Origin of the sequence: Mycobacterium syngnathidarum, assembly GCF_001942625.1 — a bacterium.
Taxonomy (GTDB): domain Bacteria; phylum Actinomycetota; class Actinomycetes; order Mycobacteriales; family Mycobacteriaceae; genus Mycobacterium; species Mycobacterium syngnathidarum.
Window position 1 is genome coordinate 1 of the sequence record NZ_MLCL01000033.1, and the last position, 57,039, is coordinate 57,039.

Below are 57,039 nucleotides of genomic sequence, written 5' to 3' on the forward strand. Positions count from 1 at the left end.
CCCAGGCGCGCCGCCCGCACCGGGCGCCCCGGGCGGGGTGCCCGGCCTTCCCGGCGCGATTCCGGGTCAGGCCCCGGGAGCGCCGGCCCAGGAGCCCGCCGCGCCGCCGGTGAGCGCCCCTGAGCCCGCACCGCAGCCGCGGCCGTACCCACTGGATCCGGCCCCCACCCCGGCGGAGCCCACCCCCGCACCGGCGCCGGCGCCGGCACCCGGTGAGCCCACACCGCCACCGGCCCCGCAGCCTCCGGCGCCAGGTGCGCCCGGTGAAGTCAACGAGGCGCAGACCCGGGCTGCGTTGATCACGCTTGCGAAGACGATTCGCCAGAGCACCAACCCCGTGATGCAGATCCAGGCGATCATGGAACGAGCCCAGAACTGCGACAAGGATGACGTGCTGGCGGGCAACGACGATCCGAAGTTGCCGCTCGTGACGTGCTCCACCGACGGCCAGACCGTTTACCTGCTGAGCCCGTCGATCATGAGCGGCGAAGAGATCGAGAACGCCACCTCCGGCCTCAACCAACAGCAGGGCCAGTACGTCGTCGACGTGACCTTCAAGAGCGGCGGAGCCAAGACCTGGGCCGACTTCACCGCGGCCAACGTGGGCACGCAGACGGCGTTCACGCTCGACTCGCAGGTGGTCAGCGCCCCTGAGATCCGCGAAGCCATCCCCGGTGGCAACACTCAGATCACCGGCCAGTTCAACGCGGACACGGCCAAGGAATTGGCCAACGTGCTCAAGTACGGGTCGCTGCCGCTGTCGTTCGAATCGTCGGAAGCCGAGACCGTTTCGGCGACGCTGGGCCTTTCGTCGATGCGAGCCGGCCTGATCGCGGGCGCGGTCGGTCTGGCGGCGGTGCTGCTGTACTCGCTGCTGTACTACCGGGCGCTCGGTCTGTTGGTGGCCCTGTCGCTGGTCGCCGCCGGCGCAATGGTTTTCGCCATCCTGGTGTTGCTCGGCAGATACATCGGTTACACGCTGGACATCGCCGGTATCGCCGGTCTGATCATCGGCATCGGCACCACCGCCGACTCCTTCGTGGTGTTCTTCGAACGAATAAAGGACGAGATCCGTGAAGGCAGGTCCTTCCGGTCGGCGGTGCCCCGAGGCTGGGCGCGCGCTCGCAAGACGATCGTGTCCGGGAACGCCGTGACCTTCCTGGCCGCCGCGGTGCTGTACTTCCTGGCGATCGGCCAGGTCAAGGGCTTCGCGTTCACCTTGGGGTTGACCACGATCCTGGACATCGTGGTGGTGTTCCTGGTGACCTGGCCGCTGGTGTACCTGGCCTCCAAGTCCCCGACGATGGCAAAACCCGCCTTCAACGGACTTGGCGCGGTACAGCAGATCGCGCGGGAACGCCGGGAGGCTTCGCATGCGACCGCGGGACGGGGATAGAGACATGGCAGCAAAAAACGACACCGCAGCCCAGGACGTGACGGACACCGCGGTGGAGGCGCCGAGCATCGAATCCACGTCTGCGGCACTGCCAAAGCATGGCTTCTTCGTCCGGCTCTACACCGGCACCGGCGCCTTTGAGGTCATCGGCCGCCGCAAGCTCTGGTATGTGATCAGCGGCCTGATCGTCGCGGTCTGCGTCGCAAGCATCGTGCTTCGCGGGTTCACCTTCGGTATCGACTTCGAGGGCGGCACGAAGGTGTCGATGCCCTCGGCTGGTTCCGAAGGGGTCGTCGCGGTCCAACAGGTCGAGGACGTCTTCAGCAAGACCCTGAACCGGGCGCCCGATTCGGTGGTGCTCGTCGGGAGCGGCGCCTCGGCGACTGTCCAGATCCGTTCGGAAACGTTGTCGGAACCGGAGATCGAACAGCTGCGGACCGCGCTGTTCGACGCGTTCCACCCGAAGAACAGCGATGGTCAGCCCAGCAAGCAGGTCATCAGCGACTCAAAGGTGTCCGAGACCTGGGGCGGCCAGATCACCCAGAAGGCGTTGATCGCGCTGGTGGTCTTCCTGGTGCTGGCGTCCATCTACATCGCCTTGCGCTATGAGCGCTACATGGCGGTCGCCGCCATGACCACGCTGGTGTTCGACCTGGTGGTGACCGCCGGTGTCTATTCGCTGGTCGGGTTCGAGGTCTCCCCGGCCACGGTGATCGGCCTGCTGACGATTCTGGGCTTCTCGCTGTACGACACGGTGATCGTGTTCGACAAGGTCGAGGAGAACACCCACGGCTTCGAGCACACCACCCGCCGGACGTTCGCCGAGCAGGCCAACCTCGCCGTCAACCAGACGTTCATGCGGTCGATCAACACCAGCTTGATCTCGGTGTTGCCGATCGTGGCGCTGATGGTGGTGGCGGTCTGGCTTCTCGGTGTCGGAACGCTGATGGATCTGGCCCTGGTGCAGCTGGTCGGTGTCATCGTCGGCACCTACTCGTCGATCTTCTTCGCCACGCCGCTGCTCGTGTCGTTGCGCGAACGCACCGAGCTGGTGCGCAAGCACACCAAGAAGGTGCTGAATCGCCGCGAGAAGGGCAACAAGGCGGCGACGTCCGCCAAGGACACGGCAGACGCCTCCGTTGCGTCGGACACGGACGCCGGTACCGAGGCGGTCGCCGTCTCGGTCGCCGGCGAGCCCGCACCGCACAAGCCGGCACCCGGTGCGCGACCGGCCCCGCGGACCGGACGTCCGTCGGGCAAACGGAACACCCGGCGGTAAACCGCATGGTTCAGTGGCGGGGCATCGCCCGGGCACGGACGGCGGTGACGGCGGCGACGCTGTCCGTGGTCACCGCGATGAGCCTGGCGGCGTGTTCGGGCAGCTCGGCCGACGAGATCGACTACGCCGTCGATGGCACCCTGACCACCTACAACACCAACACGGTGGCCGGGGCCGCGTCAGCCGGTCCGCAGGCGTTCGCACGGGCGTTGACGGGCTTTGCGTATCACGGCCCCGAGGGCCAGATGGTCGCCGACAACGACTTCGGCTCGGTGTCGGTGGTGGGCCGCGCTCCGCTGGTGCTCGATTACGTGATCAGCGACAAGGCGGTCTATTCCGACGGTAAGCCGATCACCTGCGACGACCTCGTACTGGCGTGGGGAGCACAGTCCGGGCGTTTCCCCGGGTTCGATGCCGCCAGTCGGGCGGGCTACCGCGACATCGCGTCCGTGGACTGCGCACCCGGCCAGAAGCGAGCCCGGGTGTCGTTCGCCCAGGACCGCGGATTCCTCGATTACGGGCATCTGTTCGCGGCGACATCGCTGATGCCCTCGCACGTCATCGCAGACGAACTCGGTCTCGGCGACGGGGGCGTGGCGACGGCGCTGCAGAACGGCGACCAACCCACGATCGACCGGATATCCAAGGCATGGAACACCGTCTGGGATCTCAAACCCGACCTCGATCTCAAGAAGTTCCCGTCGTCGGGTCCGTACCGGATCGACTCGGTGTCCGAGGACGGCGTGGTGGTCCTGGTGGCCAACGACAAGTGGTGGGGCACCCCGGCGATCACCAACCGGATTGCCGTGTGGCCACGTGGCGCCGACATCCAGGAGCGGGTCAACCAGGGATCATTCGACGTCGTCGACATCGAATCCGGATCGTCGGGCCTGCTCAACCTGCCCGATGACTACGTCAGCATGGAAAGCCCGTCGGCCGGGATCGAGCAGCTGATCTTCGCGCCGGGTGGTCCGCTGGCGGCCCCTTCGGCGCGACGGGCCGTTGCGTTGTGCACCCCGCGGGACGTGATCGCGCGCAACGCCGCGACTCCGATCATCAACTCGCGGCTCAGCCCGGTCACCGACGACGCGTTCAGTGCGGCCGAGAACGTCGGTGAGGCAGCGCAATTCGGTGTGGCCAACCCCGACGCGGCCCGCGCTGCCCTCAACAACAAGCCGCTGACCGTCCGGATCGGCTATCAGACGCCCAACGCGCGGTTGGCCGCGACGGTCGGTGCCATCGCGAAATCGTGTGCGGCAGCGGGCATCACCGTTCAGGATGCCGGATCGGCGACCGCCGGGCCGGTGGCCCTGCGCAACAACGAGCTCGACGGGTTGCTGGCCGGCACGGGCGGGGCCGCGGGTAGCGGCTCCTCGGGTTCCTCGGCCATCGACGCCTACGCATTCCACTCCGGCAACGGCAACAACCTGCCGGGTTACGTCAATGAGCGGGTCGACGGGATCATCGATGCCCAGGCCGTCACGGCGGATCCGAAGGAACTGGCCCGGCTGGCGGGGGAGGGCGCCCCGATCCTCTGGAACGACATGCCGACCCTGCCGCTGTACCGCCAGCAGCGCACGGTGCTGACCTCGACCAAGATGTATGCCGTGAGCAGTAACCCGACCCGCTGGGGCGCAGGCTGGAACATGGATCGTTGGAAGCTGTCCACATGAGCGGCGACATCGCCAGGGTCTCGGAGCTGGTCAGGAAACTGATCCGGGAGGTTCCCGACTTTCCCGAGCCCGGTGTGCAGTTCAAGGATCTGACCCCGCTGCTCGCCGATGCCGAGGGGCTCGGCGCGGTGACCGACGCGCTGGCTGCCACCGCGGCCGATGCCGATCTGGTCGCGGGACTGGACGCGCGGGGGTTCCTGCTGGGTGCCGCGGTCGCCACCCGGCTCGGTGTGGGTGTGCTGGCGGTACGTAAGGGCGGGAAGCTGCCGCCCCCGGTACACAGCGTCACCTATCAACTCGAGTACGGCAGCGCCACGTTGGAGATCCCGGCCGACGGGATTGATATCGCCGGTCGCAATGTTGTGATCATCGACGATGTCCTTGCCACCGGCGGGACCCTGGCCGCCGCGTCCAGGCTGCTCGAAGCCGGCGGCGCGACTGTGCGGAGTGCGGCGGTGGTGCTGGAACTGACGGCGCTGGGTGGTCGGGAGGTTGTGGCACCGCTACAGGTCAGCAGCCTGCACACGGTGTGAGGGATATCCTCGGACTCTGAAGCGTTAACTCCGGGAGGTGACGATGGCCGGCGATACGGGTACGGACGCCACGGCGGGCCAGGCTGTCCAGTCGCCCCCGGCGCTGCCGGGCGCCACGGGGCCCGATGCCACCAAGACCAGCGCCTCACGGCGGGTGCGCGCGCGGTTGGCGCGCCGGATGACCGCGCAGCGCAGTGCGGTCAACCCCGTCCTGGAGCCCTTGGTCGCGGTACACCGTGAGATCTATCCGAAGGCCGATCTGCAGCTGCTGCAGCGTGCCTACGACGTGGCCGAGCAGCGTCACGCCGACCAGCTCCGCAAGTCCGGCGACCCCTACATCACCCATCCGTTGGCGGTGGCCAACATCCTGGCCGAGCTCGGTATGGACACCACCACGCTGGTGGCCGCACTGCTGCACGACACCGTGGAGGACACCGGGTACACGCTGGAGGCTCTGACCGCCGAGTTCGGTGCCGAGGTGGGCCACCTCGTCGACGGGGTGACCAAGCTGGACAAGGTGGTGCTCGGCTCGGCGGCCGAGGGCGAGACGATCCGCAAGATGATCATCGCGATGGCCCGCGACCCGCGGGTGCTGGTGATCAAGGTGGCCGACCGGCTGCACAACATGCGCACCATGCGCTTCCTGCCGCCCGAGAAGCAGGCCCGCAAGGCCCGCGAGACGCTGGAAGTCATTGCCCCCCTTGCGCATCGACTCGGCATGGCCACGGTCAAGTGGGAGCTGGAGGATCTGTCGTTCGCGATCCTGCACCCCAAGAAGTACGAGGAGATCGTGCGCCTGGTCGCCGACCGGGCACCGTCACGCGACACCTATCTGGCCAAGGTGCGCGCCGAGATCGGCGTGGCGCTGAGTGCGATGAAGATCAACGCCGTGGTCGAGGGCAGGCCCAAGCACTACTGGTCGATCTATCAGAAGATGATCGTCAAGGGCCGCGACTTCGACGACATCCACGACCTGGTCGGCGTCCGAATCCTGTGTGACGAGATCCGGGACTGCTACGCGGCCGTCGGCGTCGTGCACTCGCTGTGGCAACCGATGGCGGGGCGGTTCAAGGACTACATCGCCCAACCGCGCTACGGCGTCTACCAGTCGCTGCACACCACGGTCGTCGGCCCGGAGGGCAAGCCGCTGGAGGTGCAGATCCGCACGCGCGACATGCACCGCACCGCGGAATACGGCATCGCCGCGCACTGGCGCTACAAGGAAGCCAAGGGCCGCAACGGAGTTCCGCAGAGTCATGCCGCGACCGAGATCGACGACATGGCCTGGATGCGCCAGCTGCTGGACTGGCAGCGGGAAGCCGCCGACCCCGGCGAGTTCCTCGAGTCGTTGCGTTACGACCTTGCGGTCAAGGAGATCTTCGTCTTCACCCCCAAGGGTGATGTGATCAACCTGCCGACCGGCTCGACCCCGGTCGACTTCGCCTACGCGGTCCATACCGAGGTGGGGCACCGATGCATCGGGGCGCGCGTCAACGGTCGGCTCGTCGCCTTGGAACGCAAGCTGGAGAACGGTGAGGTAGTCGAGGTGTTCACCTCGAAGGCGCCCAACGCCGGGCCGTCGCGCGACTGGCAAACCTTCGTGGTGTCACCGCGGGCGAAGGCCAAGATCCGGCAGTGGTTCGCCAAGGAGCGGCGCGAAGAGGCCCTGGAGTCCGGTAAAGACGCCATCGCGCGCGAGGTTCGCCGTGGTGGGCTTCCGTTGCAGCGCTTGATCAATGCCGATTCGATGAGTGCACTCGCGCGCGAGTTGCGCTACACCGACGTTTCCGCGCTCTACACCGCGGTCGGTGAGGGCCACGTCTCCGCGCGCCATGTCGTGCAGCGTCTGCTCGCCCAGTTCGGTGGTGACGACGCGGCCGAGGACGAACTCGCCGAGCGGTCCACCCCGTTGACCATGCCGGTGCGCCAGCGCAGCACCGACGACACCGGTGTCGCGGTGCCGGGAGCGCCCGGAACCCTGACCAAGCTCGCCAAGTGCTGCACCCCCGTGCCCGGCGACACCATCATGGGCTTCGTGACCCGGGGCGGGGGCGTCAGTGTGCACCGCACCGACTGTACGAATGCGGCCTCGCTGCAACAGCAGTCGGAGCGCATCATCGAGGTGAACTGGGCGCCGTCGCCGTCATCGGTCTTCCTGGTCGCCATCCAGGTCGAGGCACTGGACCGGCACCGGCTGCTCTCGGATGTGACGCGGGTGCTGGCCGACGAGAAGGTAAACATTCTCTCGGCGTCGGTGACCACGTCCAACGACCGCGTGGCGATCAGCCGGTTCACCTTCGAGATGGGGGATCCCAAACATCTCGGCCACCTGCTGGGTGTGGTGCGCAACGTGGAAGGCGTGTACGACGTCTACCGCGTGACCAGCGCGGCGTAGGTGATTCCGCCGCACGATCCCCGCCGGCGGCAAGCCTGCTCGCGCGGTCAGCGGCGTTCAAGCACGGCCCGCAGAAAGGTTCGGGTCCGCTCGTGTTCGGGCTCGGCGAACAACTGATCCGGTGGCGCGTCCTCGATGACCTTGCCCGCGTCGAACATCATCACCCGGTCGGAAACCTCACGGGCGAAATCCATCTCGTGCGTCACGCACAGGAACGTGATGTCGGTGCCGGCGGCGATGTCCTTCAACAACGCCAGTACGCCGGCCACCAGTTCCGGATCCAGCGCTGAGGTGACCTCGTCGAGCAGCAGCACATCGGGATGCATCGCCAGCGCCCGGGCGATCGCCACCCGCTGCTGCTGACCGCCGGACAGCTGCGACGGGTGGGCGTCGGCCTTCTCCGGCATACCGACCAATTCCAGCAGTTCGCCTGCCCGGGCGTCGGCCTCCTCACGGCTCAGGCCAAGGGTATGCACGGGTGCCTCGGTGATGTTCTGGCGCACCGACATGTTGGGAAACAGGTTGAACTGCTGGAACACCATCCCGATGCGTTCGCGCATCTTCCGCTGGTATTTGTCGTCGGCCGGGATGTCGTGGCCGCGACGTGTCATGTGGCTCAGACATTCTCCGTCGACATAAATACGACCTTCGGTAACTTGCTCCAGGGTCATCAGCAGCCGCAGGATCGTCGTCTTGCCCGATCCACTCGGTCCGATGAGGGTGACGAACTCGCCTGGTGCCACTGTGAAGTCGAGACCGTCCAGCACCACGTGGTCGCCGAATCGCTTGATGACGTCGGTGAACCGGATCATCTCAGCTGCTGTATCGGACATGCCGCTCCAACCATCGAACGAGTAGGGACGCCGAATAGCTCAACATCAGGAACAGAACACCGGCGATGGTGATCGGTTCGACATACCGGAACGCCTGCGAGCCCACTTGATTGGCCACCCCGACGACGTCGAGGACGCCGATGGTGAGCAGCAGTGGCGTCTCCTTGAGCATCGAGATGGTGTAATTGCCGAGGGCCGGCAGCACGCGTGGGATAGCCTGCGGCAGAATGACCGCCGTCCAGGTCCGCCGCGTGGGCAAGCTGAGTGCGACTGCGGCTTCCCACTGACCTGCCGGCACCGCTTCGATCCCCGCCCGGTACACCTCGGCCGTGTACGTCGAGTAGTGCAGGCCGATCGCGATGATGCCGGTGGTCAGCGGGTCGAACTTGATCCCGAAGCTGGGCAGGACGAAGAAGAAAAAGAAGATCTGTACCAACAACGGTGTGCTGCGGACGAATTCGATGAACAGCCAGATCGCCGTGCGGGCCGCCGGTCCGCCGACGCGCCGCAGCAGGGCCAACACCAGTCCGAGCGCATAGGCCAGGATCGATCCGAACACGGTGGCGACCAGCGTGATCCGCAGCCCGTCCATCACGATGGTGGGCAGCACCTGCCAGGCGTAATCCCAATCCCAGATCATCGGGAGGCTCCGGCCTCGGTGCGCATGCGGCTCAACAGCGTGCGCCGGGGCGGTGGTTGGCGGCCGACCAGATCTGCCGCCCTGCGCTCCAACACCCGCATCCCGAAGGTGATCGCCATGGCCAAAACCAGGTAGAACAGCAGTACGATCGTCCAGATGGTCGCCGCCTGCGAGATGTGGTTGTTGATCAGAACTTCCCGCGCCTGATAAGTCATTTCGTGCACCGTGATCATCGTCAGCAGCGCGCTGCTCTTGAGCAGTTGGATGAACAGGTTGTTGAACGGCGGCACCATCTCGACCAGCGCCTGCGGGAGAATGACCCGCCACATCCGTTGGGTTGGCGTGAAGTTGAGCGCGATGCAGCCCTCGTACTGGGCTCGCGGCACGGCCTGGATGGCTCCCCGGACAATTTCGGCGCCGTAGGCGCCGTGGTTCAGACCCAGCACGATGATGCCCGCGAACAGCGGCACGATCTGGTATCCGATCAGCACCGGCAGCACGAAGTAGATCCAGAGCAGCTGTACCACTTCCGATGTCCCGCGCCAGATCTCGACGTAAACCCGGGCCAGGGCGCGCACCGGCCAGGCTTTCGACAGCATTGCCAGGCCCGCGACGAAGGACAGCGCGGCAGCGATCACGATCCCGCCGACAGTTGCCTCGATGGTCAGCAGCAGACCTTGCGCGATGGTGTCGATGAAGAAACCGACGTTGTCGAACATGGGGCCGGCCTCAGACGGCCTCGCAGAGCTTGTCGGTGGTCACATCGTCGGGAACCTGGTTGTCCGCGGTGAATCCGAACGGTGTGACGATCTCCAGCCAGGAGCCGTTGTCCTGCAGCCTCTTCAGTTCGGTGTTGAACTTCTCGACCAGTTCGTCGTCGCCTTTACGGAACACGAACCCGCCCGCCTGGATCTGCTCTTTGCCGTCGACCACTGGGACGAATCCCTTGGTGACTTCCATTGGTGCGCCTGGGTTGTCGGCAAGCATGCGACGTAGCGAGATATCGGTGAGCGCGCCGCAGTAGGCACGTTGGTCACGTAGGGCCTGGAACATCTCGGGCTGGCCCCGGTAGGGCTGGATGTTGCCGGCCGGGATGCCCAGGTCACGGGCGACCGCCTCCTCCACGGTGCCCGAGAGCACTGCCAGGGTCACGCCGCGGGCCTTGACGTCACCGAAGTTGTTGACCCGCTGCGGGTTCCCGGTGGGCACCAGCAGCGCCGTCGGTGTCACGTAGTCCACCGCGGAGAACTGTGCGTTCCGGCAGCGGTCCGGCAGGATCGCCATTCCGGCGGCCACCATGTCGTACTGGTTGGCGTTCAGCGCCGGGATCAGCTGGCCGAATTCGACCTGGGTGGCCTCCACCCGGTCGATTCCCATCGCTTTGAACACGGCCTTGGCCACCTCGGGGGCTTCACCGGTGACAGTGCCGTTCTGGGTGTAGCCGTAGGGCACCTCGCCGGCGATGCCGATCTTGATCGCCCCGGCGTCTTTGATCCGCTGCAGGGTGCCGCCTTCACCGGCCTGCGGAACCTTCGAACAACTCGCCAGCACTGCCGGGGCTCCGAGAGCGACCGCTGCGCCCGCGCGGAAGAGGTCTCGTCGTGTCCAGTTCATCGTCAGTCCCGTCGTATCCACACGTTCACATCCGTATCGACCAAAGTTCGTATTGAACGTATGCGCAGCGGCCGGGCACGTCAAAGCTTTCGCAGTTTTTGCCGAATGTGGTCGCCGAAAGCGTTTCGGGCGTTGACGATTCAAACCAGTTGATCGGCACCGTTGCGAGCCGAGCAGCGCGGCGTAGCTGTTCAGCTCACGATCGCCGATTTGATCGTCACCGGTGTGGCGGGCTGCCCGTCGTTGCTGCCGTCGACGACACCGCCGGCGGCGATCGTGTCGAGGGTGGCCAATCCCGTCCTGTCGACGGTGCCGAAGACCGTGTATGTCGGGGGCAGCAGGGAATCCTCGTACACCAGGAAGAACTGGCTGCCGTTGGTGCCCGGTCCGGCGTTCGCCATCGCCACCGTGCCCCGCGGATATACCACGGGTCGTTCTACCTCAGGGTCCGAAAGCCGGTACTGGTTGGTCGGGTACTCATTGGGGAATCGGTAGCCCGGCCCACCGGTGCCGCTGCCCGACGGATCACCGCATTGCAGTGTGGCGAGGTCTCCGGTGGTCAACCGGTGGCATCGGGTGCCGTCGAAGAATCCTTGGGCGGCCAGGCTGGCGAAGTTGTTCACCGTGCACGGCGCTTTGCCGTTGGCCAGCATGAGCCCGATGCTGCCGCGATCGGTGACGATCCCGGCTTCGACCGTGGCGGGCTCGGTTGGCACCGCGCCGGTGCGCGGCGGGGCGGCCGGCCGGGTGGCCGGTTCAGCGGTGGCCGGGTACTGGCAGTTGGCGCCCAGGTTGCGCGGGGGTGCGAACACGGGCAGTTGCCGGTCTGAGCCCGGAGTGGCCGTGTAGCGGTCCTGCCGGGGCATGTTCTCGGCGGCCTGGACGACGATGAAGGCGAACACCACGGCCAGCGTCACCGCCACGACTGTCAGCGCGGTCATCACATACCCGATGATCAGGCCGGCGATCGCGATGCCGTGGCCCTGTTCACCGCTGCGTTTGAGCTGTGACAGCGAGATGTGCCCGAACAGGATGCCCAACGGCGCGAACAGGACCGCACACACCAGTGAGGCGACCGCCATGGCGTTGGTCCGGGCGTGCGGGGCAGGCCCGGCCGGATATCCCACCGGGTAGGTGGGCTGCTCCGGCCGGAAGCCGCCGTACGGGGGCGGGACGGTCACGCTTCGGCGACCTAGTCCAAGGCCACGGACTTCAGCTGGACGTCGAGCGCCGGCTTGCCGTCCGGCCCGCCACCGGCCACACCGGCTGCGGCGATCTTGTCGAGCGTGGCCAGACCGGTGTCATCGATCTTGCCGAACACCGTGTAGTTCGGGGGCAGCTGCGAATCCTGGTAGACGAGGAAGAATTGGCTGCCGTTGGTGTTGGGCCCGGCGTTGGCCATGGCCACGGTGCCACGCGGGTAGACCACCGGCTTCTGCAGCGCCGGGTCGCCGGGTTGGTACTGGTTGGTCGGGTACTCGTTGGCGAACTGGTAGCCCGGGCCGCCGGTCCCGGTGCCCGACGGGTCACCGCACTGCAGCACCGAGATGCCGCTGGTGGTCAACCGGTGACACGGGGTGTCGTTGAAATAGTTCTGCCCGGCCAGGCTTGCGAAGCTGTTGACCGTGCAGGGGGCCTTGCCGTTGTCCAGCAGCAGCCCGATGTTGCCCTGGTTGGTGACCACGCTCACGCTGACGGTCTTCTCGTCGGTGGGGATCTTGCCGGTGCGGGGCGGGGTGTTCGGCTTGCTCGCCGCCGCTGCAGCCGGGTACTGGCAGTTGGCGCCAAGGTCGGCGGGTGCGACGAAGGCCGGCAACTGCCCGTCGGCGCCCGGCTGGGCCGGAGCACCTGACGTGGCGGTGGTGGTCTCCGCAGAGGCGGTGGTGCTGCCCGAGTCCTTGCTGGTGAAGACGAACGTCGCCACGACGGCCCCGATGACGACGAGCGCCGCGACGACGGTGCCGGCGACGGTCACGATGCGTCGTTTGCGTTCCTGGGCGGCACGACGTTCCAGCTGGCGCTCCAGCTTGCGCTTGGCCGTCGCACGCCGTTGTTCGTTGGTCGGCACCGCGGCAGTCCTCCTTGTTGGCGGTTGAGGTTGGCAACGAGTCTGCCAGGCGAACCTGTACGACGGTTCTGCGACCCGCGGGAGTCCCAGGTCGCGGCCCGTCCGGGAAGTGGTCACGTGGGAAACTGGGGTCGTGTTCATTACCGGATTCCCGGCCGGGATGCTGGCGTGCAACTGCTACGTCCTGGCCGAGCGGCCAGGGGCCGACGCGATCGTCGTCGACCCGGGACAGCGGGCGATGGACCGGTTGCGCCGGATTCTCGACGAGAACCGACTGACCCCGGCAGCGGTCCTGCTGACCCACGGTCACATCGATCACATCTGGTCGGCTCAGAAGGTCGCCGATACCTACGGCTGCCCCGCCTACATCCACCCCGAGGATCGCTGCATGTTGACCGATCCGATCAAAGGGTTCGGCCCGGCGGTGCTGGGAGCGTTGTCCCGGCTCGCATTCGGGGTGTTGTTGTCCGAGCCCAAACAGCTGGTCGAGCTGGATCGTGACGGTCAGACACTCGATTTCGGCGGTGTCTCGGTCACCGTCGACCACTCGCCGGGACACACCAGGGGGTCGGTGGTGTTCCGGGTGGGCCAGACGGTTTTCACAGGGGATACGCTGTTCCGGTCCTCGGTGGGTCGTACCGACCTGCCCGGTGGCAGCGGCCGCGACCTGCTCACCTCGATCGTGACAAAGCTGTTGGTACTCGACGATGACACCGTGGTATTACCTGGACACGGCCCGCGCACGACCATCGGGCATGAACGCCGCACCAATCCGTTTCTCGAAGGTTTGACTCTGTGACATCTGCATTCCAGGCGCCCAAGGGCGTACCCGACTACCTTCCCCCGGAGTCGGCGCAGTTCGTGGCGGTCCGGGACGGCCTGCTGACGGCGGCGCGGCGCGCCGGGTACGGCGACATCGAGTTGCCGATCTTCGAGGACACCGCGCTGTTCGCGCGCGGGGTGGGCGAGTCCACCGACGTGGTGTCCAAGGAGATGTACACGTTCGCCGACCGCGGCGACCGCTCGGTGACCCTGCGTCCCGAGGGCACTGCCGGTGTGATCCGGGCGGTGATCCAGCATCGGCTGGACCGCGGCGCGCTGCCGGTCAAGCTCTGTTACTCCGGGCCGTTCTTCCGCTACGAACGGCCTCAGGCCGGACGCTACCGCCAGTTGCAGCAGGTCGGGGTGGAGGCCATCGGCGTCGATGATCCGGCGCTGGACGCCGAGGTGATCGCAATCGCCGACGCCGGATTCCGCTCCTTGGGGCTGGACGGGTTCCGTCTCGAGCTCACCTCGCTGGGTGACGACACCTGCCGGCCGGCGTACCGGGAGCTGTTGCAGGCCTTTCTGTTCAAGCTCGACCTCGACGAGGAGACCCGGCGGCGCGCCGAGATCAATCCGCTGCGGGTGCTCGATGACAAGCGTCCCCACGTGCGGGAGATGACCGCAGACGCGCCGCTGATGCTCGACCACCTGTCCGACAGCGCCAAGGCTCACTTCGAGGTGGTGCAGGCGCACCTCGACGCGCTGGGCGTGCCGTACGTGATCAACCCGCGGATGGTGCGGGGGCTGGACTACTACACCAAGACCACCTTCGAGTTCGTGCACGACGGGCTGGGCGCGCAGTCCGGCATCGGAGGCGGCGGCCGCTACGACGGTTTGATGAGTCAGCTCGGCGGGCAGGACGTGTCCGGTATCGGTTTCGGGCTCGGTGTCGACCGCACGCTGCTCGCGTTGCAGGCCGAGGGCAAGTCGGTGACCGGTGCCGGCGGCGTCGAGGTGTTCGGCGTCCCGCTCGGTGACGCGGCGAAGCTGGAGTTGGCCAAGCTGGCCGCGCGGCTGCGGGCCGGCGGGGTGCGGGTGGACCTGGCCTACGGCGATCGCGGGCTCAAGGGCGCGATGAAGGCGGCAGACCGCTCGGGCGCCAAGTACGCGCTCGTGGCCGGTGATCGCGACATCGAGGCGGGCACCATCGGGCTCAAGGATCTGGCGACCGGCGAGCAGGTGGACATCGCGGCCGATTCTGTGGTGGCCGAGGTTCTTTCTCGCCTGGGCTGACCGCTTGCACTGCAGGCGCGCATGTCTGTCGGCGGCCGCGCCGTCAAACGTCGGCATTCTGTGCACGCTCGTCGTTACAGTGATCCATGCCGTTGATCGCGCTCGAAGAGCACTACGCCTGGGATCCCGCCAGCGCGGGCAATGTCGTGGGCACCTGGCTGCGCACCAACAACCGCACGGCATACCAACGGTTGTATGACCGGTCGGCACTGCGGCTTGAGCAGATGGACGCCGCCGGGATCGATTTTCAGATCCTGTCGCTGTTCGATCCCGGTGTCCAGGATGAGACGGAAGTGGCGCGCGCGATCGACCTGGCGCGGCGGGCCAATGACGACCTCGCCGAAACCGTGCGATCGCAGCCCGCGCGGTTCGGCGGTTTCGCGACCCTGGCGACCCAGGATCCCGCCGCCGCGGCAGCCGAATTCGAGCGTGCCGTAACAGAATTGGGCCTCGTCGGCGGGTTGATCAACGGGCACTGCCAGGGCCGCTATCTCGACGATCCGGCCTATCAGGGGCTGTTCGAATGTGCGCAGGAGTTGGGCGCTCCGATCTATCTGCACCCGACGACGCCGCACCCCGCCGTCATGGATGCCTGGTTCGCGCCGTACGTGGACGAGGGACTGCACCTGGCCTCCTGGGGTTTCGCGGCGGAGACGGGAACGCATGTGCTGCGGCTGATCTACTCGGGGCTGTTCGACAAGTTCCCCCGGTTGCAGATGATCGTCGGCCACCTCGGCGAGATGCTGCCTTTCGCGGCCTACCGGATCGACCGTTACTACGGCCTGGGCGGCGACGCCGATGCCAGTCGACGTCTGCAACGGCTGCCGTCGGAGTATCTGCGCACCAACTTCCACATCACGACGAGCGGCAACTTCTGTCCGTCGGCCTTTCGGTGCACGCTCGACGTGATCGGCGCCGACCGGGTGATGTTCTCGGTCGACTATCCGATGGACGACAACCTGGCCGGCGCCCGATTTCTCTCGGAATACCCGATGGACGACCCGACGCGGCGGAAAGTCAGTTCCGAGAACGCGATCGGACTATTCGGTGATCGCCTTGCGGCTCATCTGGGAGCCTAGAGGGTGAACACCTGACCGTCTCGAGCCACGGTGACCTCACCGGAATAGTTCTTGCCGATGGCCTCGAGCCACTGGAAGTCGGGCAGGTTGGTGGGTGAATAATGGCTGAGAACAACGTGTTTGGCGTTGGCTGCGGTGGCGACCTCGCCGACCTGTTCGGCTGAGGTATGGGAGTTCTTCAGGTAGTTCGGCGGGAATCTGTTGTGGTAATACGCGTCGTCGAGGCTGAACTGTGCCTCGTGCACCAGGATGTCGGTGTCCTTTGCGAGCGCGACCAGGTTGTCCGACTTGGTCGTATCGCCCGAGAACGTGACGGACTTCCCTGACGCTTTGAGGTCGAAGCGGAAGCCGAAGGCCGGGTAGACGTCATAGTGGGAGACCAGGGTGGCGGTGACGACGACGTTGTCGTCCGACATCACCGGGAACGGGGCCGTTTTGGGTGACCTGTTGCGGTAGTCCGAGCCCGGTGGCACCGCGATCTCGACGACCTCGATCAGATCCTGGATGTCGTCGACGCCCATGTCGCGGATGAAGATGTTGCTGGTGTAGGCATACGCCTGCAGCAATGCTTTGGTGGTGGCGGCCAGTCCGGGTGACGGGTTGGCGGGTTCGATGGTCGCGGGATCGGGGTTGCCGACCTGGCTCGCCGGCAGGCCGCCGGCGGGGCCGGGACCGTAGACGGTTACCGGCGCCTTGCCCGGTGCGGCCGTGTAGCCGCCCGAGAGGAAGAAGCTGTAGTAGTCGACGATGTGATCGGTGTGCAGGTGCGTGATGAACATGCTCTTCAAATCGTCGAACGTGAAGCCTGCGTCGGTGAACGCGTTCAGCGAACCCAATCCGCAATCGATTTGATAGACGTCGCCGCCGATCTTGAGCGCTGACGAGATGCCGGTCTGGTTCGGCACCGGTGGCGGACCAGCCTGGACGCCAAGGGTGACCAAGGCGTTCTCGGGCATCGTGGGTGTTGCCTTCGGCGGCTCGGCCGAACCGCAGGCGGATGCGCTGAGAACGGCGCCGCCGAGGGCAGCCGACATCGAGGCCGCGAGTATGGATCGCCTGGAAAGCGATGTGGGCTCGGGGGAGTCGTGACCACCGCAGGCGCATTGCACGCCCGTCACGTTAGCTGGATTTCGTTTGCTGGGTGAGGTTTTCTCAGCGGCCGTGCACCACGGCCGTCAGTATGGCATCGAGATTGCCGATGCCCCCCCGGAGAACGGGTTGCCCCGCTTCAGGATCCAGTCGCCGTTTGGTGTGGTGGCAACGAGCTTCGGCGAGCTCGCGCCGAGTTGCCTCCGGCGCTGGAATGCATTCGCTCACCACAGGCGAGTCGTCAGACCTGCCGCCGGCCGAGACGGCGGTGCAGGGGTCAGATTGCCATGGCGGCGCGGACGTCGGCTTCTGATGTCGAGCCACCGGTGCCGCTCGAGGTGATACGGCCGGCCTCCAATATGTAATAGCGCTGCGCAGATTCCAGCGCGAAGCCGATGTGCTGTTCCACCAGCAACACACCCAGGTCGCCGCGCGCGGTCAACGAGGTGATCACGGCTTCGATCTCGGACACCACCGACGGTTGGATCCCTTCGGTCGGCTCGTCGAGGATCAGGCACTTGGGGCTGGTGATCAACGCCCGCGCGATGGCGAGCTGTTGCCGCTGTCCGCCCGAGAGCAGGCCCGCCCGGCGGGTGAGCAATTCTTTCAGGGCGGGGAACAGGTCCAGCTGCTCGTCGATCAGCGCTTTGCCGTTCTTGCGGCCATCGGCGACCACCTGAAGATTCTCGGCGGTGGTCAGCTGGCCGAAGGACTGCTGCCCCTGGGGCACATACGCCAGGCCACGAGCCACCCGTGCGCTCGGGCGCAGCCGGGTGATGTCCTCGCCATCGAAAAGTACCTTTCCCGCCGTGCATTTGAGCAGCCCGACCGCCGCCCGCAGCAAGGTGGTCTTGCCTGCGCCGTTGTGGCCCATCACCGCAGCGACGCCGTCGGAGGGTACGGCGATGCTCGCGTCGTGAATCACTTCCGAACGGCCGTAACCGGTTCGGACATCGAGTAGTTCGAGCATCAGGCGGTTCCTTCCACGCCGGCCGCGGCAGTGCCGAGGTAGACCTCTTGGACCTTCGGATCGGCCTGAACCTCGGCCACCGAACCCTCGGCGATCACCTGGCCACGAGCCAGCACCGTCACCGAGGTGGCGAAGGCCCGCATGAAATCCATGTCGTGTTCCACCACGACCACGGTGCGGGTTCCGCCGATGCGGCGCAACAGGTTTCCGGTCTCTTCACGTTCCTCGTGGCTCATCCCCGCCACCGGTTCGTCGAGCAACAGGACATCGGCGTTCTGCACCAGCAGCATGCCGATCTCCAGCCACTGTTTCTGGCCGTGGGCCAGCACGCCCGCGGGTTCGTCGGCCAGATCGGCCAGCCCGGTGGTCTCGAGCGCTTCCTCGATCGCGGGCAGCACACCGCGCCGGCGGCGCAGTAACGTCCAGGGTGAACGGCCGGCGCCCGCCGCGATGTCGAGGTTCTGCAACACCGTGAGTTGTTCGAACACGCTCGCGGTCTGAAATGTCCGGCCCACACCCAGCCGGGCGATTTTATGTACCTTTTTGCCGAGTAGCTCCACACCCGACTTGTTCACCGAACCGGAGGCTCCCACCAGACCGGTGATGGCGTCGATGACAGTCGTCTTACCCGCGCCGTTGGGTCCGATGAGAAAGCGCAGATCTCCCTGGAACAGGGTGAGATCGACGTTGCTCACCGCCTTGAATCCGTCGAAATCGACGGTAAGTCCCCGGACTTCCAGATATTGGGCGCCCATGCCGGCGTTTCCGCCGGCCACCGGCTCGGCTGCCGTGGATTGCTCGGTTCCGATCACGATGCGGCACCTACTTTCTCGGTATCGGCGTCGGGTGCCGTCTCGGGCTGGGAATCCTCGGGATTCGGTGCGGCAGCACGCGCGCGCCGCCACCGGGTGAAGAGCGCACCGAGCCCGGCCAGACCGGCGGGGAAGAACCCGACGACCACGATGAACAGCAGGCCTTGGGCATAGATCCACCCGGAGGGAAACCGTTCGGAGAACAGGGTTTGTGCCCAGGCGACGCCGATGGCGCCGAGCACCGGGCCGAGCAGTGTGGTGCGGCCGCCGATCGCGACGCCGATCAGGAAGGCGATGGACGGCACGATGCCGACTTGCGACGGCGCGATGAATCCCACGATCGGCACGAACAAGGCGCCGGCGATGCTGGCGAACATCGCTGCCAGGGTGTAGGCAACGACTTTGATGTTGGCCGGGTCGTAGCCCAGGAACCGGACGCGCTCCTCACCGTCGCGCACGGCGACCAACAATTCGCCGTACCGGCTGTACATCAGCTGACGAACCAGGGCGACGACGATCAGAAGCGTGGCTGCGGCAAGGAAATACACCATCCGCTTGTTCACCGGGTCGTTGAGGTTGAATCCGAAGAAGGTCCGGAAATTGGTCAGCCCGTTGCTGCCGCCGAGGCTCGTCTGGCCGACGAGCAGGATCGCCAGCGCGGCCGCCAATGCCTGCGACAGGATCGCGAAGTAGGCGCCCTTGACCCGGCGCTTGAACACGCCGAAGCCGAGCACGGCCGCGATCACCGTAGGCAGCAGCAGGATTGCCAACAACGTGAACCCGGGGGAAGCGAATGGTTCCCAGTAGCCGGGCAGGTGTCGCACGCCGGCGATCTGCATGAAGTCGGGCACGGCATTCCCGCGGATCTGCGCGTCGGCGATCTTGAGGTGCATCCCCATCATGTAGCCGCCGAGACCGAAGAACACGCCCTGGCCGAGCACCAGCATGCCGCCCCGGCCCCAGGCCAGTCCGATGCCCACCGCCACGATCGCAAAGCACAGGAACTTGCCCAGCAGGCTGAGCCGGAAGTCCGACAACACCGCCGGCGCCACGCCGAAGAGCACGATCGCCGCGGCCCCGAATCCGGCCCAGGTCTGCCAGCGGCCCAGGCTCGTGCGTACTCCCTGCGTCAGTGCACTCATGCCAGACTCCTGGTCCGAACCGTGAACAATCCTTGCGGGCGCACCTGCAGGAAGATCACGATGATGGCGAACACGATCACCTTGGCCAGCGACGCTGTGGTGCTGTATTCGATGAACGAGTTCAGGAAGCCGAGGGCCAGCGCCGCGATCACGGTGCCCTTGACCTGGCCCAGGCCACCGACCACCACCACCAGGAAGGCATCGATCAGAAAGCTCTGGCCGATGGTCGGACTGGTGGAGCCGATCAGGGTCAATGCCACACCGGCCACCGCGGCCAGTCCCGACCCGATGAAGAAGGTGGTGATATCGGTTCTGCGTGACGAGATCCCGCTGGTTTCGGCCAGATCGCGGTTCTGCACCACGGCCCGGATCCGGCGCCCCATCGGGCTGGTCTTCAGTACGGTGGCGAGCACCGCCACGCACACGACGGCCAGCACCAGGATGAAGATGCGGGTCTTGGGCACCACCGCGCCGAGAATCTCGACCCCACCCGACAGCCATGCCGGGGCAACGACATTGACAGCGGGTGCGCCGAAGATGTCGCGAGCCACCTGTTGCAGGATCAGTCCGACCCCGAAGGTGACCAGCAACGTGTCCAGCGGCCGGTGGTACATCCGCCGGATCAACGTCACCTCCAGCAGCGCTCCCATCGCGCCGCCGACGACGAACCCGACCAGCAGCGAGACCAATAGTGAGGCACCGGCATTGGTGATGACTTGTTGAACCACGTAGGCGGTGTAGCAACCGGCCATGATGAATTCGCCGTGCGCCATGTTGATGACGCCCATCTGGCCGAAGGTCAGGGACAGGCCGAGTGCGGCCAGCAACAGGATCGAGCCCAGGCTCAACCCCGTTGCCAGCTGGCCGATGAGGATGTCCATGCTTATCCGGACAGCCCCGCAGCCCACGGGTATGACTTCAGGAATGGGTCGGGCTCGATGGGGCCGTTGGACTCCCAGATGGTGTAAATCAGGCCGTCGGGCCGGATCTCACCGATGCGGGCGGTCTTGGTGATGTGGTGGTTCTCGCCGTCGATGGTGACCTTGCCTTCGGGGGCATCGAAGCTGACGCCGTCAGCGTTGTCCTGGACGGCCGCGACGTCGAAGGACTCGGCTTTCTCGACGGTGTTCTTCCACAGGTAGACCGAGACGTAGGCGGCTTCCATGGGATCGGAGGTGGGCTTCTTGGGATCGTTGACGAAGTCCTTGTAGGCCTTGACGAAGGCCTTGTTCACCGGGGTGTCGATGGTTTCGTAGTAGTTCCACGCGGTCAGCTGGCCGGCGACGTTCTGCACGCCGATACCGCCGACCTCTTCCTCGGCGATCGAGACCGAGACCACCGGCATCTCTTGCGGGGTCAGGCCGACGTTCTTGTACTCACGGAAGAACGCCACATTGGAGTCGCCGTTGAGCGTGTTGAACACCGCGTCGGCGTCGGCACTGCGGACCTTGTTGATGATGGTGGAAAAGTCCGTGGAGCCGAGCGGGGTGTAGTCCTCGCCTTTGATCTCGATGCCGTTCTCTTTGGCGTAGGCCTTGATGATTCGGTTGGCCGTCTGCGGGAACACATAGTCGCTGCCGACGAGGTAGAGCGACTTGACGCCCTTCTCCTTGAGGTAATCCAGCGCCGGGACGATCTGCTGGTTGGTGGTGGCGCCGGTATAGAAGATGTTCTTGCTCGACTCCAGGCCCTCGTACTGCACGGGGTAGTACAGCAGGGCGTTGGCGCTCTCGAACACCGGAAGCATCGCCTTTCGGCTCGATGACGTCCAACCGCCGAACACCGCCGCCACGCAGTCGCTGCTGATCAGTTTTTCGGCCTTCTCGGCGAACACGGTGGGCTCGGAGGCCCCGTCCTCGCCGATCAGCTCGATCTGTTTGCCCAGGACGCCGCCCTTGGCGTTGATCTCCTCGACCGCGAGCTTGATCGCATCGCGGACCGTTACCTCGGAAATCGCCATCGTGCCAGACAGTGAGTTCAGCGATCCGACCTTGATCTTGGGTCCGGAGGTGTCCACGCATGAAGCTGCGTTTGCTGAGTCGGTTTCGCTCGCACGGCTGCCGCAGCCGGCAAGTAGCAGGCTGGTTGCGGCGATCAAACTCCCTGCGGCTAACGTCGACCGACGCAACGGGGCACGTCCTGGAACTCGCATGGGCGACCTTTCCCTTGAATGGCAGCGCTTCTCGGCCGATTACGCTCGGCAGCGGTGCAAGAGGCTGACACCCTGTTCGGGTGTCGAATCGGGACGTTAGATCGCGGCTGTTACTGGGAAATGTCTGTGTGTGACAAACAAATTAACCTCAAGCTAGGCCGAGTTGGTTTGCCGTTGAAGCGGTACCGGCAGACCCGTTAGTCGCACCTGTAACAAGGCGGTAGCCTGCGTCGATATGAGGAACATGCGAAAAGCGACAACCACGGTCGGTGCAGCGCTGGTTCTGGCGGCTGCGGGGATGGCGGTCTCCAACGCAACGTCCTATGCGGAGCCGGATGCCCAGGGCCACAAGGTCACCTACACGCTGACCTCAGGCGCACCTTACGAATTCGATCTCTACTATCTGACGACGCAGCCTGCAAGCAAGGACGCCTACAACGCGGACGCGTACAAGTACCTGCAGAAGGCAACGGTCAACGTCGGTCCGGATGCCCCGTGGGTGTTCGAAACCATGCTCGCCGATCCGCAGTGGGCCATCTTCACCGTCGCGAGCACCACGCACGGCGGACGGGCCGAGCCCAACGCGCACTGCGAGATCGCCGTCGACGGCCAGATTGCCGTTCAGAACGATCATCCTTACAGCCCGCGTTGCCAGCTCGGCCAGTGGTAGTGGTCTGGTACTGAACCGCTTGCGGCTCGACCGCGAGGTTCCCACGGACTGGGATCGGCCTTGACGGGGCACTCGAACTGTTGTTCGATAAGTGAGTGCGCGTCGGGCGGTTCCGCTTCCGCTCGACGCGCGAGTGACTGGGCTAGCGCCCACGGCGCGCGCCGGTGCCGTACCCGAAACCGCGGCACCGGCGCACCAGTCTTTTCCTGGCCTTTGTTCCTTGCCGCCTTCCCGGATGTGTGTTCCGAGCTGATCCCCACGTTGACACGTGTGGAATTACCTTGACATCACCGTCGAACAAATGTTCGATGAGTGGGTGCGCTGGGATGGTCAGGCGGTCGGGGTCGATGACGGCGCATTGCCCGGTCTGCAGCGGGTGGGTTTCGTACGGAGTGTGCGGTCGCCGCAGTTCGAGGGGATGACCTTCCACGAGGTGCTGTGCAAGTCTGCCCTCAACAAGGTCCCGGCGGCCTCGGCGCTGCCGTTTCGTTTCACGGTCAATGGTTATCGCGGTTGCAGCCATGCGTGCCGCTACTGCTTCGCCCGCCCCACCCACGAGTACCTCGATTTGAACTGTGGGTCCGATTTCGACTCACAGGTGGTGGTCAAGACCAACGTCGCGGAGGTGTTGCACCGCGAATTGCGCCGCCGGTCGTGGAACCGGGAGACGGTTGCGCTGGGCACCAACACCGATCCTTATCAACGTGCCGAGGGCCGATACGCGCTGATGCCCGGGATCATCGAGGCCTTGGCGGGCTCCGGAACTCCGTTCTCCATTCTCACCAAGGGCACGCTGCTGCGCCGCGACCTCGGGTTGATCGCCGACGCGTCCACTCAGGTTCCGGTCAGTGTGGCGGTGTCCCTGGCGATCGGTGACGACGCTCTGCACCGCGATGTCGAACCGGGCACCCCCTCGCCCCAGGCACGCCTGGGCTTGATCGGGGCGATCCGCGAGGCCGGCCTCGAGTGCCACGTCATGGTCGCGCCGGTGTTGCCCTACCTGTCCGATTCAGTCGAGCAACTCGACGCGCTGCTCGGCCGGATCGCCGCGGCCGGAGCGTCGGGGTTGACCGTGTTCGGCTTGCACCTTCGCGGTTCCACCCGCGGCTGGTTCATGGATTGGCTGGCGCGTTCGCGTCCCGGCCTGGTCGGCGATTATCAGCGGCTGTATCGCCGCGGGGCATACCTGCCCCCGGAGTATCGCGACATGCTGCGGGCGCGCGTCGCGCCGCTGGTTGCCCGGCACGGACTGGCGCGGACGATGCGAATGCCTCCGGCCCCGCCGCCGGAGATGGTGGCGGAGCCGGCGGTCGTGCAGCCGACGCTGTTCTGAGTCGTCGTCGCGTGCCGGTCAGCTCTTGTTGCGCTTGACCTGATTGAACGGCACGCCGCGGTCGGCCGCGGGCTCGCGGGGGAAGCCCAGGATCCGCTCGCCGATCACATTGCGCGCCATCTCCGAGCTGCCGCCACCCAGCGATCCGGTCTGGCGGGACAGATAACGCACGCCGATCTCGAGGAGGCCGGCCAGCTCCGGGGCGTCTTCGGAGCCCTCGTCCACCACGCCGGCCGTGCCTGTGATGGCCAGTGCGGTGTCCACCTCAAGTTCGGTGGTCTCGGCGTGGAAGAGCCGGATCAAGGTGCCCGCATTCGGCGGCAGTGAACCGTTGCCGATAGCGGTACCGACATGATCGATGAGCTGCTTCTTGACGATTCGCCTCACCAGGGCGCGCCCCGCCAGATCCTGGACCCGGGCGTCGTCACCCTGCCCGGTGACTTCGGCCAGCCCGACGTGGTCCGGCGGCATTTCATTGGCATTCTCGGCCCCGGTCCCGCTGGCGAACTCGGAACCGCCACCGACAGCGCGACGTTCGTGATGCAGCTGGCGCGAGGCGACCGTCCAGCCGTCATTGACCTCGCCGACGACGGTGTCCGCGGGCAACTCCAGGTTGTCGAAGAACTCCTCACAGAATTCCTCGTTGCCGTTCACCTCGGTGATACGCCGCATCGTGATGCCCGGTGCGTTCAGCGGAACCAGGAACATCGTCAGGCCCTGGTGTTTCGGCACGGTCCAGTCGGTGCGCGCGAGCATCAGGCCATAGTCGGCGGCGAACGCACTCGTGCTCCAGGTTTTGGCGCCGTTGATGATCCAGGTGTCGCCCCGCAACTCTGCGCGGGTGATCACACCGGCCAGGTCCGACCCGCCACTGGGCTCGGACAACAACTGACACAGCACCTCGTCACCGCGGATCGTCGCCGAAATGCGCTCGCGCTTCTGCTGTTCGCTGCCCATGTCGAGAATCGTTGCGCCACAGATGGTGAACGAGGGGGTGTTGAGAATCAGCGGCATCTCATAGTTGACGCACTCGTCGTTGAACGCCTTCTGATAGGCGTAATCCAGGCCCAGGCCGCCGTACTCGCGCGGGAAACAGATGCCGGCGAATCCGCCTTCGTAAAGACGCTTCTGCAGTTCCCTTGCCCGCTCCCACGATTCGTTTTCGGCACGTACCGAAAACGGGGGATTGTCCGGATCGATGGCCGGCATGTTCTCGGCCAGCCAGGATCGAGCGCGCAGGGCGAACTCCTCGACAGACTCTGTGGTCGCGGTGGTGCTCACGGTATCCGTCATGCCTCGATCTCCTCGGCTGCGCGGGACTTGCGGCTCAGGGCGTACACCGCGCGATGGTGGTCTTCGGGGGAGCCGTACAACGCCCGGTACAGGGCGACCCTCCGCAGATACAGATGCAGGTCGTGTTCCCACGTCACGCCGATGCCGCCGTGCAACTGCACGCAATCCTGCAGCATCACCGGAGCGCGTTCGGCCACATAGGCTTTCGCGACGCTGACGAGCTTCGCCGCTTCAGGGGAGCGCGCGGACACCGCGGCCACCGCTCCGGCGGTGGTGGCCCGCGCGGCCTCGAACCACATCTTCATGTCGGCGGCGCGGTGCTTGAGCGCCTGGTACGAGGCCAGCGGACGGCCGAAACTGTGCCGGTCGGCGAGCCATTGATTGGTCATCGTGAGCACCGTGTCGAGAATTCCGACCATCTCGGCGCACTGCAGCAGCAGGGCGACCTGGCGCTGGCGTTCGATGATGGCCGGGGTCTGCTCGGCGGAACCCACCGCAGCGGCTTCGCCGACCTCGACCCCGTCGAATTGCATGCGGGCGTAACGCTTGACCAGGTCCACCGACTTCTGCGGGGTGACCGTGACGCCGGCCGCGTCGGTGGGCACCACGAACTGCCGTACCTGCCCGTCGCAGACGGCGACGACGAGCACCGTGGCGCTCTGGTCGCCGGCTTCGACGCGGTCCTTGGTGCCGTCGATCCGGTAGCCCGACTCGGTGCGGGTGGCCGTGGTTCCGATGCCGGTGGGGGACTGCACGGCGCCGAACGGCCGGTTGGGCTCATAGGCGGCCCAGGATGCCACAGCCTCACCGGACACCAGGGCTTCGATCAGTTCCTCGTGCCCGCCGGGAGCTTCGACCAGGCCGGCCAGCGCGATGCTCACCGGATGCAGTGGACCGGGCGCCACCGTGCGGCCCGCCTGCTCGGCCAGCACAGCCAGATCACCGACCCCGTCCCCGGACGGGCTGCCACCGCCGAGCTCCTCGGGCACCAGCAGGCTGGCCCAGCCCAATTCCGCTGCCCGCCCCCACCATTGGGATTCGAATGCCGTGCCCTCGGCGTGCAGCTGACGCACCCGGGTCAGCGGCACCTCCTTTTCCAGGAAGGCCTGCGCGGTGGAGGTGAACAGCATCTGTTCGGGATTTGCCACATCGGTCATGGAGTCGGCCCAGCTTCTTTGTGTGAGGAGGACTAGATCAGTTCAGGACGAGTGCCGGGACGTCGGGCCGGTACACCTTCTTGTTCTCGACCTTGAACAGGTCGACCAGGTTGCCGCCCATGACCTTTCGGACACCTTCCTCGTCGAGGCCGTGTGCCTGCAGGTCGTCGACCAGGTTGATCGGATCGGCCAGCCCTTCGGGATGCGGCCAGTCGGATCCGAAGATGATGCGGTCGATGCCCACCAGGTCGGCCATCTGCTTGAAGTCGTCCTCCCAGAACGGGGCGACGTAGACACCCCGCTTGAATGCCTCGATCGGATCCTCCGGGAACTCCTGCGGCATCTTCGAATAGACGTCTTTGAACTGGTAGAACAGGTAGGGCACCCACGATGCGCCGTTCTCGACCGAGAGGATGCGCAGATCCGGGTTGCGGGTCAGGGCCCCGTGGCAGACCAGTGCGGCCATGGTGTCCTCGATCGGGCGCTTGCCCATCGCGACCATCCGGAAGGACGTCGGCTTGAACGGAAGGAACTCGTCGGCCGGCTCCCAGTCGTTGAGGTACTGCGCGTAACCGCTGTCCGAGGCGTGCATGCACACCGGGATACCGGCTTTGACGCAGGCGTCCCAGAACGGGTCGAACTCGGGGAAGCCCAGCGAGCGGGTGCCGCGATAGCCGGGCACCGGCGCCGGGCGGACCAGCACTGTCTTCGCGCCGCGCGCCAAGCACCACTCGAGCTCTTCGAGGGCACGGTCGACGACGCCGAGATTGATGACGGGCGTGGAGAAGATGCGGTCGGCGTAGTTGAACTGCCAGGTCTCGTACATCCACTCGTTGAGCGCGTGGATGATGTCGAGGATCAGGTCCGGATCGTCCTTGAGGCGTTCCTCGACCAGGCTGGCCAGCGTCGGGAACATGATCGTGTAGTCGAGGCCGAGGCTGTCCAGAACCTCGAGGCGCGCTTCGGGATTGCGGAAGGCGGGGATGGCCTTCATGGGCTTGCCCATCACCTCGCGGTAGCTCTTGCCGCCGCTGCCGTGCCGGAAGTACTCCTCCTGGGCGCCGGGCCTGGCGACCACCTCGAAGGTGGGGTTCGGGATGTAGTCGCTGATGTGGTTGCGCACCACGATCTTCGTGCGGCCGTGCACGTCGATGTAGTCGATGACGCCTTTGCGGTGCTCGGGCAGGAACTTGGTGAGCGCTTCCTTGGGCTCATAGAAGTGGTTGTCGGCGTCGAACACCGGGTACGGAAGCTCGCGTGAGGGCATGTTCGCCTCCTGGAAGAGTCTGGTTTTCGAAACTGGTAATGACGTTACCACGTCAGCGACAGCGCGGAAGAGCGCATTCGGGCGATCGCTCAAAATGCTGAGAACGTGCTGCTCAGGACGGGGATTCGGCGGTCAGTAGACCGCGCACGCAGAATTCGTAGATGTCCTCGCCGTCGATCGGCGCCCCGTTGAGTTCCACGCCCAGCGAACGCAGGCGCATCGCGCCCAGCACCGACTGCATGATCAGCGCGGCGGTGCTCTGGATGTCGATACCCGACCGGAAGGTCCCCGCGTCGATTCCGCGTCGCAGAATATCGCCGATGAGCTCGTGCAACGGCGCGAGCACCCGGGCGTATTCGCGGGGCAGGGACTCGGCGAGATGGTCGTTGTAGAACGTCAGGCCGCGGTTGATGCTGTCCTGGGTGCTCGACGACGCCGGGATGGTGATGCGCTCGATGAGTGACCGCAATGCGTCGGGTCCCCCCAGCCCGTCGGTGTCGGAACGCCAGCGGTCGGTGGACTCGGCCATGATCTTGTCGATGAGGGCCAGAAGTAGCTCATCCTTGGTGGAAAAATGCTGGTAGAACGACCGCAGTGAGGTCTTGGAGCGTTCCACGACCTCCAGCACGGTGAAGTCGGTGCGTCCGGTCTCACCCAGGATGGCCAGTGCCGACTTCATGAACCGGCGGGCCCGGTCCGCATGCGCCTCGGCGCGCGCGTCGCCGGACGGTCGTTCGGCCGGCCTAGCCATTGCGCCATCACCTCCGTCATGCTCCACTTGCGAGAATGACGTTACCGTTTCTGTAGAAGCAATAGGCGGCTTGTGATTACTGTGTTGGATCGATGAGCGAGTGGTTCCTGTTCCTGCCCCAGGTGCGGCTGGACGTCGACGACATCGTCGAGCGTGCGCGGGTGGCCGAGGCCGGCGGATTCGATGGCATCGCGTTCATCGATCATCTCGAAGCCCCCGGCGCGACGCACCAAAGCATTTGGGAGGCGATGACAGTCGCGACGTGGGTGGCCGCGCGTACCGAGCGGCTGCGGATCGGTCACTTGGTGTTGTGCGATGCGTTCCGGCATCCTGGCGTGCTCGCCAAACAGGCGGTGACGTTGTCGGCGGCCAGCGGCGGACGGTTCGAGCTCGGACTGGGCTCGGGTTCGTGGCCCCGGGAGTTCGAGCGGTTCGGCATCGAGACCGGGGATGCGGCGGCGCGGGTGCGCCGGCTCGACGAGAACCTGCAGCTGCTGCAGCAGTATTGGGGCGAGGGCGAACGAGCGCAGACACCACGCCCAGCGCATCGAATTCCTTTGGTACTGGGCGGAACCGGGAAACGCATGATGGAACTCGTGCGCGCCCATGCCGACTGGTGGAACATTCCTTCGCATCAGCTCGATCGGTTGCCGGCGCTCATGCCGAAGGTGGGCTCGGCGCGCGTCTCGCTGCAGCAGATGGTCGGTTTCGTGGGGCGTGGCGTTGACCGGTCGGCGGTCACCGAACGCAGCACCCGCCTGTTCGGTCACCTCGGGGACGGCTTGGTGTGCGGCGACGCTGCCGAACTCACCGCCCACTTCGCCGGGTTGTCCGCCCAAGGCGTCGAACGTTTCTACGTATGGTTCGCCGATTTCGCGGCCCCCCGAACTATTTCGGAATTCGCCGAGACAGTCATCAACGCGTGAATGGAAGGAAGGCAATGACCGCAGAATCTGAGGCACGCAAAGAGGCCGAGCCGATGCAGTGGACACTGCAGATGCTGCTCGATCTTTTCGACGCCGAGCCCGCGGGCGAGAACCGCTTCACCGTGCAGACCGGCATCGCCGGTGTCGACGAGCGTCAGGTGGTGGAAGGGACTCAGATCGTGGGCGCCGCGATCGTCGCCGTGGCCAAACGCTTTCCGGACAAGTCGATCCGATCGGCACATGCGGTGTTCGCCCGCGCGGTCATGGTGGGACCGCCGGTCGAACTCGACATCGACGTGATCAGTGACGGTCGTTCCACGGCCACCGCGGTCGTCGCCGCTTCCCAGAACGGCAAGCGCTGCATCACCATAACGGTGTTCACCGACGTCCCGTCGGGTGACGTGATCCGTCATCACCTGCCGCGCCCCGAAGTCGCAGGCCCGGCAGACGCGAATGTCTCGCACATGCCGATGACCGGCCGCGAGCTGCGACTGGTCGACGTCGTGGATGTCAACAGCCCCGATGAGGTAGGCCCGCCCGAGCTGTATGCCTGGCTGCGCTATGAGCCCGTCCCGGCCCGCGATGACCTGGCCAAGGCGTTGATCGCGTACTTTACTGGGCACCTGGGGATTTCAACCACCATGCGCGCGCACGAGGGCATCGGCACCGCCCAGGCTCATCTCACCGTGTCCACGGCGCCGATGACCGTCACGGTGAGTTTTCACGAGCCCGTCCGCTGGGACGGCTGGCTGCTCTACAGCCACGAGAGCACCCAGGTGGGTGCGGGCATGTCGTATGTGCGCGGTGCCGTGCACACCGAGGAGGGCGAGCTCATCGCGTCGTTCAGTCAGGATGCGTTGATCCGCCCGCTGCGTACCACCGATACCAACATCTCCGAGCATTCACGGCTGTAGTGCCGTCGCCGCCGCTCAGATCTTCAGATACCCCTTGTCTGCCGGGATCTGAGCGGCGGTGACCAGGGATGCCGCATCACTGGCCAGCCACACCACGATGTCGGAGATGGTGTCGGGTGGGGCCAGGGAATCCGTCGGCAGGGCGCCGGGGGAGAAGCTGTGGATGTAGTTGGGGTGGTCGGCGAACATCTGGTACATCGACAGGTCGTTGCCCATCGGTGTGTCGGTGCCGTACGGGTGGATCGAGTTGACCCGGATCCCGAACTCGCCCAGCTCGACGGCCAGGGAATTGGTGAGCCCGACGACGCCGAACTTGCTCGCGCAGTAGTGACCGCAACCGGGCACCGCCTTGATTCCGGCCGCCGAACTGACCGCGATGATCGACCCGCCGTTGCCGGCCTCGATCATGGGCGGCACCGCCGCCTGCATGGTGTTGAACACCCCGGTGAGGTTGATGTCGAGGATGTCCTGCCACTGCTGTGCCGAAATCTCCCACAGCCGGCCCCAATTGAGCACGCCCGCGTTTGCCACCACGATGTCGAGACGGCCGAACTGCTCGATCGTGTCGGCGACCAGGCGGCGTTGGCCTTCGGCATCGCGCACGTCGACCTCGCGGGCCAGGATCTTGCGGCCTTCTCCCTCGACCAATGCCACCGTCTCGGCCAGATCCTGCGGGGTGGCGGCGGCGTATCCGTTGTGCGCGGCGACGGGTGCGCAGGCGTCGAGCGCGACGATGTCGGCTCCGGCCCGGGCCAGTCGCACGCAATGCGAGCGGCCCTGTCCGCGCGCGGCTCCGGTGACATAGGCGACTCGTCCGGCCAGTGGAGTATCGGTGTGGCTCATGCGGGTTGCTCCTCGGGAAGCGCAGGGACGCGGACATTGCTGAATTCGTAGTCGGACAACGGGGAGCGGCGCGCGAACTGCCGGGAGCCGGTGATCGTCTGTGGCCGGTAGTACGGGGTTTCGTGTTGGGAGTTGACGAAGTAGGTGTTCAAGCCCGATGTCGCGGTGTAGTACAGGTGCGCGACGCGGCCGTCCCGGCGCATCCGTGCGTTCCAGCGGTTGAACGCATCCTGGGTGACGGCGGTGACCTGCGCACCGCGGTGGCGGGTCTCATCGATCATCCGCACCGCGTGTGCGGCCATGGTCTCGACATAGTCCAGCCAGGCGAATCCGACGAAGCCGAGCGGCCCGACGATCTCCCAGCGGTTGGGCAGCCGCGGGTGGGCGGTGCCGGCGTAGCTTTGCAGGCCGTGCGCGCGGTAATACCGGGCGAGGTCGAACCCGCACGCGCCCAACACGGTATCCGGGCGGTAGGTCTCCGGATCGATCCACAGCTCGTAGCCGGTGGCCGGTACCAGCAGATCGGCCGGGTGCTCGACACCGTCGGTGGTCCGCACCCCGGTCGCGGTGATTCGTTCGATCGGTGTGGTGATCAGGTTGGTGTCGGGATTGTTCAGGGCAGGCAGGAATGCGCTCGATATCACCGGCCGCTTGGCCAGGATGCCATAGCGCGGCACCAACTTTCGCCGCGTTTCCGGGTCATCGACGACCGCGCGGACCAACACCCGGTACAGCAGGCGGGACCAGCTGTCGTAGAGCGGCATGAGCCGGCGCAACAACTTGTCCGGTAGCCGGGAGAACACGTGAACGATGGGTGCCACCATGAAGATGTCCATCGCCAGCCGTCCGGCCACATTGACGATGGGAACCACCCCGGGCAGGCGCAACACCCGGCGCATCCACGGCGAGAAGTCGAAGTCGACCTTCGGCAGCACCCATGCCGGAGTGCGCTGGTAGACATCGAGATTGGCCGCTTCCGCGGACAGTGCTGCGGCGATCTGGACACCCGAAGATCCCGTCCCGATCACCGCGATGCGCTTGCCCCTGGCGTCGTAGCTGTCGTCCCAGTCGTTGGGGCGCAGGATGGTCCCGGCGAAGTCCTCGATACCCGCGATGTCGACGGTGTCCTTGGCGTTGACGTACCCGCCCACCGAACTGACCAGGAAACGTGCGGTCACCGGTGCGCCGTCGCGGATCTGCAGTCGCCACAGCCCGTGCTCGTCGTCCCACTCGTGCCGAATCACCTCGGAGTTGGGCCGCAAGTGGTCGTAGAGTCCGAGACCGGCAGCCGTCTCCTGCAGATAGCGATGAATTTCCGGGCCGGGCGCGAAGAACCTGCTCCAGTTCGGATTGGGGGCGAACGACAGCTGGTACCACAGGGTGGGGATGTCGACGGCCAGGCCGGGGTAGTGGTTGTCGCGCCAGGTGCCGCCGAAGTCGTTGCCGCGTTCGATGATGATGAAGTCGTGGATACCCTTCTGACGCAACAGATATGCGGTTGCGATGCCGCCGGGGCCGGCGCCGATGATGGCCACCTCGTGATCTGGCTCGGTCATTGCTGCCTTCCGGACAGGCCGACGACGATGTGGTCGGACACGAATCGTTTGACCGCGCGCGGACTGTCGAGGTTCACGCCGATCGGTGGGAGAAGTTCGAAGCTCAGCAGCAGGCGCACGATCCATTCGCTGGCCCGCGCCGGTGCAACGCCCGGCGCGATCTCCCCGCGTTCCTGGGCCGCCCGCACGAACGGCTTCCACAGGTCGATCGATCGGCGCATCAGGTCGTCGCCCGTGTTGCGCAACAGCAGCACCAGGATGCTCTCGTTGATGCCGCGCGGCGCCACGGAATCCGACTGCCGGCGGTGCGCGCAGATGACCACCGCGGCTGCCGCGACCTGATCGGCCAGGGTGTCACGGCAGCCGGCCTGGGCCGCGATGGTCTCGATGAAAGCGCCGGCGAGGTGGTCGAGCCCGACTCTGACGGCGTTGTCGCGACTACCGAGAGCGTTGTGGACGGTGCCTCGGGATACTCCGGCGTGTTCGGCAACCGCGGTGAGACTGAATTGTCTTGGGCCCAAACGCCTGAGTGTCTCAGCGGTGGCGGCGAGCAGCGCGGGTGACACCGTCCGGTCCGCCTCGCGCATTTGCACACATTATCGAGATGTGTTCAATGTGGTCAGGTTTTGGGCAGATCCGCCGCGGCCGCGTCCAGCACATCGTTGAACACCCTGGTCAGCATCGGTCGGCCCACCCAGCGCGTCAGCGCATCGCCGACGAGTGGGAACTTCACCCGGAACGTCGTGGTCCACACGACGTGGGTACCGCCATCGACCGTGGCGAAGCTGACTCGACCGTGCCGGTGTTCCGACGGCGGGAAGCTGCGTTCGACCGTGTAGTCGAAGGAGCGGGGTGCGTCGTAGGCGGTGATGCGCTCCCGGAACCAGCCGATGGTCCAGAGCAGGATGCGTACCGCACCCGGTCCGTAGGGGGCCTGGAGGCCGGGTCGGGCCAGCCGCTGTCGAAGTACCAGCGCAGAGCGCGTGAAGTTGGCGGCGTTGCTCATGAAGTCGAAGACCTCGTCCTGCGGTGCTTCGATGGTCCGCTCGACGGTGACGGTCTGCATCAGTTCTCCTGGTGTCGGGTGAGGGTGCGGGTTACGCCGGCGGCGCGGAGTTTGTCAGGGTTGCGCATTGCGTACAGGGCCGTGATGAGTCCGTCGGTCACCTCGATGAGCAGTACCGAGTCCAGTACTGCGTCTCGGTGGAACAAGACGGCCGGCATCGAGTTGTAACTCCCGAATTCGATGTCGAGGCCGGCCATGCTGCCCTGAGCGAGTCCGGCCATGAACTGCGCGACCCGTCGTGGCCCGGTGACCGGTCGACGCGCTGCCGACACCCGGCCGCCGCCGTCGGACAGGGCGACGACCCCGGGCGCCATCGCTTCGACGAGGCTTTGGATATCTCCGGTGTGCGCTGCTCGCAGGAACTTCTTGACCGCGGCCCGCGCCACCTGCCTGTCGGGAGTGAAGCGCCGCCGCCGGGCTTGTACGTGTTGACGTGCCCGATGGGCGATTTGACGCACCGCGGTATCGGATTTGCCCACCACGAGCGCAATCTCGGGATGGCTGTATCCGAATACCTCGCCGAGGACGAACACCACGCGTTCGTCAGGGCTCAGTGTCTCCAGGACCAGCAGCATTGCCATGGAAACGGATTCGGCGAGCACGGCGTCCTCGCTCACGTCCGACGCGGTCTGGATCGGCTCGGGAAGCCAATTGCCTACGTAGTCAACACGTCGGCGCCGGTTTGTGCGCAGAGCATTCAGAGCCTGCCGCGTGACGATCTGCACGAGATACGCATGCGGATGAGTGACCTCGCCTGCGTTGATCCAGCGCAGGTAGCTGTCTTGCACCACGTCTTCGGCGTCGGCGGCGCTACCCAGGATCTCGTATGCCAGGGTGAAGAGCAGGGGGCGGTGCCCGGCGAATACCTCGGTCGCGTTCAGATGTTCCCCCTATGCCCGTGGATGTCACACTCTCAGACACCGCTCGGCGGCTGAACTGTGACAGCCTTGGGCTGTGAGTCACATCACGCCTGGGATATGTCGTATGCGTGATGGACGATGTCGTGCACGTGATAGATCGCGATGGTGGCGACGGTGAACTCGCTGCCGTTGCTGCGCAGCCCACGACGCGACCAGGCATCAGCGGGCACCTGGTCGTAGGTGTTGGCGACGACGCCGGCCGCATCGAACAATTCGGTGGCGACGATTCCCGGATCTTGCGAGCCGTAGTCGTCGGCGATCGCGGTGGCGTCCTGGTCCCAGTTGGGGAACTGTGGATCGTCCTCGGTCAGCATCATCTGCACGCGCTGTTCGAAGATCCGGTGCACGTCGCGGACATGACAGCCGTATTCCAGGATCGACCAGCGGTCCGCACGGGCCCGGGCGGCCACTCCGGGGCGGTTCAGCCGCGGCACCCACCGTTCGGCGTCGTCGCGGATCAGTCCGGCCACCTCGCGCGGGTGCACGGCCGCCGGATCGAACCCGCATTCAGGGCAGGGGCGCGACAGCACCCAGGTCCAGTCCTTGGTGTCGGGCTCCAGATCTTCCATGCCACCAGTGTCCGTCAGCGGTCAGTCGGACGACAACGCCGATCTGAGCACATCGAGGGGGAGTCCGCCCAGATCGAGTGCGCGACCGTGAAATTCCCGTAGTGACGATCCCCGGCGCAGACTTTCGTCGCGCAGTTCGTGCCAGATCCGCTGGCCGATGGCGTACGACGGGGCCTGCCCCGGCCAGCCCAGATAACGGTCCAGCTCGAAACGCAGGTTTTCCTCGGCCATGGCCGAATGCGAGGTCAGGAAGTTCCACGCCCGCTCGGCATCCCACACCTCACCGTCGGGTGCGGTCAGGCCGCAGTGCACGCCGATGTCGATCACCACCCGGGCCGCCCGGAACCGTTGTGCATCCAGCATTCCCATGCGGTCGCCGGCATCGTCGAGCCAGCCCAGCTCGGCCATCAGCCGCTCTGCGTACAGCGCCCACCCCTCACCGTGGCCGGAGACCCAGCAGCCCAGCCGTCGCCACCGGTTGAGCTGATCTGCCAGTGCCACCGCACGACCGATCTGCAGATGGTGCCCTGGGACGCCCTCGTGGAAGACCGTGGTGGTTTCCTGCCAGGTGTGGAATGTCTCGACCCCCGGCGGAACCGACCACCACATGCGTCCGGGCCGCGACCAATCCTCCGACGGGCCGGTGTAGTAGATGCCGCCGGTGTGTGTCGGCGCGATCCGGCATTCCAGTGTGCGTAGCGGTCCGTCGATGTCGAAGTGCGTGCCGGCCAGCGATTCCACCGCGCGGTCGGACAGATCCTGCATCCAAGCCTGGAGGGCGTCCGTGCCGCCGATGATGTAGCGCGGTTCCTCGTCGAGCCGGCGCAGTGTCTCGGCGACCGTGGCGCCCGGATAGAGCTGCTGGGCAATCGATTCCTGTTCGGCCACAACGGCATCGAGCAACCCCAAACCCCAGTCGTAGGCCTCGTCGAGGTCCACGGAGGTGCCCAGGAACAACCGCGACATCAGCCCGTAGGCGTCGCGGCCGCACGCGTCGGATTGCCGGGCGCGCGGTGCGATCTCCTCGCGCAGTACATCGCCCAGTTGCCGGTAGGCGTCGGCCGCAGCGTCGCTGTGTTTGCGCAGATCAGCCGAGAGTCGCCGATTTCCATGTGCCGCACCGGTGCCCATCTGGCCGAACAATTCCGCGATCTGCCGGGCCTGGGTGACGCCCCGGGTGACCTGACGCAGGGCCGGCGCGTGATGGCCGCGGGAGGCTTCGCGCAGGGCGGTGGCGTAGCCTGCTGCCCGCTCGGGCACTTTCGCCAACCTCGCGGCGATCAGCGCCCAATCGGCCTCGGTGTCGGTGGGCATCAGGTCGAAAACGTCGCGCATGGTCTGCAACGGCGAGGCGATGACGTTGAGCTCGCCCAGATCCAGTCCGGCGTCGTGCACATCGACGATCGCGCCGAGCCGCTCGCGCAGTGCGGCCACGGTGACCACATCGACGTCGTCGACGGGCGCGATCCCGTCGAGCTCGCGCAACGTGGCGCGGGCGGCTTCCGCGCGAGCCGTCACTCCCTGCGGCGAGTAGTCGGTGACCTCGTCGTCGTGGCCGGTGATGCCCAATTCTGTTGCGGCGCAGGGGTCCAGGCGCGCGTAGGTGTCCAGGTAGCGCTCGGCCACCGTGTCGACGGCGGTCGCGGCCCTAGCCAAGGTTGTTCGCGGCGAAGGTGTCGCACTTGTTCGGATCACCGGTCTGGTAGCCGATGGTGAACCACTTCTGCCGCTGCTCGGAAGAGCCGTGGGTCCAAGCTTCCGGGTTGACCCGGCCGGTGGCCTGCTTCTGGATGCGATCGTCGCCCACCGAGGAGGCTGCCGACAGCGCGTCGGCGATGTCCTTGTCGCTCAGCGGTTGTAGGAACGGTACGTCGGTGCCCTCCTGCCGCGTGATCGACGCGTAGTGCGCCCAGACACCCGCGTAGCAGTCGGCCTGCAGTTCGGTGCGCACACCCGCGCCGGTGGCGCCCTCGGGGTCACGCTGAGCCCGGCCCAGAACACCCAGTAGGTCCTGCACGTGGTGGCCGAACTCGTGGGCGACCACATATTCCTGCGCGAGCGGGCCTCCGCTGGAACCGAACTGGTTGACGAGTACCTGGAAGAAGTCGGTGTCGAAGTACGCCGTCTTGTCCACCGGGCAGTAGAACGGCCCGACGTCACTGGTAGCCGGGCCGCATCCGGTCTGGACCTGTCCCTTGAACAAGCGGATGTGCGGACGCGTGTACCCCTTGAGCAGTTGCTGCCAGACACCGTCCACGGAGTTGCCGGTCGCCACCACGCGGCATTCGACCTTGGAGTTGGCGTCGGCACCGGTCTTGCACTGGCTCAGGTCGAAGCCCTCGGCTTCGACACCGTTGACGGGCAGTTGCTGTTGCTGAGGCATCACCGTGCCCGGATCCACGCCCAGGAACATCGCGAGCACCACGATCAACAGGCCCCCGATCCCACCGCCGACCGCGATGCCACGGCCGGGGCCGCGGCCACCACCGGAACTGGAAGTGGTGCTCGTGTCGATCTGCATACCCTCGTTGAAGGTCATCCCGTCACTCCATCGCATTCGCCGGTAGGTGCGTGCTCAACAGCCCGTTAAGCTTTTCACACTACGATTCAGACGTGTCCGTCGTTGCGGAACATTCGACCATCGCCCACACCTCGCTGGGGCGGTTACGCGGCACCCGTGAAGGCGGGGTCAGCGTCTGGCGAGGTGTCGAGTACGCCCAGCAGCCCATCGGCGCATTGCGCTTCCTGGCGCCTCAGCCCGTGGTGCCCTGGTCCGGGATCCGCGACGCCGTCGAGCACGGCCCATTACCGCCACAGGGCCGTTCGTTCGTCGGCGGAGGCCGGGACGACCCCAAGGTGCGGGACGAGGCGTGCCTGACCGTCACGGTGTGGTCACCCGACACCGGCGGGTCGCTGCCGGTGATGGTGTGGATCCCCGGCGGGGCATTCGTCTACGGCGCCGGCCAGTTGCAGCTCTACAACGGTTCGCGACTGGCCGCCAACGGCAACGTCGTCGTCGTCAATGTCACGTATCGGCTCGGCGTGTTCGGCGGATTCGAACTCGGCGACCTGGGCGAGGGATTCGACGACAACCTGTGCCTGCGCGACCAGATCGCCGCGCTGCAATGGGTACGCGACAACATCGCCGCATTCGGCGGCGATCCCGAACAGGTGACGGTGTTCGGCGAATCGGCCGGTGCCACATCGGTGTTGGCCCTGCTGGCCAGCCCCGCCGCGGACGGCCTGTTCGCCCGGGCGATCGCCCAGAGCCCGGCATTGCCGCTCATCGCCGGCCGCGAAGACCGGGCACGTCAGTCCCGGCGCTTCATGCACCTGCTCGGTGTCGGAGCCGAGCAGCTCAAGGTGCTGCCGCAACGCCAGTTACGCCGCGCCGCCGGTCAGCTGCAGCTCGAGAGTGCGCAGCACACACCGACGTTGGCCTACGGGCTGACCCACGGTGTCGACCTGCTGCCGCTGCATCCGATCCAGGCGGCCCGCGCCGGCGCGGTCTGCGCGGTGCCGTTGATCATCGGCACGAACAGCCACGAAGCGTCGATGTTCGCCTGGGGAAAGCCCCCGATGTTGCCGACCACGCCGGCCGGGGTCCAGGACTACCTTCGTCGCCATGCTCCGCACGACCGCGATCGGATTCTTGCCGCCTACCCCGATTTCCCCCGGCGACGGGCCCTGATCGCCTTCGGCTCCGATGTCATGTTCGGCGCACCGACATGGGCATTTGCCGACGCCTACAGTCCGCACGCGCCGACCCACGTGTACCGGTTCGACCACACCACCTGGACGCTGAAGGCCTTGGGGCTGGGCGCCACCCACGGCAGCGAGATCGTGCACATCCAGCACAGCTACGGCTCGTATCTGGGGCGCAAACTGCATCCCCTGGGTCGCCGGGTCCAGCCGTCGGTCGGCCGGCGGATGCAACGCACCTGGCTGGACTTCGCGCGGGCCGAGATCGCCGAGTGGCCGGAGTATCACACCGAACAGCGCCTGACCAGGGTGATCCGTTCCGCGCGGGACGAGACGGTGGCCGATCCTGACGCGCTGCGCAGGGCGGCGTGGGAGGGGCTGGGTTAGCCCTTACTTGCCGTAGCGCTCAGTGCTGTCTACTCCTCGCGCGAGCGCTCGTCGGCGGTATAGCGGCGGAGGTTGTGCAGAAACCGCTGGAACAGCCATGCCATCACCGGCCGGCCCATGGTCATCCCGAGCCGCCCGGCCAGGCCGCTGGGCTTCATGGCCATCACCCAGGTCAGGTGACAGCCGCCGGCGGTCTCAACCACACGGTAGTCCTCGGCGAAGGCCGAGATCGCGTTCGAGGTGCTGGTGTTGAAACGGAAAGCCATGTGGGAGAAAGGTTCCCAGGCCAGGAACTCCTCATCGCCGACGATGTGACCGCGCATGGTGACCGTGCGGGTGGTTCCGACGCCGCGGGGCTCGGGGCTGGTCCATTCCACATTGGTGATGACGGTGGCCCACTGTGGCCAGGAAGTCGCGTCGCCGAGCACCTCGAACAGCTGCTCGGGCGTGATGGCGAGGTCGATGGTGCTGACGAAGCGGAACGGCGCGCGGTCGATGAAATCCAACTCGACGCGTTCGCACTGGTAGGTCCGGGCCATGGGTAGACACCTTAAGTCAATGTGTCTAGTCCGGTGTCGATCAGGTGGGGATCGAGAGGCCGCATTTAGAGGGCCATCCGCGCGTCGCTCCGCTGTTGCCCGACATTTACCGAGGTCCTCCATCGTGTCAGCAGTCGATTCGATTTTCGAGGGGATTGCATGTCAACGGGTCTAGATAGTCCACCTGCCCACCCGGCGACACCCGCACGAGGTGGGTTCCTGGGTGAGGACACCAACTGGCACGTATCGTTCGGTGTCCTCGGCATCGCGGTATTCGCGGCGTTCTCGGTGTGGGCGTTCGATTACGTCGGCGACGGTGCCAACAAGGTCATTCTGATCGTTGCCACCATCTTCGGTGTGTTCATGGCGTTCAACATCGGTGGAAACGATGTGGCGAACTCCTTCGGCACCAGCGTTGGTGCCGGCACGCTGAGTATGAAGCAAGCGCTGATGGTCGCGGCTGTGTTCGAAGTCAGCGGCGCCGTGATCGCAGGTGGCGAGGTGACCGACACGATCCGCAGCGGCATCGTGGACCTGCAAGGTATCGAGATCGTGCCGCAGGATTTCGTCTTCATCATGATGGCCGCGTTGCTGGGCGCTGCGGTCTGGTTGCTGGTCGCCACCCGAATGGGTTGGCCGGTTTCGACGACGCACTCGATCATCGGCGGCATCGTCGGTGCCGCAGTCACCTTGGGCTATCTCACCGGCCAGGGTGGTCTCGACATGGTGCAGTGGACCGAGATCGGCCAGATCGTGCTGTCCTGGTTCGTCTCACCGGTGCTCGGCGGGTTCGTGGCGTACCTGCTGTTCGGCGCGATCAAGCGACACATCCTGATCTACGGCGACAGGGCCGACGAGCGGCTGCGCGCACTCAAGACCGAGCGCATCGAGATGCGCAAGAGACACAGGCAAGCGTTCGAGCGCCTCGACGAACTGCAGCAGATCTCTTACACCAACACGCTTGCCCAAGACGCGATCACGGCGAGCAGCGGTGATTTCGACCCGGCGGAACTCGAATCGGACTACTACAAAGAGCTCCACACGATCGACGCGAAGGCAAAGGAAGTCGACGCGCATCGCGCGCTGGAGAACTGGGTTCCGCTGTTGGCGGCCTTCGGCGCGATCGTCATCTCGTCGATGCTGCTGTTCAAGGGGCTGAAGAACCTGCACATCGGGTTGTCCTCGCTGACCAATTATCTGATCATGGCGATGATCGGGGCCGCTGTCTGGATGGCCGTCTTCATCTTCGCCAGGACACTCAAGAACCAAGCCCTGTCGAAGTCCACGTTCCTGCTCTTCAGTTGGATGCAGGTGTTCACGGCATCGGCGTTCGCGTTCAGTCACGGCAGCAACGACATCGCCAACGCGGTGGGCCCTTTCGCCGCGATCGTCGAGACCCTCAAGACCAATGCCATCGAAGGCAAGGCCGCAGTACCCACGGCCGTGATGGCCACCTTCGGCGTTGCTTTGATCGTCGGCCTGTGGTTCATCGGCCGTAACGTCATCCGAACCGTGGGTTCCGGGCTGACCAAAATGCATCCGGCGTCCGGTTTCGCCGCTGAACTGTCGGCGGCCGGCGTCGTGATGGGAGCCTCGGTGCTCGGCCTGCCGGTATCGAGCACGCACATTCTCATCGGCGCAGTGCTCGGTGTCGGCATCGTGAACAAGGCCGCCAACTGGAATCTGATGAAACCGATCGCGTTGGCGTGGGTGATCACCGTCCCGGTGGCCGCCATCATCGGGTGCGTCGGACTGATGAGCCTGCGGGCGATCTTCGGATAAGCCGAGGCGTCAGCCCGGCCCGTCGCCGGCCGCGGCCAACAGTGGAACGATGACGTCGCTGATCGGGGTGGGCAGGCCGAGTGCGGCCGCCTTACGGATGATGACGCCGTTGCGGATGTCCCACTCCAGCGGTCTGCCGGCCTGGCGGTCGGTCAGCATCGAGGTGGTCAGATCCTCGGGTGCGGTGGCCAGCATGTCGACGATCTGCTCGACCACTTCGCCACCCAGATCGGCGCCGTCGGCGCGAGCCACGGCCAGGCATTCGGTCAGATAGCGCCGCGCCAGCGCCGCCACGTCGTCACGACGGAACATGCCCGTCCGGCGGCCCGCCAGGACCATGAAACCGACCACGGCGTTGACCAGCAGCTTGCGCCAGGCCGCGGTGCGGAAATCGGGATCGTGTTCGACGCTGATCGCGCTGCCGCGCACCGCCTCGGCCACGGTCGCGGCCGGCGGGGTGTCGGGCAGGACCAGCCGGGCCTCGCTGCGCAACCGCACCCAACCTCCGGGCTGCATCTCCGAGGAGATCCACACCGCTGCGGGCACCACGTGGGCCTCGTCGGTGTACCGGCTGAGCGCACTGACCCGCTCGACCTGTTCGACGCCGTTCTGCAGCGCGCACACCACCGTCTTCTCATCGCACAGCCGGTCCAGCCAGGCCGCGGCCCGGGCGTTCTGAGTGTCCTTGACCGCGAGAAAGACCACCCGGAACGGGCCTTCGACGCCGGCCGGATCGGTGTGCACGGGGCCCGGCACCCGAATCGGTTCCCCGTCGTCGGGCCGGACGTCGACGCCGTCGCGCGGAGTCCGGCCACACAGCAGAATTGATTTGCCTGCGGCGTACAGCAGCGCCGCCACGGTGGAACCGATCGCGCCGGGGCCGATGACCGCGATGGGGGAGTTCAGGTCTGCCGGGTCTTCGGGCGAGCGCTCATCCACCTCGCCAAGTTACCGCCGCCGGTGGACTCTCTAGACTGTTCACTCGTCCCACCAGTCTTCATGAGGAGTTTTCGTGCTGCGCAGTCATGCCGCCGGTTCATTGCGGGCCGCGGATGCGGGTCAAACGGTCACTTTGGCGGGATGGGTGGCGCGTCGCCGTGATCACGGCGGCGTCATCTTCATCGATCTGCGCGACGGGGCTGGTGGTGGGCAAGGAGATGGGCAGAGCGTGTCGCAGGTGGTGTTCCGCGAGGGCGACGTGCTGGCCGCCGCCCACCGGCTGCGCGCCGAGTTCTGCATCGCCGTCACCGGCGTGGTCGAGGTCCGTCCCGAGGGCAACGAGAATCCCGAGATCCCGACGGGCTCCATCGAGGTGAACGCCACCGCGTTGACCGTACTGTCCGAGAGCGCCCCACTGCCGTTCCAGCTTGACGAGACTGCCGGTGAGGAAGCCCGGCTGAAGTACCGCTACCTGGATCTGCGCCGTGAGGGACCGGGCAACGCAATCCGGTTGCGCTCCAAGGTGAATGCCGCTGCTCGCGGCGTCCTGGCCGAGCATGACTTCATCGAGATCGAAACCCCGACCTTGACCCGCTCGACGCCGGAGGGCGCCCGCGACTTCCTGGTGCCCGCACGCCTGCAACCCGGCTCCTTCTACGCGCTGCCGCAGAGCCCGCAGCTGTTCAAGCAGCTGCTCATGGTGGCGGGCATGGAGCGCTACTACCAGATCGCCCGGTGCTACCGCGACGAGGACTTCCGCGCCGATCGCCAGCCCGAATTCACCCAGCTGGACATGGAGCTCAGCTTCGTCGACGCCGACGACGTGATGGGGATCGCCGAGCAGGTACTGAAGGCGGTCTGGGCGACCATCGGTTACGACCTGCCGCTACCACTGCCCCGGATCGGCTATGAAGAGGCGATGCGCCGGTTCGGCTCCGACAAGCCCGACCTGCGGTTCGGCGTCGAGCTCATCGAATGCACCGAGTACTTCAAGGACACGCCGTTCCGGGTGTTCCAGGCGCCCTACGTGGGGGCTGTGGTGATGTCGGGCGGGGCATCGCAGCCGCGTCGCACGTTGGACGGTTGGCAGGAGTTCGCCAAACAGCGCGGCCACAAGGGGTTGGCCTATGTGCTCGTGGGCGAAGACGGCACGCTGGGCGGCCCCGTGGCCAAGAACCTCACCGACGCCGAGCGCGACGGCCTGGCCGCCCACGTCGGTGCCAAGCCCGGTGACTGCGTTTTCTTCGCGGCCGGCCCGGCCCGCACGGCGCGAGCCCTGCTGGGCGCCACCCGCATCGAGATCGCCAAGCGTCTGGACCTGATCGACCCGGCCGCCTGGGCGTTCACCTGGGTGGTCGACTTCCCGATGTTCGAGCCCGCCGATGTCGCGACCGCCTCGGGCGACGTGGCGGTGGGTTCCGGTGCCTGGACGGCCGTGCACCACGCCTTCACCGCACCGAAGGTGGAATCGGAGGGCACCTTCGACACCGATCCCGGCAGCGCGCTCTCGGACGCCTACGACATCGTCTGCAACGGCAACGAGATCGGCGGCGGCTCGATCCGTATCCACCGCCGCGACATCCAGGAGCGGGTGTTCGCGATGATGGGCATCGACCACGAGGAAGCCCAGGACAAATTCGGATTCCTGTTGGACGCCTTCGCCTTCGGGGCTCCTCCGCACGGCGGGATCGCGTTCGGCTGGGACCGCATCACCGCCCTGCTGGCCGGGGTGGACTCGATCCGCGAGGTCATCGCGTTCCCCAAGTCCGGTGGTGGCGTCGACCCGCTGACCGATGCGCCCGCGCCGGTCACCCCGCAGCAGCGCAAGGAATCGGGAATAGACGCCAAGCCCGAGGAGCTCAAGAAGTCATGACCGATATCGATCCTGACTTCGACAAGAGCGAACTGGTCGCCGATGTGGCGGCTCTCGACGACTTCAACCGCAACGTGGTCGAGGAATTCCGGGCCAACGGCGGAAAGGTGGGCGGCCCGTTCGAGGGCGGCACACTGTTGCTGCTGCACACCACCGGGGCCAAGTCGGGTCAGCCTCGGCTGTCCCCGCTGGCATACCTCGATGTGGGCGGGCGCATGCTGATCGTCGGTTCCTATGCCGGCGCGCCCAAGGATCCGGCGTGGGTGCACAACCTGCGGGCCGATCCGAAGGCCCGCATCGAAGTCGGTACCGACGCCTACGACGTGACGGCCCGCGAGCTGCCCGCCGAGGAGCGTGACGCGGCGTACCCGAAGATCATCGAGCGGGCCCCGGTCTTCGCCGAGTACCAGGCCAAGACCACACGCGCCATCCCACTTTTCGAACTCGTCCGCGCGTAGCACTTGCTCGCGTCAGTTGTCACGCTGGAGTGGCAGTGGAGTTCGAATGCCACTCCAGCGTGACAAACCGGCTGTTACAGCCGCTCGATGACGGTGGCGTTGGCCATGCCGCCGCCCTCACACATCGTCTGCAGGCCGTAGCGTCCGCCGCGCTGCTCGAGCGCATTGACCAGGGTGGTCATGATGCGTGCCCCGCTGGCGCCCAGCGGGTGCCCGATCGCGATGGCCCCGCCGTTGACATTCGTCTTGCTTAGATCGGCACCGGTGTCATGCGCCCACGCCAGCACCACCGGCGCGAACGCCTCGTTGACCTCGAACAGGTCGATATCTGCCAGCGTCAAACCCGCACGCGCCAGTACCTTTTCGGTGGCCGGGATGACACCGGTCAGCATGTACAGCGGATCGGACCCCACCACGGTGGTGGTGTGAATACGCGCGAGCGGGCTCAAACCCAGCTTGCGCGCAGTCGCACCGCTGGTGATCATCACTGCGGCGCTGCCGTCGGACAGCGGTGACGAGTTGCCGGGGGTGATCTCCCAGTTGATCTGAGGAAAGCGCGCGGCGTAGGCCTCGTTGTAGAACGCCGGCCTCAACCCGGACAAGGTCTCCACCGTGGTTCCCGGGCGGATGATCTCGTCGGTGCTCAACCCGGCGACGGGGGCGAGTTCGGCCTCGAACAGGCCGTCCTTGGTGGCCCGCGCCGCCTTCTCGTGGCTGCCCGCGGAGAACTCATCGAGCTGGGCGCGGGAGAAGCCCCATTTTGCCGCGATCAGTTCGGCGCTGATGCCCTGCGGGACAAGGCCTTCGGAGTAGCGCTCGGCGAACGCCAGGCCGAACGGGTCGCTGCCCGGCAACACCGAGCTGCCCATCGGTACTCGCGACATCGACTCCACACCCGCGGCGATCACGACGTCGTAGGCACCGGCCAGCACGCCCTGGGCGGCGAAGCTGATGGCCTGCTGGCTGCTGCCGCACTGGCGGTCGACGGTGGTCCCGGGGACGCGTTCGGGGAAGCCCGCGCCCAGCAGGGCGTTGCGCGCGATGTTGACGGCTTGATCGCCGACCTGCGTGACTGCGCCCGCAATGACATCGTCGACCAGTACGGGGTCCACGCCGGTGCGCGCGATCAGCTCCCGCAGGCTGTGCGCCAGAAGGTCCGCGGGCAGGACGCCGTGCAGCGCGCCACCGGCCTTGCCTTTGCCGATCGGCGTCCGAACCGCTCCGACGATGACTGCGTCCCGGTCTGCATATCCGGTCATCTGGCCCTCCTGATGCTCCGCGCTGAGTATTGTTATGGCTACCCAGGTATAACACCTGGGTATAGTAAGAACAACTCAGGGATGGAGTTTGATTCCGTGGGAATGCTGCAGGGCAAGCTCGCCAATCGGGACAGTTGGTCGGCGGTGGGGCATTGCCCGATCGAACGGACCATGGCGTTCGCGGGCACCAAATCGGCGATGCTCATCATGCGCGAGGCCTTCTACGGCACCACCAGATTCGACGACTTCTCCCGCCGGGTCGGGATCACCAAAGCGGCGACCTCGGCACGCCTGTCTGACCTCGTGGCCGCCGGGCTGCTGGCAAAGCGTCCCTACCGCGAACCCGGTCAGCGGGAGCGCGACGAGTACATACTCACCGAATCCGGGACCGACTTCATGCCGGTGGTGTGGGCCATGTTCGAGTGGGGTCGCAAACATCTCGGCGACACCGGGCTCAGGCTCGCCCATGACGGATGCGGTGCCGTGGCCGGAGTCGAAATCCGTTGTGAGGAAGGACACCGCGTGCCGGCAGAGGAACTTGTGGTCCGCGTCGAGCGTCGCACGTCGTGAGCCGCGCTGCCCAAGCGTTGGAGATCCTGACCGAACACGGCCAGTAGCGTATCGAGCCGGGGCTCACGGCTGCCGAATTGGCCACCCCGCCTGGCACATCCGCTGTGGGTCTTCTGGTGGGATTGAGGCCGGCGCTACTCTCGGCCGGTGCTGCACTTACGTGTCATCGCGCCCGCCGATCTGCGGGCACCGATCCTGAACGTCTTCGACCGGGAACCCGGCGTCACGAATGTCGTGGTGCACGCCGGGGATGCGAGAGATCCGGCCGGAGACGAGATCACGGCCATCTTGGTCCGGGAGGCGGCCAACGATGTGGTGGAGCGGTTGAAATCCCTTGATGTGCCGCATTTGGGGGCCATCACCCTGGAGCCACTCGACACCGTCCTGTCCGCGTCGGCCTTTCACGCCGAGGATGCCACCGAGGGAGACGGCGCCGATGCGGTGATCTGGGATGAGCTGGTATCGCGCACTCGCGAGGAATCCAGCCTCAACGCGACGTATCTGATGTTCTTGTGTATCGCGTGTCTGCTCGCCGCGGTCGGCGTCGTCAGCGACTCCGCGGTCACCGTCGTCGGCGCCATGGTCGTCGGTCCCGAGTTCGGTCCGTTGGCCGCGCTCGCGGTCGCACTGGTGCAACGTCGGATGTCGTTGGCTCGCCGGGCCGGCGCGGCACTGCTGATCGGCTTCCCCGTCGCCATGGGCGTCACCGCCCTGGCCACGTTGGGCTTCGAAGCCCTCGGATGGGTGTCCTTGACCAGTTTCCGAGACCTTCAGCAGGTGGATTTCATCTTCCGGGTCGGCCCTTTCTCATTGGTGGTGGCCTTACTGGCGGGTGCGGCCGGAATGTTGTCGCTGGTGTCGGCGAAATCCTCGGCGCTGGTGGGTGTCTTCATCTCGGTGACGACGGTTCCCGCGGCCGGTTTCGCGGTGGTCGCCGCGACGGTCGGGGAGTGGGACATCGCGGCCCGGTCCGTGCTACAGCTCGGCGTCAACCTGACGGGAATCACAACGGCCGGTGTCGTGATGCTCGCGCTCTACCGCAGATTCGCCGCGCGCTGAGACACGCGCTGCGACGACCATGCCGTCACAGGTGGCTGATGCCGATGGCGAGGAAATACACGCCGACCGCACCGGCGATCGCGGCCACCACGAGTCGATGGTGAATGCCCATCCACTCGTAGATGCGTTCGACGCCTGAGCGGGTCGGTGCCGGCGCCACCCAGAAACTGATGATCGGGATGATCGCGGCGAGGAATCCCACGAGATTGAACACGACCATCGCGGCCATCTGCTCGGTGACCCCGGCGTCCGAGGTGAGGGCGGCAGCCATCGCGGCCAGGTAGTACGGCGTGGGAAAACCGTTGATCAGGCCCAGGAGGCCGGCCGCCCACGGCGCCTCGCCACGCAACGCGGCCTGCATCCCGCCCGGCAGTTTCGACAGACCCGGCACGTCCTCCTCGGTGGGCGCGCCGGTGCCGTGGTGGCCCACTGCGGCCGGCGCGGCCCTGCGGGTGCGCACCCGCGTGACCAGGCGTTCGAGCACACCTGTGATGGACAGGACGCCGATCATCAGCGCCGCGATCCCGATGCCGATCTCCAGGCCCGGGGGCATGGTGCGCCCGCCGTCGCCGGTCACGTTCTTGAACACGAACACCACCGCGGCGCCGACCGCGACATTGGCGGTGAAGGCCAACAGGAAGAACGGGAGCAGCAACCGCAAAGGGCGTGACCGCGACAGCATGAAGGCAACCACGCCGATTCTGAGGGGGTCGACCGCCGCCACGGCGGCCATCACCAGCACGGTGCTCCACATCGCCGTTGGCCACATCCCTTCACGTCGATTGCTCCACCGAATTCAACCAGCGCTGAGCGAATCCGGCCGAATTCACTGATCTCGGTGCGCCAGCAAGCCGGGATCTTCGCCGGTTGCGTACCGTCCTTGACTGATGGTTCTTCGCGCGAACGGCTCACCGGAGTCCGCTCAGGCCACCGGTGTTGCCCTGGACACCGGTGCGAGTCGCGCCGCCGACGGGATCGACGTCGACGGGTTGCTGGCCGCCTACCGCCGGTCCGGGGCCCAACGCGCGTTGTTCGACGTGCGCGACGCCGGCCTCGGCGCCGGATACGACGAGTTGGTCGATGTGTCGGGCAACGTCCGGCCGGCTTGGAGCGAGTTGGCGGCGGGGATCGGTGAGCGTGGTCGTGACGGCCTGGACCGGCTGCGCGCCATGGTGCGCGGTCTCGTCGACAACGACGGCATCACCTACATCCAGGTGGATCGCCACGGGGAGGTCGTCACCGACGACGACGGCACCGCGGTGCCGGGACCCTGGCACCTGGATGCGCTGCCGCTGATGCTCTCGGCTGCCGATTGGGACTGCCTGGAATCGGGGCTGGTGCAGCGGTCACGGCTTCTCGACGCGGTGCTGACCGATCTGTACGGCGCGCGCCGTTCGCTCACCAGCGGGGTGCTCCCGGCGCAATTGTTGTTCGCTCATCCGGGATATCTGCGGGCCGCGCGCGGCATCGTGGTGCCCGGCCGCCATCAGTTGTTCCTGCACGGCTGCGATGTCAGTCGCGGCGCCGATGGTGCCTTCATGGTGAACGCGGATTGGACCCAGGCGCCCTCGGGTGCCGGTTACGCCCTGGCGGATCGCCGTGTCATCGCACACGCCGCCCCCGACCTGTACGAGCGGGTCGGTCCGCGACCCGCCTCGCCGTGGGCTCAGGCGTTGCGATTGGCGCTTCTGGACGCGGCTCCCGAGGCGGCCGAGGAGCCGATGGTTGTGGTGCTCAGCCCCGGGATCCACTCCGAGACCGCCTTCGACCAGGCCTATCTGGCCGGTGTGCTCGGCTTCCCGCTGGTGGAGAGTGCCGATCTCGTGGTCCGCGACGGCACGCTGTGGATGCGGTCGCTGGGCACGCTCAAGCGCGTCGACGTCGTACTGCGGCGGGTCGACGCCGACTATGTCGATCCGCTGGACCTGCGCCCCGATTCCCGGCTCGGCGTTGCCGGCCTGGTGGAGGCGTTACGTCGCGGATCGGTCACGGTGGTGAACACGCTGGGCAGCGGGATTCTGGAAAGTCCCGGTCTGGCACGGTTTTTGCCGCAGCTGGCCAGGCTGTTGCTGGACGAGACACCGCAACTGCCGACCGCACCGATGTACTGGGGCGGAGTCGACATCGAACGATCCCATCTGCTCACCAAGTTGTCCTCGCTGTTGGTCCGGCCGGTCAACGGCGGCGCCACGATTGTCGGGCCGATGCTGGCGGCGGCCGACCGAGAGGACCTGGCCGCCCGTATCGAGGCCGAGCCCACGCGGTGGGTGGGCCAGGAGTTGCCCCAGTTTTCCACCGCGCCGACCAATTACCGATCCAAGGGGCTGTCGCCAGGAAACGTCGGCATGAGGTTGTTCACCGTCGCTCAGCGCGGGGGATATGCGCCGATGATCGGTGGACTCGGCTACGTCGTCGCCCCGGGAAGCGCCGCCTACCGAATGAACACCCTTGCCGCCAAAGATGTTTGGGTGCAGACACCGCAACGCGTCACCGCCGAGCGAATCCCGACGGTCTCGGTCGAACCGGTTTCCGTGGCGACGGTGCCCAGCCCGACCCGGGCGGTCAGTTCGCCGCGGGTGCTCTCGGACCTGTTCTGGATGGGCCGTTACGCCGAACGCGCCGAGAGCATGGCGCGGCTGCTCACCATCACCCGGGAGCGCTACCACGAATACCGCTATCGCCGGGATCTTGAGGAAAGCCAGTGTGTCCCGGTCCTGCTGGCGGCGATCGGATCCATCACCGGCACCGACACCGGTGACGCCGCCGATGCCCACGAGATGATCTCGATCGCCCCGACCACACTGTGGTCGGTCACCGCCGACCGGCATCGGGCGGGATCGCTCGCGCAATCGGTGGAACGCCTCGGTCTGGCAGCCCGGGCGGTACGCGACCAGATGTCCAACGACACCTGGATGGTGCTGGCCGGTGTCGAACGTGCGGTGTTGCAGCCCTCGGCCGTCCCGCCCCAATCGCCCAATGTCGCAGAGGCGTATCTGGCGACCGCGCACAGCCAGACCCTGGCCGGGATGTTGGCACTGTCCGGAGTGGCCGCCGAATCGATGGTCCAGGACGTGGGCTGGACCATGATGGACCTCGGCAAGCGCATCGAGCGCGGGCTGGCGCTCACGGCTTTACTGCGCACCACGTTGACCGCGGGGCGCGGTGCGGCAGCCGAACGCGCGGTGGCCGAGTCGGTCCTGGTGGTGTGCGAATCCTCGGTGATCTATCGGCGGCGCAACCCCGGCCGGATCAGCATCGCCGCGATCGCCGAACTGCTGCTCTTCGATGCCGAGAACCCCCGGTCGCTGATCTATCAGTTGGAACGCATCCGGTCCGACCTCAAGCCGTTGCCCGGAGCATCGGGATCCTCACGTGCCGAACGTCTGCTCGACGAACTGGTGACCCGACTGCGTCGACTGGATCCGGCGGATCTCGAAGAAATCACCGCCGGCGGGACTCGGGCGGAATTGGCCGACCTGCTCGACGGGGTGCACTCCGGTCTGCGGGAGCTCTCGGGTGTCATCACCGCGGCGCACCTGTCCCTACCCGGCGGGATGCAACCGTTGTGGGGGCCCGATGAACGGCGGGTGGTGCCATGACCGGTCCGGCCGGCGCGACGGCGACCCGCTGCCATGAGATCACCCACCGCACGGTCTATCGCTATTCCGACGATGTCACCAGCTCGTACGGGCGCGGCTTTCTCACCCCACGTGAGCTGCCGTGGCAACGCTGCCTGTCCCACGAGCTGGTGATCGACCCGGAGGCGGCCGACAGCTCCACCAGCCGCGACTCCTACGGCAACATCAGCTCGTATTTCCACGTCACCGAGCGGCACCGCACCCTGAGCATCACCAGCCGCTCCGTGGTCGAGGTGGATCCACCTGCGCCCGAACACTATTCGGGTGCCTCGGCGAGGGCGCCGTGGGAGCTGGCCCGCCCGGTGGGCGGCGATGGCGCACTGGCCGCCGAATTCGCCCTCGACCTCGCGCAGGCGGAGATCACGGACGCGGTCCGCCAGTACGCCGCACCCAGCTTCGTGCCCGGGCGGCCGCTGATCGAGGTGCTTGGGGACCTGACGTCGAGGATCTACTCCGACTTCACCTATCGGTCCGGGTCGACGACGGTGTCCACCGCGGTGGCCGACGTGCTGGCGGCCCGGGCGGGGGTATGCCAAGACTTCGCCCGGTTGGCCATCGCCTGTCTGCGGGCCAACGGTCTGGCTGCCAGTTACGTCTCGGGCTATCTGGCCACCGATCCACCGCCCGGCAAGGAACGCATGATCGGGATCGACGCCACACATGCCTGGGCGTCGGTGTGGACACCGCAGAACGTCTGGCTGGGAATGGATCCCACCAATGACCAGATGGTCGACGAGCGCTACATCGTGGCCGGCTTCGGCCGCGACTACGCCGACATACCTCCGTTGCGGGGCATCATCTACACCGATTCTCTCAGCAGCGTGATCGAGGTGTCGGTGGATGTGGCGCCGTGTCCGCCCGATCGAGGGGGGTTGTTGCATGCGTGATTTCAACTGCCCGAGGTGCGGCCAGCGGCTGGCGTTCGAGAACTCGCTGTGCTTGTCGTGTCGCAGCCCGCTCGGGTTCTCACTCGATGACATGGCGTTGCTGGTGATCACCGATGAGGGCCAAGGCGGCCATACCGGTGCGGTCGACGCGAATCAATATCGGCTGTGCGCGAATCTGCATCTGGCCGAATGTAATTGGCTGGTGCGCGTCGGTGACGATCCGTTGTGCTTGTCGTGCCGGCTCACCAGAACCCGGCCCGACGACACCGATACCGAGGCGTTGGCGTCGTTCGCCGAGGCCGAGCGCGCAAAGCGCCGGCTCATCGCCGAACTCCACGAATTGAAGTTGCCGATCGTCAGCCGTGCCGAGGATCCTCAGTTCGGGCTGGCGTTCGATCTGCTCTCCAGCCAGTTCGAGAAGGTGTTCACCGGCCATCACAACGGCGTCATCACCCTGGATCTCGCCGAGGGCGACGACGTGCACCGCGAGCAGTTGCGGATCGCGATGGAAGAGCCGTACCGCACGCTGCTCGGACACTTCCGCCATGAAATCGGGCACTACTACTTCTATCGACTGGTGGCCCCGTCACGGGACTACTCTGCGCGGTTCGCTGAGTTGTTCGGAGATCCGGACGCCGACTACCAGGCCGCGCTGGACCGGCACTACAACGACGGCCCTGAGCCGGGTTGGGAGGACGACTTCGTGTCGTCGTACGCGACCATGCACGCCGCCGAGGACTGGGCCGAGACCTTCGCCCACTATCTGCACATCCGCGACACCCTCGACACCGCTGCGGCATTCGGGTTCGCGCCGTCGGGGGCCACGTTCGGCCGACGGCTGCTGGGTCCGGCCGGGTTCGACACCATCGTCGCCATGTGGTTGCCACTGGCGTGGTCGCTGAACATGGTGAACCGGTCGATGGGCCACGACGATCTATACCCGTTCGTGTTGGCTCCGGCGGTCCTGGAGAAGATGCGGTTCGTTCACAGCGTCGTCGACGAGGTCACCGCCGGTTGAGTTCGGCTGCTATGGCGCCGAACATCAGTGCCGTCTCCAGCGGCAGGGTGTTGAAGGCGGGCTCGGCCTGCGGCCACGTCGACCATTGCACGATGACCAGTTTCTGTCGTTGATCGACCATGATCACCTGGCCGAATATCCCCAAGGCCCACAGGTTTTCATCCATCCCGGCGGTTCGGGGTGGACTCACGTCGCCGGCGTCGGCGGCGATGCTGTTGTTCCACCACTGATAGCCGTAGGTGCCTTCGGGGTGGCTCGCGGTCACCGAACCGCGGGCAGTCGTCCACGTCCGCGCGTCGCGCACCCACCCCTCGGGCAGGGTGTCGGTGCCGTCGGGCAGCTCACCGTTACGCATCACGTACAGCCCGAAGCGTCCCCAGTCGGTGAGGGTGGCATTGAACCCGTGCCCGCCCATGTCGTGACGGCCCAGTTCGTAGGAATGCCAGACCCCGTCAGCGGCCATGCCGAACGGCTTCCAGATCTTGTCCTGCAGATACGTGGCCAGATTCGTGCCCGTGGCCTTCTCCAGGAGATCACCGAGCAACCAGGCTCCGCCGGTGGTGTAGGACCACACCTCGCCCGGGTTGACGCCGGGCTTTCGTTCGAGCCCGTGCACGAGTGAATACACACAACGGTAGGTGTCGTCAGCGGCTTCACATGCGGTGAGTTTGGCGAAATCCGATCCCGGATCGGTGTAATCCTCGTTCCACTCGACGCCCGAGGTGTGCGTGATGAGCTGGCGCACGGTGACGCCGTCGAACGCGGTGCCGACGAAATCGGGCTCGTACTTCGTCACGGGGTCATCGAGGGATCCGATCGCGCCTTCCTTCACCGCGACACCGACCAGCGTGGACACCACCGACTTGCCGACCGATCGTGACGTCCACAGCGTCGAGGCGTCGTTCCCGGCACCGTAATGCTCAAAGGCGATCTCGCCGTCTTTGAGCACCAGCATCCCGGTGACGCTCTGGCGGTCCAGGTAATCGCCGAGGTCGTGGGCGACGCCGTCGACGGTGTAGGACGCGGCCGTCAACTGGTGATCTGCCTTGGGCAGCGGAAACGGATCGCCGTGGCGGAACACGTCGCCGGGGTAGGCCCGGTAGTCGTTGCGGAATCCGACCACCCGCTGCGCCTGATTCCAGGTGAGCATGTCCGCGACGTCTGGCAGGTCATGGTCGATGGGCTTGGGACACACCGTCATTCCCGGCACGCCGCAGTCCGGTGATGCTTGCGGGCCGCACGCACTCGCCGAGAACGTCAACACCAGCGCCGACGCGGCTGCGAGCGTGCGAGTTAACAGCACGGTCACGATGGTATGTCGCAACGCCGGCTTCGGATCAGGCGTTTCTAGGATCGCCGCGTGAATGATCGCTACGGTTCCGACATCCTGTCCCGAAACCCGCACACTCCGAAGCTGACTCGATCGAAGGAACAGCCCGCGGAGAAGGGCCTGGTCGTCGAGGATGCCCAGAGCGGGTACGTGGGTGCCGTGGTGCGGATCGAAGGTGGCCGAGTCGAACTCGAAGACCGCCGGGGCAAGGTGCGGGCATTCCCGATGGGGCCGGGTTTCCTGATCGACGGCAAGCCGGTGAGCCTCGTGGTGCCCAAACGGACGGCGGCGCCGGCCCGTACGGCGTCGGGATCGGTGGCGGTACCGAACGCCAAGGCCCGGGTCGCGCTGGCCAGCCGGATCTATGTGGAAGGCCGCCACGACGCCGAACTCGTCGAACAGGTCTGGGGCGCGGACCTTCGCATCGAGGGTGTCGTCGTCGAATATCTGGGCGGCGTCGATGACCTGGTCGACATCGTCGCCGAGTTCACGCCCGGTCCGGGTCGACGACTGGGTGTGCTGGTCGATCACCTGGTCGCCGGGTCCAAGGAAGCACGGATCGCCGAGGCGGTACGGCGCGGCCCGGGCGGGGAGCACACCCTGGTGGTCGGGCACCCCTTCGTCGATATCTGGCAGTCCGTCAAACCTGCCCGGCTCGGGATGAAGGCCTGGCCGGCGATCCCGCGCAACATCGAGTGGAAACACGGCATCTGTGAGTCGCTCGGCTGGCCGCATCATGATCAGGCCGACATCGCCCGGGCCTGGCAGCGGATCCGCGGGCGGGTGCGGGACTGGAACGACCTGGAGCCCGCGTTGATCGGCCGGGTCGAGGAGCTCATCGATTTCGTGACCGCACCGGCTTCGTGACCGCACCGGCCTGGTTCGTCGCTCCGGCGTGGTAAGCAGAAGGCGTGTCCGACAGCTTGTTCGACGTGCCAGGTGAGCCCGCAGCCGCGGGCCCCGGTGCGCCGGCCCCCGCCTCTGCGCCGCTGGCGGTGCGGATGCGCCCCGCCGGACTCGACGAGGTGCTCGGCCAGAACCATCTGTTGCAGGCGGGCTCGCCGTTGCGCCGCCTGGTGGAGGGATCCGGTGCCGCGTCGGTCATCCTCTACGGCCCTCCGGGCACGGGCAAGACCACCCTGGCCTCGCTGATCTCGCAGGCCACCGGCCGCCGGTTCGAGGCGCTGTCGGCGCTGAGCGCAGGGGTCAAGGAAGTCCGCGCGGTCTTGGAAAAGGCGCGCATCGCGCTCGTTCATCACGGCGAACAAACCGTGCTGTTCATCGACGAGGTGCACCGGTTCTCCAAGACGCAGCAGGACGCGCTGCTGGCGGCGGTGGAGAACCGCGTGGTCCTGCTGGTCGCCGCGACCACGGAAAACCCGTCGTTCTCGGTCGTCGCGCCACTGCTGTCGCGCTCGCTGATCCTGCAGCTGCAGCCGCTCGGCCCCGAGGACATCGGCACCGTGGTGCGCCGCGCGCTGACCGATCCGCGCGGGCTCGGCGGTGCCGTCGAGGCCACGGACGAGGCCGTCGACCTGCTGGTGCGGCTGTCCTCGGGAGACGCCCGTCGTGCGCTGACCGCCCTGGAGGTCGCCGCTGAAACCGCAGGCGGTCCCGGCGGCACCATCACCGTGGAGATCATCGAGCAGTCCCTGGACAAGGCCGCGGTGCGCTACGACCGCGACGGCGATCAGCACTACGACGTGATCAGCGCGTTCATCAAGTCGGTGCGTGGATCCGATGTCGATGCGGCGTTGCACTACCTGGCGCGGATGCTGGTCGCGGGGGAGGACCCGCGATTCGTGGCGCGCCGGTTGATGATCCTGGCCAGCGAGGACATCGGGATGGCCGACCCCACCGCGCTACCGACCGCGGTGGCCGCTGCCCAGACGGTGCAGCTGATCGGGATGCCCGAGGCGCAGTTGACGCTCGCCCATGCCACGGTCCACCTGGCCACCGCGCCGAAGTCCAACGCGGTGACCACAGCGCTCGGGGCGGCGATGAATGACATTCGCGCAGGCAAGGCCGGCTTGGTGCCGCCGAACTTGCGGGACGGTCACTACTCAGGAGCGCAGAAGCTCGGCAACGCCGTGGGATACAAGTACGCTCACGATCATCCCGACGGTGTTGTGCCACAACAATATCCACCCGACGACCTGGTGGGAGTGGACTACTACCAGCCGACGGGTCGTGGCTTCGAACGTGAACTCGCCACCCGGGTGGACAAGCTACGGGCCATCATTCGTCGGGCCCGGCGCTGATCCACACGAAAACCACGGTCCCAGTTGAGGTTCAACTGGGACCGTGGCGCGGCGAGTCGGTCAGCGCAGCAGGCCGGACCGTCGGTGACCGAAAACCCCTGTCCTTCCGCGCCCCATGAACGCGGACACCAGGGCCACACCGATGGCGGCGACGATGACCTGGACGAGCAATTCGAGCCAGTCGATGCCGCTGGTCATGGTCGGGATGCCGAGCGCACGGGCTATGGCACTGCCGATGAATGCCGAAACGATTCCGACCAGGATCGTCACCAGAATCCCGATAGGTTGTCTGCCGGGGACGATCAGCCGGCCGATCAGGCCGACGACGATGCCGATCAA

Annotated in this window: 53 protein-coding genes (1 of these 53 only partly in view); 23 read left to right on the plus strand and 30 right to left on the minus strand. The window is 66.3% G+C overall.

The features are described 5' to 3' along the window. The 5 genes from secD to BKG60_RS10550 form a co-directional block, all read left to right on the plus strand. The coding region (gene secD / locus BKG60_RS10530; RefSeq protein ID WP_075909645.1) for a protein translocase subunit SecD at positions 1-1,396 on the plus strand (1,396 nt) is incomplete at its 5' end. 4 nt (positions 1,397-1,400) lie between these two features. Further along, positions 1,401-2,675, plus strand: coding sequence for a protein translocase subunit SecF (secF, locus tag BKG60_RS10535; protein ID WP_070943600.1), 1,275 nt, complete (start codon positions 1,401-1,403; stop codon positions 2,673-2,675). Positions 2,676-2,680: 5 nt separating this feature from the next. After that, on the plus strand, positions 2,681-4,348 hold the full coding sequence (locus BKG60_RS10540) for an ABC transporter substrate-binding protein (protein ID WP_070943601.1): 1,668 nt from the start codon (positions 2,681-2,683) through the stop codon (positions 4,346-4,348). Then, complete coding sequence (locus BKG60_RS10545) at positions 4,345-4,881, plus strand: adenine phosphoribosyltransferase (RefSeq protein WP_070185450.1); 537 nt, start codon at positions 4,345-4,347, stop codon at positions 4,879-4,881. Before BKG60_RS10540 ends, BKG60_RS10545 begins: the two co-directional genes overlap by 4 nt. Positions 4,882-4,924: 43 nt before the next feature. After that, entirely contained in the window at positions 4,925-7,276 is a 2,352-nt protein-coding gene (locus BKG60_RS10550) for a RelA/SpoT family protein (protein WP_070185451.1), read from the plus strand. Positions 7,277-7,323: 47 nt separating this feature from the next. Here the strand turns inward: BKG60_RS10550 and ehuA are convergent, their stop codons facing one another. The 6 genes from ehuA to BKG60_RS10580 form a co-directional block, all read right to left on the minus strand. Then, positions 7,324-8,088: an ectoine/hydroxyectoine ABC transporter ATP-binding protein EhuA gene (gene ehuA / locus BKG60_RS10555; protein ID WP_070943602.1), complete on the minus strand. Its 765-nt coding sequence runs from the start codon at positions 8,086-8,088 to the stop codon at positions 7,324-7,326. A gap of 1 nt (position 8,089) precedes the next feature. Continuing rightward, entirely contained in the window at positions 8,090-8,749 is a 660-nt protein-coding gene (gene ehuD, locus BKG60_RS10560) for an ectoine/hydroxyectoine ABC transporter permease subunit EhuD (protein ID WP_070185453.1), read from the minus strand. Next, complete coding sequence (ehuC, locus tag BKG60_RS10565) at positions 8,746-9,468, minus strand: ectoine/hydroxyectoine ABC transporter permease subunit EhuC (protein WP_070943603.1); 723 nt, start codon at positions 9,466-9,468, stop codon at positions 8,746-8,748. The genes ehuD and ehuC overlap by 4 nt, the downstream gene beginning before the upstream one ends. Before the next feature lie 10 nt (positions 9,469-9,478). Beyond that, on the minus strand, positions 9,479-10,384 hold the full coding sequence (gene ehuB / locus BKG60_RS10570; protein WP_200806083.1) for an ectoine/hydroxyectoine ABC transporter substrate-binding protein EhuB: 906 nt from the start codon (positions 10,382-10,384) through the stop codon (positions 9,479-9,481). Positions 10,385-10,554: 170 nt separating this feature from the next. Then, positions 10,555-11,544: a peptidylprolyl isomerase gene (locus BKG60_RS10575; RefSeq protein WP_070943604.1), complete on the minus strand. Its 990-nt coding sequence runs from the start codon at positions 11,542-11,544 to the stop codon at positions 10,555-10,557. Between the two features lie 11 nt (positions 11,545-11,555). Further along, on the minus strand, positions 11,556-12,431 hold the full coding sequence (locus tag BKG60_RS10580) for a peptidylprolyl isomerase (protein ID WP_070943605.1): 876 nt from the start codon (positions 12,429-12,431) through the stop codon (positions 11,556-11,558). Positions 12,432-12,564: 133 nt separating this feature from the next. On the opposite strand from BKG60_RS10580, the gene BKG60_RS10585 reads away from it, so the two are divergent. The 3 genes from BKG60_RS10585 to BKG60_RS10595 all read left to right on the plus strand — a co-directional run bounded on the left by BKG60_RS10585 (position 12,565) and on the right by BKG60_RS10595 (position 15,568). After that, positions 12,565-13,230, plus strand: a complete 666-nt coding sequence (locus tag BKG60_RS10585; protein WP_070186932.1) for an MBL fold metallo-hydrolase — start codon at positions 12,565-12,567, stop codon at positions 13,228-13,230. Continuing rightward, on the plus strand, positions 13,227-14,489 hold the full coding sequence (hisS, locus tag BKG60_RS10590; protein WP_070186921.1) for a histidine--tRNA ligase: 1,263 nt from the start codon (positions 13,227-13,229) through the stop codon (positions 14,487-14,489). The genes BKG60_RS10585 and hisS overlap by 4 nt, the downstream gene beginning before the upstream one ends. Positions 14,490-14,575: 86 nt before the next feature. Further along, on the plus strand, positions 14,576-15,568 hold the full coding sequence (locus tag BKG60_RS10595; RefSeq protein ID WP_070943606.1) for an amidohydrolase family protein: 993 nt from the start codon (positions 14,576-14,578) through the stop codon (positions 15,566-15,568). On the opposite strand, the gene BKG60_RS10600 is transcribed toward BKG60_RS10595, so the two are convergent. The 6 genes from BKG60_RS10600 to urtA form a co-directional block, all read right to left on the minus strand. Then, entirely contained in the window at positions 15,565-16,602 is a 1,038-nt protein-coding gene (locus BKG60_RS10600; protein WP_075909636.1) for an MBL fold metallo-hydrolase, read from the minus strand. The genes BKG60_RS10595 and BKG60_RS10600 overlap by 4 nt on opposite strands. A 332-nt stretch (positions 16,603-16,934) precedes the next feature. After that, positions 16,935-17,627 (minus strand): urea ABC transporter ATP-binding subunit UrtE, encoded by a 693-nt coding sequence (gene urtE, locus BKG60_RS10605; RefSeq protein WP_070186918.1) that lies wholly within the window; start codon positions 17,625-17,627, stop codon positions 16,935-16,937. Beyond that, positions 17,627-18,382 carry an urea ABC transporter ATP-binding protein UrtD gene (urtD, locus tag BKG60_RS10610; protein WP_070943734.1) on the minus strand — a complete coding sequence of 252 codons (756 nt, stop codon included), beginning with the start codon at positions 18,380-18,382 and terminating at the stop codon, positions 17,627-17,629. The genes urtE and urtD overlap by 1 nt, the downstream gene beginning before the upstream one ends. Before the next feature lie 53 nt (positions 18,383-18,435). Next, the gene (gene urtC, locus BKG60_RS10615; protein ID WP_070943608.1) at positions 18,436-19,581 is read right to left on the minus strand and encodes an urea ABC transporter permease subunit UrtC; all 1,146 of its coding nucleotides are present in this window, start codon (positions 19,579-19,581) and stop codon (positions 18,436-18,438) included. Further along, positions 19,578-20,462: an urea ABC transporter permease subunit UrtB gene (gene urtB / locus BKG60_RS10620; RefSeq protein ID WP_070943609.1), complete on the minus strand. Its 885-nt coding sequence runs from the start codon at positions 20,460-20,462 to the stop codon at positions 19,578-19,580. The genes urtC and urtB overlap by 4 nt, the downstream gene beginning before the upstream one ends. A gap of 2 nt (positions 20,463-20,464) precedes the next feature. Next, entirely contained in the window at positions 20,465-21,733 is a 1,269-nt protein-coding gene (urtA, locus tag BKG60_RS10625) for an urea ABC transporter substrate-binding protein (protein WP_070943610.1), read from the minus strand. A gap of 235 nt (positions 21,734-21,968) precedes the next feature. Between urtA and BKG60_RS10630 the strand changes: the two genes are divergently transcribed. Both BKG60_RS10630 and BKG60_RS10635 read left to right on the plus strand, forming a co-directional pair. Further along, a complete protein-coding gene (locus BKG60_RS10630) occupies positions 21,969-22,403 on the plus strand; it encodes a hypothetical protein (protein WP_070943611.1) in 435 nt (144 codons plus the stop codon). Positions 22,404-22,719: 316 nt separating this feature from the next. Continuing rightward, positions 22,720-23,736 carry an Rv2578c family radical SAM protein gene (locus BKG60_RS10635; protein ID WP_070943735.1) on the plus strand — a complete coding sequence of 339 codons (1,017 nt, stop codon included), beginning with the start codon at positions 22,720-22,722 and terminating at the stop codon, positions 23,734-23,736. Positions 23,737-23,754: 18 nt separating this feature from the next. Here BKG60_RS10635 and BKG60_RS10640 read toward each other — a convergent pair whose 3' ends face one another. The 4 genes from BKG60_RS10640 to BKG60_RS10655 form a co-directional block, all read right to left on the minus strand. Further along, complete coding sequence (locus tag BKG60_RS10640) at positions 23,755-25,029, minus strand: acyl-CoA dehydrogenase family protein (RefSeq protein ID WP_070943612.1); 1,275 nt, start codon at positions 25,027-25,029, stop codon at positions 23,755-23,757. Continuing rightward, positions 25,026-26,186, minus strand: coding sequence for an acyl-CoA dehydrogenase family protein (locus BKG60_RS10645; RefSeq protein ID WP_070943613.1), 1,161 nt, complete (start codon positions 26,184-26,186; stop codon positions 25,026-25,028). The genes BKG60_RS10640 and BKG60_RS10645 overlap by 4 nt, the downstream gene beginning before the upstream one ends. A 37-nt stretch (positions 26,187-26,223) precedes the next feature. After that, positions 26,224-27,453 (minus strand): amidohydrolase family protein, encoded by a 1,230-nt coding sequence (locus tag BKG60_RS10650; protein ID WP_070943614.1) that lies wholly within the window; start codon positions 27,451-27,453, stop codon positions 26,224-26,226. Between the two features lie 112 nt (positions 27,454-27,565). After that, a complete protein-coding gene (locus tag BKG60_RS10655) occupies positions 27,566-28,204 on the minus strand; it encodes a TetR/AcrR family transcriptional regulator (protein ID WP_070186929.1) in 639 nt (212 codons plus the stop codon). 92 nt (positions 28,205-28,296) lie between these two features. Here BKG60_RS10655 and BKG60_RS10660 point away from each other — a divergent pair, with 92 nt between their 5' ends. Beyond that, entirely contained in the window at positions 28,297-29,130 is an 834-nt protein-coding gene (locus BKG60_RS10660; RefSeq protein WP_070186910.1) for an LLM class flavin-dependent oxidoreductase, read from the plus strand. Positions 29,131-29,144: 14 nt separating this feature from the next. Then, entirely contained in the window at positions 29,145-30,044 is a 900-nt protein-coding gene (locus BKG60_RS10665; protein WP_070943615.1) for an acyl-CoA thioesterase, read from the plus strand. Between the two features lie 15 nt (positions 30,045-30,059). Here BKG60_RS10665 and BKG60_RS10670 read toward each other — a convergent pair whose 3' ends face one another. From BKG60_RS10670 to ypfJ, 8 genes are all read right to left on the minus strand, one after another. Then, the gene (locus BKG60_RS10670) at positions 30,060-30,887 is read right to left on the minus strand and encodes a mycofactocin-coupled SDR family oxidoreductase (RefSeq protein WP_070186908.1); all 828 of its coding nucleotides are present in this window, start codon (positions 30,885-30,887) and stop codon (positions 30,060-30,062) included. Beyond that, a complete protein-coding gene (locus BKG60_RS10675) occupies positions 30,884-32,443 on the minus strand; it encodes a flavin-containing monooxygenase (protein ID WP_070186907.1) in 1,560 nt (519 codons plus the stop codon). Before BKG60_RS10675 ends, BKG60_RS10670 begins: the two co-directional genes overlap by 4 nt. After that, complete coding sequence (locus BKG60_RS10680; RefSeq protein ID WP_070186906.1) at positions 32,440-33,030, minus strand: TetR/AcrR family transcriptional regulator; 591 nt, start codon at positions 33,028-33,030, stop codon at positions 32,440-32,442. The genes BKG60_RS10675 and BKG60_RS10680 overlap by 4 nt, the downstream gene beginning before the upstream one ends. A 32-nt stretch (positions 33,031-33,062) precedes the next feature. Continuing rightward, on the minus strand, positions 33,063-33,509 hold the full coding sequence (locus BKG60_RS10685; protein ID WP_070186905.1) for an SRPBCC family protein: 447 nt from the start codon (positions 33,507-33,509) through the stop codon (positions 33,063-33,065). Next, positions 33,509-34,390 carry an RNA polymerase sigma-70 factor gene (locus tag BKG60_RS10690; RefSeq protein ID WP_070943616.1) on the minus strand — a complete coding sequence of 294 codons (882 nt, stop codon included), beginning with the start codon at positions 34,388-34,390 and terminating at the stop codon, positions 33,509-33,511. Before BKG60_RS10690 ends, BKG60_RS10685 begins: the two co-directional genes overlap by 1 nt. Before the next feature lie 83 nt (positions 34,391-34,473). Then, positions 34,474-34,998 (minus strand): DinB family protein, encoded by a 525-nt coding sequence (locus tag BKG60_RS10695; RefSeq protein ID WP_070186903.1) that lies wholly within the window; start codon positions 34,996-34,998, stop codon positions 34,474-34,476. Between the two features lie 21 nt (positions 34,999-35,019). Beyond that, complete coding sequence (locus tag BKG60_RS10700) at positions 35,020-36,654, minus strand: DUF885 domain-containing protein (RefSeq protein WP_070943617.1); 1,635 nt, start codon at positions 36,652-36,654, stop codon at positions 35,020-35,022. Then, positions 36,647-37,537 carry a KPN_02809 family neutral zinc metallopeptidase gene (gene ypfJ / locus BKG60_RS10705; protein WP_070186901.1) on the minus strand — a complete coding sequence of 297 codons (891 nt, stop codon included), beginning with the start codon at positions 37,535-37,537 and terminating at the stop codon, positions 36,647-36,649. Before ypfJ ends, BKG60_RS10700 begins: the two co-directional genes overlap by 8 nt. A 74-nt stretch (positions 37,538-37,611) precedes the next feature. Between ypfJ and BKG60_RS10710 the strand changes: the two genes are divergently transcribed. Further along, complete coding sequence (locus tag BKG60_RS10710) at positions 37,612-39,087, plus strand: carboxylesterase/lipase family protein (protein ID WP_070943618.1); 1,476 nt, start codon at positions 37,612-37,614, stop codon at positions 39,085-39,087. Positions 39,088-39,116: 29 nt separating this feature from the next. On the opposite strand, the gene BKG60_RS10715 is transcribed toward BKG60_RS10710, so the two are convergent. After that, positions 39,117-39,626, minus strand: a complete 510-nt coding sequence (locus tag BKG60_RS10715) for an SRPBCC family protein (RefSeq protein ID WP_070943619.1) — start codon at positions 39,624-39,626, stop codon at positions 39,117-39,119. A gap of 159 nt (positions 39,627-39,785) precedes the next feature. Here BKG60_RS10715 and BKG60_RS10720 point away from each other — a divergent pair, with 159 nt between their 5' ends. Next, complete coding sequence (locus BKG60_RS10720) at positions 39,786-41,408, plus strand: inorganic phosphate transporter (protein ID WP_070943620.1); 1,623 nt, start codon at positions 39,786-39,788, stop codon at positions 41,406-41,408. A gap of 9 nt (positions 41,409-41,417) precedes the next feature. On the opposite strand, the gene BKG60_RS10725 is transcribed toward BKG60_RS10720, so the two are convergent. Then, positions 41,418-42,314 (minus strand): oxidoreductase, encoded by an 897-nt coding sequence (locus tag BKG60_RS10725; RefSeq protein ID WP_070943736.1) that lies wholly within the window; start codon positions 42,312-42,314, stop codon positions 41,418-41,420. Positions 42,315-42,420: 106 nt separating this feature from the next. Here BKG60_RS10725 and aspS point away from each other — a divergent pair, with 106 nt between their 5' ends. Next, positions 42,421-44,220 carry an aspartate--tRNA ligase gene (gene aspS, locus BKG60_RS10730; protein WP_070943621.1) on the plus strand — a complete coding sequence of 600 codons (1,800 nt, stop codon included), beginning with the start codon at positions 42,421-42,423 and terminating at the stop codon, positions 44,218-44,220. Continuing rightward, complete coding sequence (locus BKG60_RS10735; RefSeq protein ID WP_070943622.1) at positions 44,217-44,678, plus strand: nitroreductase family deazaflavin-dependent oxidoreductase; 462 nt, start codon at positions 44,217-44,219, stop codon at positions 44,676-44,678. Before aspS ends, BKG60_RS10735 begins: the two co-directional genes overlap by 4 nt. A gap of 74 nt (positions 44,679-44,752) precedes the next feature. Here BKG60_RS10735 and BKG60_RS10740 read toward each other — a convergent pair whose 3' ends face one another. Beyond that, on the minus strand, positions 44,753-45,937 hold the full coding sequence (locus BKG60_RS10740; protein WP_070943623.1) for a thiolase family protein: 1,185 nt from the start codon (positions 45,935-45,937) through the stop codon (positions 44,753-44,755). An 81-nt stretch (positions 45,938-46,018) separates the two neighbouring features. Between BKG60_RS10740 and BKG60_RS10745 the strand changes: the two genes are divergently transcribed. Further along, entirely contained in the window at positions 46,019-46,507 is a 489-nt protein-coding gene (locus BKG60_RS10745) for a winged helix-turn-helix transcriptional regulator (RefSeq protein WP_120764882.1), read from the plus strand. A 147-nt stretch (positions 46,508-46,654) separates the two neighbouring features. Next, positions 46,655-47,566, plus strand: a complete 912-nt coding sequence (locus BKG60_RS10750) for a DUF389 domain-containing protein (protein WP_070186894.1) — start codon at positions 46,655-46,657, stop codon at positions 47,564-47,566. Between the two features lie 25 nt (positions 47,567-47,591). On the opposite strand, the gene BKG60_RS10755 is transcribed toward BKG60_RS10750, so the two are convergent. Continuing rightward, positions 47,592-48,335: a GAP family protein gene (locus BKG60_RS10755; RefSeq protein WP_234998318.1), complete on the minus strand. Its 744-nt coding sequence runs from the start codon at positions 48,333-48,335 to the stop codon at positions 47,592-47,594. A gap of 118 nt (positions 48,336-48,453) precedes the next feature. On the opposite strand from BKG60_RS10755, the gene BKG60_RS10760 reads away from it, so the two are divergent. From BKG60_RS10760 to BKG60_RS10770, 3 genes are read left to right on the plus strand one after another with little or no spacing between them, the layout of a single operon-like run. After that, a complete protein-coding gene (locus BKG60_RS10760; protein ID WP_075909637.1) occupies positions 48,454-51,165 on the plus strand; it encodes a circularly permuted type 2 ATP-grasp protein in 2,712 nt (903 codons plus the stop codon). Further along, complete coding sequence (locus BKG60_RS10765) at positions 51,162-52,091, plus strand: transglutaminase family protein (protein ID WP_070186892.1); 930 nt, start codon at positions 51,162-51,164, stop codon at positions 52,089-52,091. Before BKG60_RS10760 ends, BKG60_RS10765 begins: the two co-directional genes overlap by 4 nt. After that, entirely contained in the window at positions 52,084-53,109 is a 1,026-nt protein-coding gene (locus BKG60_RS10770; RefSeq protein WP_070186891.1) for a zinc-binding metallopeptidase family protein, read from the plus strand. Before BKG60_RS10765 ends, BKG60_RS10770 begins: the two co-directional genes overlap by 8 nt. Here the strand turns inward: BKG60_RS10770 and BKG60_RS10775 are convergent. Next, entirely contained in the window at positions 53,096-54,412 is a 1,317-nt protein-coding gene (locus BKG60_RS10775; protein ID WP_207549534.1) for a serine hydrolase domain-containing protein, read from the minus strand. The two genes, BKG60_RS10770 and BKG60_RS10775, sit on opposite strands and share 14 nt — an antisense overlap. Before the next feature lie 57 nt (positions 54,413-54,469). On the opposite strand from BKG60_RS10775, the gene BKG60_RS10780 reads away from it, so the two are divergent. Both BKG60_RS10780 and BKG60_RS10785 read left to right on the plus strand, forming a co-directional pair. Next, positions 54,470-55,306, plus strand: a complete 837-nt coding sequence (locus tag BKG60_RS10780; RefSeq protein WP_070186890.1) for a DUF3097 domain-containing protein — start codon at positions 54,470-54,472, stop codon at positions 55,304-55,306. Between the two features lie 44 nt (positions 55,307-55,350). Beyond that, positions 55,351-56,700 (plus strand): replication-associated recombination protein A, encoded by a 1,350-nt coding sequence (locus tag BKG60_RS10785; RefSeq protein WP_070186889.1) that lies wholly within the window; start codon positions 55,351-55,353, stop codon positions 56,698-56,700. Positions 56,701-56,760: 60 nt separating this feature from the next. Here the strand turns inward: BKG60_RS10785 and BKG60_RS10790 are convergent, their stop codons facing one another. Continuing rightward, on the minus strand, positions 56,761-57,039 hold the 3' portion of the coding sequence (locus BKG60_RS10790) for a GlsB/YeaQ/YmgE family stress response membrane protein (protein ID WP_070186888.1). 30 nt of this gene lie beyond the right edge of the window; 279 of the gene's 309 nt are visible here — the last part of the coding sequence; its start codon lies off the right edge, out of view; the stop codon is at positions 56,761-56,763.

Bases quoted from the DNA above. Each gene is read 5' to 3' on its own strand.
- secF (WP_070943600.1), top strand. From the start codon at position 1,401: ATGGCAGCAAAAAACGACACCGCAGCCCAGGACGTGACGGACACCGCG.
- BKG60_RS10540 (WP_070943601.1), top strand. From the start codon at position 2,681: ATGGTTCAGTGGCGGGGCATCGCCCGGGCACGGACGGCGGTGACGGCG.
- BKG60_RS10545 (WP_070185450.1), top strand. From the start codon at position 4,345: ATGAGCGGCGACATCGCCAGGGTCTCGGAGCTGGTCAGGAAACTGATC.
- BKG60_RS10550 (WP_070185451.1), top strand. From the start codon at position 4,925: ATGGCCGGCGATACGGGTACGGACGCCACGGCGGGCCAGGCTGTCCAG.
- ehuA (WP_070943602.1), bottom strand. From the start codon at position 8,088: ATGATCCGGTTCACCGACGTCATCAAGCGATTCGGCGACCACGTGGTG.
- ehuD (WP_070185453.1), bottom strand. From the start codon at position 8,749: ATGATCTGGGATTGGGATTACGCCTGGCAGGTGCTGCCCACCATCGTG.
- ehuC (WP_070943603.1), bottom strand. From the start codon at position 9,468: ATGTTCGACAACGTCGGTTTCTTCATCGACACCATCGCGCAAGGTCTG.
- BKG60_RS10595 (WP_070943606.1), top strand. From the start codon at position 14,576: ATGCCGTTGATCGCGCTCGAAGAGCACTACGCCTGGGATCCCGCCAGC.
- BKG60_RS10600 (WP_075909636.1), bottom strand. From the start codon at position 16,602: ATGTCGGCTGCCCTCGGCGGCGCCGTTCTCAGCGCATCCGCCTGCGGT.
- urtE (WP_070186918.1), bottom strand. From the start codon at position 17,627: ATGCTCGAACTACTCGATGTCCGAACCGGTTACGGCCGTTCGGAAGTG.
- urtD (WP_070943734.1), bottom strand. From the start codon at position 18,382: ATGGGCGCCCAATATCTGGAAGTCCGGGGACTTACCGTCGATTTCGAC.
- urtC (WP_070943608.1), bottom strand. From the start codon at position 19,581: ATGAGTGCACTGACGCAGGGAGTACGCACGAGCCTGGGCCGCTGGCAG.
- urtB (WP_070943609.1), bottom strand. From the start codon at position 20,462: ATGGACATCCTCATCGGCCAGCTGGCAACGGGGTTGAGCCTGGGCTCG.
- urtA (WP_070943610.1), bottom strand. From the start codon at position 21,733: ATGCGAGTTCCAGGACGTGCCCCGTTGCGTCGGTCGACGTTAGCCGCA.
- BKG60_RS10630 (WP_070943611.1), top strand. From the start codon at position 21,969: ATGAGGAACATGCGAAAAGCGACAACCACGGTCGGTGCAGCGCTGGTT.
- BKG60_RS10640 (WP_070943612.1), bottom strand. From the start codon at position 25,029: ATGACGGATACCGTGAGCACCACCGCGACCACAGAGTCTGTCGAGGAG.
- BKG60_RS10645 (WP_070943613.1), bottom strand. From the start codon at position 26,186: ATGACCGATGTGGCAAATCCCGAACAGATGCTGTTCACCTCCACCGCG.
- BKG60_RS10650 (WP_070943614.1), bottom strand. From the start codon at position 27,453: ATGCCCTCACGCGAGCTTCCGTACCCGGTGTTCGACGCCGACAACCAC.
- BKG60_RS10655 (WP_070186929.1), bottom strand. From the start codon at position 28,204: ATGGCTAGGCCGGCCGAACGACCGTCCGGCGACGCGCGCGCCGAGGCG.
- BKG60_RS10660 (WP_070186910.1), top strand. From the start codon at position 28,297: ATGAGCGAGTGGTTCCTGTTCCTGCCCCAGGTGCGGCTGGACGTCGAC.
- BKG60_RS10665 (WP_070943615.1), top strand. From the start codon at position 29,145: ATGACCGCAGAATCTGAGGCACGCAAAGAGGCCGAGCCGATGCAGTGG.
- BKG60_RS10670 (WP_070186908.1), bottom strand. From the start codon at position 30,887: ATGAGCCACACCGATACTCCACTGGCCGGACGAGTCGCCTATGTCACC.
- BKG60_RS10675 (WP_070186907.1), bottom strand. From the start codon at position 32,443: ATGACCGAGCCAGATCACGAGGTGGCCATCATCGGCGCCGGCCCCGGC.
- BKG60_RS10680 (WP_070186906.1), bottom strand. From the start codon at position 33,030: ATGCGCGAGGCGGACCGGACGGTGTCACCCGCGCTGCTCGCCGCCACC.
- BKG60_RS10685 (WP_070186905.1), bottom strand. From the start codon at position 33,509: ATGCAGACCGTCACCGTCGAGCGGACCATCGAAGCACCGCAGGACGAG.
- BKG60_RS10695 (WP_070186903.1), bottom strand. From the start codon at position 34,998: ATGGAAGATCTGGAGCCCGACACCAAGGACTGGACCTGGGTGCTGTCG.
- ypfJ (WP_070186901.1), bottom strand. From the start codon at position 37,537: ATGACCTTCAACGAGGGTATGCAGATCGACACGAGCACCACTTCCAGT.
- BKG60_RS10715 (WP_070943619.1), bottom strand. From the start codon at position 39,626: ATGGCCCGGACCTACCAGTGCGAACGCGTCGAGTTGGATTTCATCGAC.
- BKG60_RS10720 (WP_070943620.1), top strand. From the start codon at position 39,786: ATGTCAACGGGTCTAGATAGTCCACCTGCCCACCCGGCGACACCCGCA.
- BKG60_RS10735 (WP_070943622.1), top strand. From the start codon at position 44,217: ATGACCGATATCGATCCTGACTTCGACAAGAGCGAACTGGTCGCCGAT.
- BKG60_RS10740 (WP_070943623.1), bottom strand. From the start codon at position 45,937: ATGACCGGATATGCAGACCGGGACGCAGTCATCGTCGGAGCGGTTCGG.
- BKG60_RS10745 (WP_120764882.1), top strand. From the start codon at position 46,019: ATGGAGTTTGATTCCGTGGGAATGCTGCAGGGCAAGCTCGCCAATCGG.
- BKG60_RS10755 (WP_234998318.1), bottom strand. From the start codon at position 48,335: ATGTGGCCAACGGCGATGTGGAGCACCGTGCTGGTGATGGCCGCCGTG.
- BKG60_RS10760 (WP_075909637.1), top strand. From the start codon at position 48,454: ATGGTTCTTCGCGCGAACGGCTCACCGGAGTCCGCTCAGGCCACCGGT.
- BKG60_RS10765 (WP_070186892.1), top strand. From the start codon at position 51,162: ATGACCGGTCCGGCCGGCGCGACGGCGACCCGCTGCCATGAGATCACC.
- BKG60_RS10770 (WP_070186891.1), top strand. From the start codon at position 52,084: ATGCGTGATTTCAACTGCCCGAGGTGCGGCCAGCGGCTGGCGTTCGAG.